The organism is Herbaspirillum frisingense (assembly GCF_047325095.1).
Lineage (GTDB): Bacteria > Pseudomonadota > Gammaproteobacteria > Burkholderiales > Burkholderiaceae_D > Herbaspirillum > Herbaspirillum frisingense.
Map to the genome: position 1 here is coordinate 850190 of NZ_CP168558.1, position 56101 is coordinate 906290.

Annotated in this window: 57 protein-coding genes and 1 tRNA gene (2 of these 58 cut by a window edge); 36 read left to right on the forward strand and 22 right to left on the reverse strand. The window is 60.7% G+C overall.

Features of this window, described 5'->3' with window-relative positions:
* The 21 genes from ACEOAC_RS03955 to tatC all read left to right on the forward strand — a co-directional run.
* On the forward strand, positions 1–19 hold the end of the coding sequence (locus ACEOAC_RS03955; protein WP_077236054.1) for a VacJ family lipoprotein. The gene continues 719 nt to the left of window position 1, outside the view; 19 of the gene's 738 nt are visible here — the last part of the coding sequence; its start codon lies off the left edge, out of view; the stop codon is at positions 17–19.
* A gap of 279 nt (positions 20–298) precedes the next feature.
* Positions 299–940: a phospholipid-binding protein MlaC gene (locus ACEOAC_RS03960; protein ID WP_241813561.1), complete on the forward strand. Its 642-nt coding sequence runs from the start codon at positions 299–301 to the stop codon at positions 938–940.
* 31 nt (positions 941–971) lie between these two features.
* Positions 972–1265, forward strand: a complete 294-nt coding sequence (locus ACEOAC_RS03965; protein WP_241813560.1) for a lipid asymmetry maintenance protein MlaB — start codon at positions 972–974, stop codon at positions 1263–1265.
* A 333-nt stretch (positions 1266–1598) separates the two neighbouring features.
* Positions 1599–2519, forward strand: a complete 921-nt coding sequence (locus ACEOAC_RS03970) for an ABC transporter ATP-binding protein (RefSeq protein ID WP_077236287.1) — start codon at positions 1599–1601, stop codon at positions 2517–2519.
* Positions 2516–3280 (forward strand): ABC transporter permease, encoded by a 765-nt coding sequence (locus ACEOAC_RS03975; protein WP_006461567.1) that lies wholly within the window; start codon positions 2516–2518, stop codon positions 3278–3280. Before ACEOAC_RS03970 ends, ACEOAC_RS03975 begins: the two co-directional genes overlap by 4 nt.
* A 40-nt stretch (positions 3281–3320) precedes the next feature.
* The gene (locus ACEOAC_RS03980) at positions 3321–3557 is read left to right on the forward strand and encodes a BolA family protein (protein WP_006461568.1); all 237 of its coding nucleotides are present in this window, start codon (positions 3321–3323) and stop codon (positions 3555–3557) included.
* Positions 3558–3566: 9 nt separating this feature from the next.
* Entirely contained in the window at positions 3567–4817 is a 1251-nt protein-coding gene (murA, locus tag ACEOAC_RS03985) for a UDP-N-acetylglucosamine 1-carboxyvinyltransferase (RefSeq protein WP_102663533.1), read from the forward strand.
* A 26-nt stretch (positions 4818–4843) separates the two neighbouring features.
* Positions 4844–5494 (forward strand): ATP phosphoribosyltransferase, encoded by a 651-nt coding sequence (gene hisG / locus ACEOAC_RS03990; protein WP_006461570.1) that lies wholly within the window; start codon positions 4844–4846, stop codon positions 5492–5494.
* Positions 5495–5541: 47 nt separating this feature from the next.
* Positions 5542–6858, forward strand: coding sequence for a histidinol dehydrogenase (hisD, locus tag ACEOAC_RS03995; RefSeq protein ID WP_241813557.1), 1317 nt, complete (start codon positions 5542–5544; stop codon positions 6856–6858).
* A gap of 4 nt (positions 6859–6862) precedes the next feature.
* Positions 6863–7687 carry a DNA-methyltransferase gene (locus ACEOAC_RS04000; RefSeq protein ID WP_006461572.1) on the forward strand — a complete coding sequence of 275 codons (825 nt, stop codon included), beginning with the start codon at positions 6863–6865 and terminating at the stop codon, positions 7685–7687.
* Positions 7668–8774 carry a histidinol-phosphate transaminase gene (gene hisC, locus ACEOAC_RS04005; RefSeq protein ID WP_413628902.1) on the forward strand — a complete coding sequence of 369 codons (1107 nt, stop codon included), beginning with the start codon at positions 7668–7670 and terminating at the stop codon, positions 8772–8774. Before ACEOAC_RS04000 ends, hisC begins: the two co-directional genes overlap by 20 nt.
* Positions 8775–8840: 66 nt before the next feature.
* Positions 8841–9437 carry an imidazoleglycerol-phosphate dehydratase HisB gene (hisB, locus tag ACEOAC_RS04010; protein ID WP_006461574.1) on the forward strand — a complete coding sequence of 199 codons (597 nt, stop codon included), beginning with the start codon at positions 8841–8843 and terminating at the stop codon, positions 9435–9437.
* A gap of 68 nt (positions 9438–9505) precedes the next feature.
* Positions 9506–10144, forward strand: a complete 639-nt coding sequence (hisH, locus tag ACEOAC_RS04015; RefSeq protein WP_077236049.1) for an imidazole glycerol phosphate synthase subunit HisH — start codon at positions 9506–9508, stop codon at positions 10142–10144.
* Between the two features lie 77 nt (positions 10145–10221).
* On the forward strand, positions 10222–11019 hold the full coding sequence (gene hisA, locus ACEOAC_RS04020) for a 1-(5-phosphoribosyl)-5-[(5-phosphoribosylamino)methylideneamino]imidazole-4-carboxamide isomerase (protein ID WP_413443460.1): 798 nt from the start codon (positions 10222–10224) through the stop codon (positions 11017–11019).
* A gap of 1 nt (position 11020) precedes the next feature.
* Positions 11021–11785 (forward strand): imidazole glycerol phosphate synthase subunit HisF, encoded by a 765-nt coding sequence (gene hisF, locus ACEOAC_RS04025; RefSeq protein ID WP_006461577.1) that lies wholly within the window; start codon positions 11021–11023, stop codon positions 11783–11785.
* Positions 11782–12285 carry a phosphoribosyl-AMP cyclohydrolase gene (gene hisI, locus ACEOAC_RS04030; protein WP_102663529.1) on the forward strand — a complete coding sequence of 168 codons (504 nt, stop codon included), beginning with the start codon at positions 11782–11784 and terminating at the stop codon, positions 12283–12285. Before hisF ends, hisI begins: the two co-directional genes overlap by 4 nt.
* On the forward strand, positions 12282–12620 hold the full coding sequence (locus tag ACEOAC_RS04035) for a phosphoribosyl-ATP diphosphatase (RefSeq protein WP_006461579.1): 339 nt from the start codon (positions 12282–12284) through the stop codon (positions 12618–12620). The genes hisI and ACEOAC_RS04035 overlap by 4 nt, the downstream gene beginning before the upstream one ends.
* Before the next feature lie 35 nt (positions 12621–12655).
* Positions 12656–13036 (forward strand): histidine triad nucleotide-binding protein, encoded by a 381-nt coding sequence (locus ACEOAC_RS04040; protein ID WP_077236047.1) that lies wholly within the window; start codon positions 12656–12658, stop codon positions 13034–13036.
* A 70-nt stretch (positions 13037–13106) separates the two neighbouring features.
* On the forward strand, positions 13107–13319 hold the full coding sequence (tatA, locus tag ACEOAC_RS04045) for a Sec-independent protein translocase subunit TatA (protein WP_006461581.1): 213 nt from the start codon (positions 13107–13109) through the stop codon (positions 13317–13319).
* A gap of 126 nt (positions 13320–13445) precedes the next feature.
* Positions 13446–13973: a Sec-independent protein translocase protein TatB gene (gene tatB / locus ACEOAC_RS04050; RefSeq protein ID WP_102663528.1), complete on the forward strand. Its 528-nt coding sequence runs from the start codon at positions 13446–13448 to the stop codon at positions 13971–13973.
* A gap of 42 nt (positions 13974–14015) precedes the next feature.
* Complete coding sequence (gene tatC / locus ACEOAC_RS04055) at positions 14016–14789, forward strand: twin-arginine translocase subunit TatC (RefSeq protein WP_241813554.1); 774 nt, start codon at positions 14016–14018, stop codon at positions 14787–14789.
* 88 nt (positions 14790–14877) lie between these two features.
* Here the strand turns inward: tatC and ACEOAC_RS04060 are convergent, their stop codons facing one another.
* Together ACEOAC_RS04060 and ACEOAC_RS04065 are read right to left on the reverse strand one after the other, a co-directional pair.
* Positions 14878–15567: a DUF2461 domain-containing protein gene (locus ACEOAC_RS04060; protein ID WP_413443459.1), complete on the reverse strand. Its 690-nt coding sequence runs from the start codon at positions 15565–15567 to the stop codon at positions 14878–14880.
* 17 nt (positions 15568–15584) lie between these two features.
* A complete protein-coding gene (locus tag ACEOAC_RS04065) occupies positions 15585–16766 on the reverse strand; it encodes a Do family serine endopeptidase (protein WP_006461585.1) in 1182 nt (393 codons plus the stop codon).
* 41 nt (positions 16767–16807) lie between these two features.
* Here ACEOAC_RS04065 and ACEOAC_RS04070 point away from each other — a divergent pair, with 41 nt between their 5' ends.
* Positions 16808–17572, forward strand: a complete 765-nt coding sequence (locus ACEOAC_RS04070) for a Nif3-like dinuclear metal center hexameric protein (RefSeq protein ID WP_413443458.1) — start codon at positions 16808–16810, stop codon at positions 17570–17572.
* A gap of 39 nt (positions 17573–17611) precedes the next feature.
* Here ACEOAC_RS04070 and mscL read toward each other — a convergent pair whose 3' ends face one another.
* Positions 17612–18049: a large conductance mechanosensitive channel protein MscL gene (gene mscL, locus ACEOAC_RS04075; RefSeq protein WP_077236045.1), complete on the reverse strand. Its 438-nt coding sequence runs from the start codon at positions 18047–18049 to the stop codon at positions 17612–17614.
* Between the two features lie 292 nt (positions 18050–18341).
* On the opposite strand from mscL, the gene petA reads away from it, so the two are divergent.
* The 6 genes from petA (at position 18342) to ACEOAC_RS04105 (ending at position 22586) form a co-directional block, all read left to right on the forward strand.
* Positions 18342–18950: a ubiquinol-cytochrome c reductase iron-sulfur subunit gene (petA, locus tag ACEOAC_RS04080; protein ID WP_006461588.1), complete on the forward strand. Its 609-nt coding sequence runs from the start codon at positions 18342–18344 to the stop codon at positions 18948–18950.
* Positions 18951–18952: 2 nt separating this feature from the next.
* The gene (locus tag ACEOAC_RS04085; protein WP_413443457.1) at positions 18953–20359 is read left to right on the forward strand and encodes a cytochrome b; all 1407 of its coding nucleotides are present in this window, start codon (positions 18953–18955) and stop codon (positions 20357–20359) included.
* Positions 20360–20382: 23 nt separating this feature from the next.
* Positions 20383–21147, forward strand: a complete 765-nt coding sequence (locus ACEOAC_RS04090; protein WP_006461590.1) for a cytochrome c1 — start codon at positions 20383–20385, stop codon at positions 21145–21147.
* Positions 21148–21244: 97 nt separating this feature from the next.
* Complete coding sequence (locus tag ACEOAC_RS04095; protein ID WP_006461591.1) at positions 21245–21856, forward strand: glutathione S-transferase N-terminal domain-containing protein; 612 nt, start codon at positions 21245–21247, stop codon at positions 21854–21856.
* A gap of 135 nt (positions 21857–21991) precedes the next feature.
* The gene (locus ACEOAC_RS04100) at positions 21992–22486 is read left to right on the forward strand and encodes a ClpXP protease specificity-enhancing factor (RefSeq protein WP_006461592.1); all 495 of its coding nucleotides are present in this window, start codon (positions 21992–21994) and stop codon (positions 22484–22486) included.
* A gap of 24 nt (positions 22487–22510) precedes the next feature.
* Positions 22511–22586, forward strand: a tRNA-Thr gene (locus tag ACEOAC_RS04105).
* A 270-nt stretch (positions 22587–22856) separates the two neighbouring features.
* Here ACEOAC_RS04105 and ACEOAC_RS04110 read toward each other — a convergent pair.
* Both ACEOAC_RS04110 and ACEOAC_RS04115 read right to left on the reverse strand, forming a co-directional pair.
* Positions 22857–23546, reverse strand: a complete 690-nt coding sequence (locus ACEOAC_RS04110) for a hypothetical protein (RefSeq protein WP_413443712.1) — start codon at positions 23544–23546, stop codon at positions 22857–22859.
* Between the two features lie 590 nt (positions 23547–24136).
* On the reverse strand, positions 24137–25660 hold the full coding sequence (locus ACEOAC_RS04115; protein WP_413443713.1) for a methyl-accepting chemotaxis protein: 1524 nt from the start codon (positions 25658–25660) through the stop codon (positions 24137–24139).
* A 289-nt stretch (positions 25661–25949) separates the two neighbouring features.
* Here ACEOAC_RS04115 and ACEOAC_RS04120 point away from each other — a divergent pair, with 289 nt between their 5' ends.
* The gene (locus ACEOAC_RS04120; protein WP_413443714.1) at positions 25950–26216 is read left to right on the forward strand and encodes a hypothetical protein; all 267 of its coding nucleotides are present in this window, start codon (positions 25950–25952) and stop codon (positions 26214–26216) included.
* 131 nt (positions 26217–26347) lie between these two features.
* Here the strand turns inward: ACEOAC_RS04120 and icmH are convergent, their stop codons facing one another.
* The 3 genes from icmH to tssJ all read right to left on the reverse strand — a co-directional run bounded on the left by icmH (position 26348) and on the right by tssJ (position 29162).
* The gene (icmH, locus tag ACEOAC_RS04125; protein ID WP_241813547.1) at positions 26348–27127 is read right to left on the reverse strand and encodes a type IVB secretion system protein IcmH/DotU; all 780 of its coding nucleotides are present in this window, start codon (positions 27125–27127) and stop codon (positions 26348–26350) included.
* On the reverse strand, positions 27124–28470 hold the full coding sequence (tssK, locus tag ACEOAC_RS04130; RefSeq protein ID WP_413443716.1) for a type VI secretion system baseplate subunit TssK: 1347 nt from the start codon (positions 28468–28470) through the stop codon (positions 27124–27126). The genes icmH and tssK overlap by 4 nt, the downstream gene beginning before the upstream one ends.
* A gap of 62 nt (positions 28471–28532) precedes the next feature.
* Complete coding sequence (gene tssJ / locus ACEOAC_RS04135) at positions 28533–29162, reverse strand: type VI secretion system lipoprotein TssJ (RefSeq protein WP_413628703.1); 630 nt, start codon at positions 29160–29162, stop codon at positions 28533–28535.
* A 371-nt stretch (positions 29163–29533) separates the two neighbouring features.
* Between tssJ and ACEOAC_RS04140 the strand changes: the two genes are divergently transcribed.
* The 6 genes from ACEOAC_RS04140 to tssA all read left to right on the forward strand — a co-directional run bounded on the left by ACEOAC_RS04140 (position 29534) and on the right by tssA (position 37599).
* The gene (locus ACEOAC_RS04140) at positions 29534–30142 is read left to right on the forward strand and encodes a hypothetical protein (protein WP_413443718.1); all 609 of its coding nucleotides are present in this window, start codon (positions 29534–29536) and stop codon (positions 30140–30142) included.
* An 89-nt stretch (positions 30143–30231) separates the two neighbouring features.
* Positions 30232–30732 (forward strand): type VI secretion system contractile sheath small subunit, encoded by a 501-nt coding sequence (gene tssB, locus ACEOAC_RS04145; protein ID WP_413443719.1) that lies wholly within the window; start codon positions 30232–30234, stop codon positions 30730–30732.
* A gap of 11 nt (positions 30733–30743) precedes the next feature.
* Positions 30744–32600, forward strand: a complete 1857-nt coding sequence (tssC, locus tag ACEOAC_RS04150; protein ID WP_413443720.1) for a type VI secretion system contractile sheath large subunit — start codon at positions 30744–30746, stop codon at positions 32598–32600.
* Positions 32564–33652 carry a type VI secretion system baseplate subunit TssG gene (gene tssG, locus ACEOAC_RS04155; protein WP_413443721.1) on the forward strand — a complete coding sequence of 363 codons (1089 nt, stop codon included), beginning with the start codon at positions 32564–32566 and terminating at the stop codon, positions 33650–33652. Before tssC ends, tssG begins: the two co-directional genes overlap by 37 nt.
* 63 nt (positions 33653–33715) lie before the next feature.
* Complete coding sequence (gene tssH / locus ACEOAC_RS04160) at positions 33716–36391, forward strand: type VI secretion system ATPase TssH (RefSeq protein WP_413443722.1); 2676 nt, start codon at positions 33716–33718, stop codon at positions 36389–36391.
* A gap of 80 nt (positions 36392–36471) precedes the next feature.
* On the forward strand, positions 36472–37599 hold the full coding sequence (tssA, locus tag ACEOAC_RS04165; protein ID WP_413443723.1) for a type VI secretion system protein TssA: 1128 nt from the start codon (positions 36472–36474) through the stop codon (positions 37597–37599).
* An 81-nt stretch (positions 37600–37680) separates the two neighbouring features.
* Here tssA and ACEOAC_RS04170 read toward each other — a convergent pair whose 3' ends face one another.
* The 3 genes from ACEOAC_RS04170 to tssM are packed head-to-tail and all read right to left on the reverse strand — an operon-like array spanning position 37681 to position 43355.
* Complete coding sequence (locus ACEOAC_RS04170; RefSeq protein WP_413443724.1) at positions 37681–38487, reverse strand: OmpA family protein; 807 nt, start codon at positions 38485–38487, stop codon at positions 37681–37683.
* Positions 38488–38490: 3 nt separating this feature from the next.
* Entirely contained in the window at positions 38491–39477 is a 987-nt protein-coding gene (gene tagF, locus ACEOAC_RS04175) for a type VI secretion system-associated protein TagF (RefSeq protein WP_006461632.1), read from the reverse strand.
* Positions 39477–43355: a type VI secretion system membrane subunit TssM gene (gene tssM, locus ACEOAC_RS04180; RefSeq protein ID WP_413443725.1), complete on the reverse strand. Its 3879-nt coding sequence runs from the start codon at positions 43353–43355 to the stop codon at positions 39477–39479. Before tssM ends, tagF begins: the two co-directional genes overlap by 1 nt.
* A gap of 120 nt (positions 43356–43475) precedes the next feature.
* Between tssM and ACEOAC_RS04185 the strand changes: the two genes are divergently transcribed.
* Positions 43476–43853 carry a hypothetical protein gene (locus tag ACEOAC_RS04185; RefSeq protein WP_413443726.1) on the forward strand — a complete coding sequence of 126 codons (378 nt, stop codon included), beginning with the start codon at positions 43476–43478 and terminating at the stop codon, positions 43851–43853.
* 166 nt (positions 43854–44019) lie between these two features.
* Here the strand turns inward: ACEOAC_RS04185 and ACEOAC_RS04190 are convergent, their stop codons facing one another.
* From ACEOAC_RS04190 to ACEOAC_RS04240, 11 genes are all read right to left on the reverse strand, one after another.
* Positions 44020–44505, reverse strand: a complete 486-nt coding sequence (locus ACEOAC_RS04190) for a MarR family winged helix-turn-helix transcriptional regulator (RefSeq protein WP_006461636.1) — start codon at positions 44503–44505, stop codon at positions 44020–44022.
* Positions 44483–46258, reverse strand: a complete 1776-nt coding sequence (locus ACEOAC_RS04195; protein WP_413443727.1) for an acyl-CoA dehydrogenase — start codon at positions 46256–46258, stop codon at positions 44483–44485. The genes ACEOAC_RS04190 and ACEOAC_RS04195 overlap by 23 nt, the downstream gene beginning before the upstream one ends.
* A 14-nt stretch (positions 46259–46272) precedes the next feature.
* Positions 46273–46824 carry a DUF3237 domain-containing protein gene (locus ACEOAC_RS04200; RefSeq protein ID WP_006461638.1) on the reverse strand — a complete coding sequence of 184 codons (552 nt, stop codon included), beginning with the start codon at positions 46822–46824 and terminating at the stop codon, positions 46273–46275.
* Between the two features lie 57 nt (positions 46825–46881).
* Positions 46882–47637: an ABC transporter ATP-binding protein gene (locus ACEOAC_RS04205; protein ID WP_413443728.1), complete on the reverse strand. Its 756-nt coding sequence runs from the start codon at positions 47635–47637 to the stop codon at positions 46882–46884.
* Positions 47634–49430 carry an ABC transporter permease subunit gene (locus tag ACEOAC_RS04210; protein ID WP_413443729.1) on the reverse strand — a complete coding sequence of 599 codons (1797 nt, stop codon included), beginning with the start codon at positions 49428–49430 and terminating at the stop codon, positions 47634–47636. Before ACEOAC_RS04210 ends, ACEOAC_RS04205 begins: the two co-directional genes overlap by 4 nt.
* Positions 49427–50467 carry a branched-chain amino acid ABC transporter permease gene (locus ACEOAC_RS04215; protein WP_006461641.1) on the reverse strand — a complete coding sequence of 347 codons (1041 nt, stop codon included), beginning with the start codon at positions 50465–50467 and terminating at the stop codon, positions 49427–49429. Before ACEOAC_RS04215 ends, ACEOAC_RS04210 begins: the two co-directional genes overlap by 4 nt.
* Before the next feature lie 87 nt (positions 50468–50554).
* Complete coding sequence (locus tag ACEOAC_RS04220; RefSeq protein WP_413445636.1) at positions 50555–51700, reverse strand: ABC transporter substrate-binding protein; 1146 nt, start codon at positions 51698–51700, stop codon at positions 50555–50557.
* Positions 51701–51795: 95 nt separating this feature from the next.
* Positions 51796–52215, reverse strand: coding sequence for an acyl-CoA thioesterase (locus ACEOAC_RS04225; protein WP_413445637.1), 420 nt, complete (start codon positions 52213–52215; stop codon positions 51796–51798).
* 10 nt (positions 52216–52225) lie between these two features.
* A complete protein-coding gene (locus ACEOAC_RS04230) occupies positions 52226–52990 on the reverse strand; it encodes an SDR family NAD(P)-dependent oxidoreductase (RefSeq protein ID WP_077236005.1) in 765 nt (254 codons plus the stop codon).
* Positions 52991–53009: 19 nt separating this feature from the next.
* Positions 53010–54263: a thiolase family protein gene (locus ACEOAC_RS04235; RefSeq protein WP_241813526.1), complete on the reverse strand. Its 1254-nt coding sequence runs from the start codon at positions 54261–54263 to the stop codon at positions 53010–53012.
* Positions 54264–54276: 13 nt separating this feature from the next.
* On the reverse strand, positions 54277–56101 hold the 3' portion of the coding sequence (locus ACEOAC_RS04240; RefSeq protein ID WP_413444808.1) for a feruloyl-CoA synthase. 38 nt of this gene lie beyond the right edge of the window; only the last 1825 of its 1863 coding nucleotides appear in the window; its start codon lies beyond the right edge, outside the window — the gene reads right to left on this strand; it ends in the stop codon at positions 54277–54279.

Sequence of the window (56101 nt, forward strand, 5' to 3'; positions counted from 1 at the left end):
AAACACCATCGAGCCGTAAAGCCCTGATCGGCCGGCCTGGCTGACTGGCCCGGCTGCGCCCCGCTGGCTGCGATGCCGATTGCATCGCCGCCAGTGCGGCGGCCCTTGAAAACCTGCTGAACTGCATTATCTGTAACACCCGTAGCCAACTGTGACGGCACGGGAACCCCGTCATTTGGCGGGTTTCGAAGGAGTTGCCGGCGCTGGTCGCCGACGCTGGTTGCCGGAAGCATGCCGATGCGCATGCCTGCCCGTGCAGAATCCGGCCCCTTCCGCTGACTCGAATGGAAAACCACTTATGAAGATGCTTGCCAAACTTTTCGCCATTGCCGCCATCGCCGTTCCCGCCCTGTCCTTCTCGGGCGCCGCTTCCGCCCAGGAGGCTCCGGATGCCCTGGTCAAGCGCATCAGTTCGGAGGTGCTGGACACCGCCAAGAACGACAAGGACATCCAGGCCGGCAACAACGGCCGCATCATGCAACTGGTCGAACAGAAGATCCTGCCGTACGTGGACTTCGAGCGCATGACCCAGCTGGCCGCCGGCCGATACTGGCGCCAGGCCACGCCGGAACAGCAGAAGGAGCTGATCACCCAGTTCCGCAGCCTGCTGGTGTTCACCTACTCCGGCGCCCTGTCGCAGGTCCGTGACCAGAAGATCGAATTCAAGCCCCTGCGCGCCGCCCCTGGCGATACCGAAGTGGAAGTGAACTCGCAGGTCATTTCCTCGCGTGGCGGTGAACCCATCCAGCTGAGCTATCGCCTGGAAAAGAAGGCCGACGGCTGGAAGCTGTATGACGTCAACGTGCTGGGCGCCTGGCTGGTCGAGGCCTATCGCGGCACTTTCTCCAGCGAGATCAGCAAGGGCGGCATCGACGGCCTGATCAAGGCGTTGAGCGACAAGAACCAGCAACTGGCTGCCCGCAGCAACGGCAAGAAGTAATTTTCTTCACCGATCCGAAAGAACCTGCACCATGTTCAAGCCCGGCACCTCGCTGACCTTCACCAATGCCAGTACTGTCCTGCGCGACGGCCTCTCGGCCATCGCCGCCGGGCAGGGCCGCATCGATGTGAGCGAGGTGACCGTGGTCGATTCCTCGGCCGTGGCTACACTGCTGGCCTGGCGGCGCGCGGCTGCCGAGCGTGGCGCAGCGCTGGAATTTGGCACCCTGCCGGCCAATCTGCAGAGCCTGGCCGACCTCTACGGTGTTTCCGCCCTGCTGCAAGGCACGGCGGCGCCTACCTCCGCGACCGATCGACATCACTGATCGGTCCAGTCCCTCCGGCCGGTGCGGATGACCCGCGGCGGCCCGGAAAATCGAATTCCCCTATAATCGAATGTTTTGCAGGCGCGCTTGCGGCCTCGTGCACCGGATTTTTCCTCCCTTGAACGTGGCTTCACCTGAGCCCGGCAAAACCTGAATACCAGCGATCTGCGGCCTGACCGCGATGGCATAACGACAACATGGCTGCGTCACCGCCGTACCTCCCCTACAGGACGGCAGGCGGCACGGGGCCAGGGCGAGGCGGGTGAGGGATTCCTGGTGGATTCCCGCTCCCTCATTTCTTTCTGGCAAATAACGTATCGAATGGGCGAGGCAATGGCCGCTCTCCAAATCACAGACATCAAGAAGCGTTACCAGTCGCTGCAGGCGCTGGGCGGCGTTTCGCTGGCAATCGAGGAAGGTGAGTTCTTCGGCTTGCTCGGGCCCAACGGCGCCGGCAAGACCACGCTGATCTCCATCATCGCCGGCCTGAACCGGGCTGATTCCGGTTCGGTCACCATCCACGGTCACGACGTCGTCAGCGACTATCGCGCGGCCCGCATGAAGCTGGGCGTGGTGCCGCAGGAACTGGTGTTCGATCCCTTCTTCACGGTGCGCGAGACGCTGCGCATGCAGTCCGGTTACTTCGGCCTGCGCAACAACGACAAGTGGATCGACGAGGTCATGGAAAACCTGGACCTCACCAACAAGGCCGATACCAATATGCGCGCCCTGTCGGGCGGCATGAAGCGCCGCGTGCTGGTGGCCCAGGCGCTGGTGCACAAGCCGCCGGTGATCGTGCTGGATGAACCCACGGCCGGCGTGGACGTCGAGTTGCGCCAGACCCTGTGGCATTTCATCGGTCGCCTCAACCGCGAAGGCCATACCATCGTGCTGACCACGCACTACCTGGAAGAGGCGCAGGCGCTGTGCAACCGCATCGCCATGCTCAAGTTCGGGCAGGTGGTGGCGCTGGATTCGACCGAGGGCCTGATCCGCCGCATCTCGGGCTCGCAGATGGTGCTCAAGCTCAAGCGCAGCGCGCTGCCGGACGGCCTCAAGGCGCTGGTGACGCATCCGGAAGAACTGCTCGCCGGCAACACCGCCAACAAGTACACGCTGCGCGTGAATGACTACAAGGAAGTCGAACCCATCCTGGCCACGCTGCGCGCCGCCGGCGCCGAGATCGACGATCTGCAGTTGCAGCAGGCCGACCTGGAAGACGTCTTCATCCAGATCATGGGAGATGAAAAATGATCGGTTTCCGTACCCTTTTCTACAAGGAAATCCTGCGTTTCTGGAAGGTCGCCACCCAGACCATCACGGCCCCGGTGGTGACGGCGCTGCTCTATCTGCTGATCTTCGGCCATGTGCTGCAGGACCGCGTGCAGGTCTATCCGGGCGTGAACTACACCGGTTTCCTGGTGCCGGGCCTGGTGATGATGAGCGTGTTGCAGAATGCCTTTGCCAACAGTTCGTCCTCGCTGATCCAGTCCAAGATCACCGGTAACCTGGTGTTCGTGCTGCTCACGCCACTGTCGCATTGGGAAATGTTCGGTGGCTATGTGCTGGCGGCCGTGGTGCGTGGCCTGATGGTGGGTGCCGGTGTGTTCGTGGTGACGGTCTGGTTCGGTCATCTGGACTTCGTGGCGCCGCTGTGGATCCTGGTGTTTGCGCTGCTGGGCGCAGGCATTCTGGGGACCATGGGCCTGATCGCGGGTATCTGGGCCGAGAAGTTCGACCAGCTGGCGGCGTTCCAGAATTTCCTGATCGTGCCGCTGACCTTCCTGGCTGGCGTGTTCTATTCGATACACTCGCTGCCCCCGTTCTGGCAGGCGGTATCGCATTTCAACCCGTTTTTTTATATGATCGATGGCTTTCGCTACGGCTTCTTCGGTCAGTCCGACATTCCCCCTATGACCAGCCTCGGTATCGTCGCCGTGTTCTTCGTGGCGCTGTCCACGCTGGCCGTGCGCATGCTCAAGAGCGGTTACAAGTTGCGCGCCGGTTCGCATTGAGCCCCCCGGCATTCCCCCTATTCCTGTGAAGAGCCTCACCATGCTACCCACCCCCGAACTCGTCAAAAGCTATATCGCCGCCGGCCTGGAGTGCCAGCACCTCGAAGTGGAGGGCGACGGCCAGCACTTCACCGCCGTCATCGTCGCCGATGCCTTTACCGGCAAGCGCCTGATCCAGCGTCACCAGCTGGTCTACGCCGCCCTGGGCGACCGCATGCGCGAAGAAATCCACGCGCTGTCGATGAAGACGCTGACCCCCGAAGAATTCCAGAAATAAGGCAATACGATGGACAAGCTCCTGATCCGTGGCGGCAAGCGCCTCTCCGGCGATGTCACCATTTCCGGCGCCAAGAATGCCGCCCTGCCCATCCTGTGCGCGGGTCTGCTGACGGCCGATGATCTGCACCTGACCAATGTGCCGCACCTGCAGGACGTGGTCACGATTACCCAGCTGATGAAGCAGATGGGCCTGCGCGTGCGCGAGAACGGCGAGGAGATGGTGCTCAACGGCAACGACATCACCCGTCCCGAAGCACCCTATGAGCTGGTCAAGACCATGCGCGCCTCGATCCTGGTGCTGGGTCCGCTGCTGGCCCGCTTCGGCCAGGCCAAGGTCTCGCTGCCGGGTGGCTGCGCGATCGGCTCGCGGCCGGTGGATCAGCACATCAAGGGCCTGCAGGCCATGGGTGCCGAGATCCATATCGAGGGCGGCTACATCCACGCCAAGGCCAAGCGCCTCAAGGGTGCGCGCATCGTCACCGACATGATTACCGTCACCGGCACCGAAAACCTGCTGATGGCCGCAGTCCTGGCCGATGGCGAGACGGTGCTGGAAAACGCCGCGCGCGAACCTGAAGTGGGCGATCTGGCCCAGCTGCTGGTGAAGATGGGCGCCAAAATCGAAGGCATCGGCACCGACCGCCTGGTGATCCAGGGCGTGGACAAGCTGCACGGCGCCTCGCACCAGGTGATCGCTGACCGCATCGAAACCGGTACCTTCCTGTGTGCCGTGGCTGCCACTGGCGGTGACGTGACCCTGCAGCGCACCCGCGCCGGGCTGCTGGATGCCGCGCTGGACAAGCTGCGCGACGCCGGTGCCATCCTCACCTCGGGCGAGGACTGGATTCGCATCCAGATGGCACGTCGGCCCAAGGCCGTGAGTTTCCGCACCACCGAATATCCTGGCTTCCCGACCGATATGCAGGCGCAGTTCATGGCGCTGAACTGCATCGCCGAAGGCACCAGCCACGTCACGGAGACCATCTTCGAGAACCGTTTCATGCACGTGCAGGAATTGAACCGCCTGGGCGCGGCCATCGATGTGGAGGGCAACACCGCCATCGTCACCGGCGTGGAAAAATTCATCGGTGCGCCGGTGATGGCCACCGACCTGCGTGCCTCGGCCTCGCTGGTTATCGCCGGCCTGGCTGCACAGGGCGAGACGGTGGTGGAGCGCATCTACCACCTCGACCGTGGTTACGACCGCATGGAAGCCAAGCTGTCGGCCATCGGGGCGGACATCCAGCGCATCAAATAAGTTTTCGGATTGAAAAGTACAACATCATGACCCAACAACTGACGCTGGCGCTCTCCAAGGGCCGCATCTTCGAAGAGACCCTGCCGCTGCTCAAGGCGGCCGGCATCACCGTGTCCGAGGACCCGGAGTCGTCGCGCAAGCTGATCCTGCCGACCAATGATCCTGACGTGCGGGTGATCATCGTGCGCGCTTCCGACGTGCCGACCTATGTGCAATACGGTGCGGCCGATTTCGGCGTGGCCGGCAAGGACGTGCTGCTGGAACACGGCGGCGAAGGCCTTTACCAGCCGATCGACCTGAACATCGCCAAGTGTCGCCTGTCGGTGGCGGTGCAGGAAGGCTTTGACTATGCCAGTGCGGTGCGCCAGGGTGCGCGCCTGCGGGTGGTGACCAAGTACGTCAAGACCGCACGCGAGCACTTCGCCGCCAAGGGCGTGCACGTGGACCTGATCAAGCTGTATGGCTCGATGGAACTGGGTCCGCTGGTCGGCCTGTCGGACGCCATCGTCGACCTGGTCAGCACCGGTGGCACGCTGCGTGCCAACAAGCTGGTGGAGGTCGAGCACATCATCGATATCTCCTCGCGCCTGGTGGTCAACCAGGCCGCGCTGAAGTTGAAGCGCGAGCGCTTGCAGCCCATCCTCGATGCCTTCGAGAAGGCGTCCAAGGCCAAGTAATACTGTCATTTCAACGACCCAGATTTCCTCGCAGAGCAGGTGAGACCATGAGCATTGCCATCCGAAAACTCGATTCCGCCGATGCCGGCTTCCGTGACAAGCTGTCGGCCGTGCTGGCCTTCGAAGCCAGCGAGGACGAGGCCATCGACCGCGCCGCCGCCGGCATCCTGGCCGATGTGAAGGCGCGTGGCGATGTCGCCGTGCTGGAATACACGCAGCGTTTCGACCGCGTGCAGGCCGCGTCCGTGGCCGCCCTGGAAATCGGCAAGGAAGCGCTGCAGGCAGCGCTGGCCGGCCTGCCCGAGGCACGTCGCCATGCGCTGCAGACCGCCGCCGATCGTGTGCGCGCCTATCACGAGCGCCAGAAGAAGGAATGCGGTTCAGACGGCTTCCTCTATCGCGAAGCCGATGGCACCGAGCTGGGCCAGAAGGTTACGCCGCTGGATCGCGTGGGCATCTACGTGCCGGGCGGCAAGGCGGCCTATCCTTCGTCGGTGTTGATGAATGCGATTCCCGCCAAGGTGGCGGGCGTGCAGGAAGTGATCATGGTCGTGCCCACGCCGGATGGCGTGAAGAATGAGCTGGTACTGGCCGCCGCGGCCATTGCGGGCGTGGATCGCGTCTTCACCATCGGTGGCGCGCAAGCGGTCGGTGCGCTGGCCTACGGCACCGCGACCATCCCGCAGGTGGACAAGATCGTCGGCCCCGGCAACGCCTATGTGGCCGCTGCCAAGCGCCGCGTGTTCGGCGTGGTGGGCATCGACATGATCGCCGGCCCCTCGGAAATCCTGGTCATCTGCGACGGTGCCACCGATCCGGACTGGATCGCCATGGACCTGTTCTCGCAGGCCGAACACGACGAACTGGCGCAGTCCATCCTGCTCTGCCCCGACGCGGACTACATCGCCAAGGTGGAAGCCTCGATCAACCGTCTGCTTGAGGACATGCCGCGCAAGGACGTGATCCGTACCTCGCTGACCGACCGTGGCGCCCTGGTCAAGGTGCGCGACATGCAAGAGGCCTGCGAGATCGCCAACATGATCGCCGCCGAGCACCTGGAGATTTCGGCACAGGAGCCGCAACAATGGGCTGACCTGATCCGTCATGCCGGTGCCATGTTCCTGGGACGTTTTTCGTCCGAGTCGCTGGGTGATTACTGCGCCGGCCCGAATCACGTGCTGCCGACCTCGCGGACCGCGCGCTTCTCCTCGCCGCTGGGGGTGTATGACTTCCAGAAGCGTTCCAGCGTGATCCGCGTGTCGGAAGAGGGCGCGCAGACGCTGGGCAGGATCGCCGCCGAACTGGCCTATGGCGAAGGCCTGCAGGCGCACGCTCGCTCGGCTGAATTACGGCTGAAGAAGTGATCCCATGACGGCGGCCATCGACTCCTGTGCAGGCGACGGCTGGCTGGACCGCGTGCATTGCGAGGATGCGCTGGACGCCGTCGGTGGACTGGCGCGCATCCCCGATGGCAGCATCGATCTGCTCATCGCCGATCCGCCCTATGGGCTGGGCAAGGACTACGGCAACGACTCCGACAAGCTCGATACGGCGGCTTACCTGGCCTGGACCGAGCAGTGGGTGGATGCCGCACTGCCCAAGCTGAAGGCCAACGGCAGTCTCTACATCTTCCTCACCTGGCGTAATTCGCCGGAGATTTTCGTCATGTTGAAGCAGCGCATGATGATGATCAACGAGATCATCTGGGACCGCCGCGTGCCTTCCATGGGCGGCAGTACCCGACGCTATTCGTCGGTGCATGACACCATCGGTTTCTTCGCCCGGGCCAAGGATTACTTCTTCGATCTCGATGCGATTCGCATCCCCTACGATGCGCAGACCAAGAAGGCGCGTTCACGCTCCATCTTCGTCGGCGCCAAGTGGCTGGAGATGGGCTACAACCCCAAGGATGTGTGGAGCGTGTCGCGCCTGCATCGCGAGCACCGGGAGCGTGCCGACCATCCCACGCAAAAGCCGCTGGAAGTGGTGGAGCGCATGGTCAAGGCGTCCTGTCCGCCGGGCGGTGTGGTGCTCGATCCCTTCATGGGCAGCGGTACCACGGCGGTGGCGGCGCGACGCTGCGGGCGCCATTTCACCGGTTTCGAACTCAATCCTGATTATTGCGAACTGATCCGCCAGCGCCTGGATGCGCTGGCCCCTGCGAGCCAAGATGATGAATCCCTCCAAGCCTGATAGCGCCGAAGCCGTGGTGGCCAATGTGATTCGCCCCGTGGTGCGGGGCTGGCAGTCCTATCACGTACCCTCGGCCGAGGGCATGGTCAAGCTCGATGCGATGGAAAACCCCTACGTGCTGCCGGCCGCATTGCGCGAGGAGCTGGCGCAGCGACTGGCCGCGCTGGAGCTGAACCGCTACCCGGTGCCGTCCTATACGCGCCTGAAGGCCGCCATCTGCGACCGCCTGGGCGTGCCGGCGGGTTACGATGTGCTGCTGGGCAATGGCTCGGATGAGCTGATCACCATGCTGTCGGTGGCCTGTGCCATTCCCGGTCGGACCATCGTGGCGCCGGAACCGGGTTTCGTCATGTATGGCGTCTCGGCCAGGATGGCAGGGCTGGATTACGTGGGCGTGCCGCTGCGCGCGGATCTGACGCTGGATCTGCCGGCCATGCTGGCCGCCATCGCGGAACACAAACCGGTGGTGACCTGGCTCGGCTATCCGAACAATCCGACCGGCACGCTCTACGAGATGGCTGATGTGTTGCGCATCGTCGAGGCCGCCGCCCCCTACGGACTGGTGGTGGTGGATGAGGCCTACCAGCCGTTTGCCGCCTCCACGCTGATGCCGGCATTGCCCCAGCACAACAACCTGATCGTCATGCGCACCGTTTCCAAGCTCGGCCTGGCGGGGGTACGCCTGGGCTACCTGGCGGCCGCGCCGGCGCTGTTGCGGGAATTGGACAAGGTCCGCCCGCCCTACAACGTCAACCTGCTCACCGAGGCGGCGGCGCTGTTCGTGCTGGATCACCTGCTGGTGGTGGAAGGGCTGGCGGGGCGCCTGCGCGAGGCGCGGGGTGCGCTGGCGGCCGAACTGGCGGCGCTGGACGGGGTGCAGGTCTTCCCGTCGGCGGCTAATTTCATCTTGATCCGCGTCCCGGATGCCGATAAAGTCTTCGCCGCTTTACTGGCGCGCAAGGTACTTGTGAAAAATGCCGGTAGAATGCATGTACTGCTGCAAAACTGTTTGCGCATTACCGTCAGTTCGGAAGAGGAAAACAGTCTCTTCCTGACGGCCCTGAAAGCGGCACTGCGCGACCTGTAGAGGACGGCGGCGCCAAGGCAATCCCCCAGGCATCACCCAACGATAGAACCCCGTCTAACCCTGACCATGTCTACACCGAGAACCGCGGAAGTCGTCCGCAACACCAACGAGACGCAGATCCGCGTTGCGATCAACCTGGATGGGACCGGCCAGCAGAAGCTGGATACCGGCGTTCCCTTCCTGGACCACATGCTGGACCAGATCGCCCGCCATGGCCTGATCGACCTGGATATCCACGCCAAGGGCGACCTGCACATCGACGCGCACCATACGGTGGAAGACGTGGGCATCACCCTGGGCATGGCCTTCGCCAAGGCCATCGGCGACAAGAAGGGCATCCGCCGCTACGGCCATGCCTATGTGCCGCTGGATGAAGCCCTGTCGCGGGTGGTCATCGATTTCTCCGGCCGTCCCGGCCTGGAATACCATATTCCCTTTACCCGTTCGATGATCGGCTCCTTCGATGTGGACCTGACCAGCGAGTTCTTCCACGGTTTCGTCAACCATGCGCAGGTGACCCTGCACGTGGACAACCTGCGCGGCATCAATGCCCACCACCAGGCCGAGACCGTGTTCAAGGCCTTCGGTCGCGCATTGCGCATGGCCGTCGAACTCGATCCGCGGGCTGCTGGTACGATTCCGTCGACCAAGGGCAGCCTGTAAGCTGTCGTCCGCTGGGTATCGCTAAATCATCTGGGTCTACCGGTGCGTGAGCATCGATCATTTTCGCCATGAATAAAATTGTTGTAGTCGATTACGGCATGGGCAACCTGCGCTCGGTGGCGCAGGCGCTGCGCCATGTCGCGCCTGAAGCCGATGTGCGCATCTCCGGCGAGGTCGCCGATATCCGTGCCGCCGATCGCGTGGTCCTGCCTGGCCAGGGCGCCATGCCCGATTGCATGCGCAGCCTGCGCGAATCCGGTGTCCAGGACGCCGTCATCGAGGCTTCCCGCACCAAGCCGCTGTTCGGCGTGTGCGTGGGAGAACAGATGTTGTTCGACTGGAGTGAAGAAGGCGACACCCCTGGCCTGGGGCTCTTGCCCGGCAAGGTGGTGCGTTTCGAGCTGGAAGGTGTGCGTCAGGATGATGGATCGCTGTTCAAGGTCCCGCAGATGGGCTGGAACCATGTCCACCAGACCAGCGCCCACCCGCTGTGGGAAGGCATTGCCGACAACGCCTTCTTCTATTTTGTCCACAGCTACTACGCCGTACCGGCCGAGACCGCCCATGTGGTCGGCCAGACGCCGTATGGCCGCGAGTTCGCCTGTGCCGTGGCCCGCGATAATATCTTTGCAACCCAGTTCCACCCGGAAAAAAGTGCCGCGGCGGGTTTGCAGCTGTATCGGAATTTCGTACACTGGAAACCTTGATTTTTGTCTTTCAGGCAAGAACCTCGTAGCTGATCGTCGACAACCCTTCTCTTTTACTGACTAGTCATCCCCTAGCCATGCTGCTCATACCCGCCATCGACCTGAAAGACGGTCATTGCGTACGCCTCAAACAAGGTGATATGGAACAAGCCACCGTTTTCTCCGAAGATCCGGCGGAAATGGCCCTGCACTGGCTCAGGCAGGGCGCGCGTCGCCTGCACCTGGTCGACCTGAATGGCGCCTTTGCCGGCAAGCCCAAGAACGAGGCGGCGGTCAAGGCCATCCTCAAGGCGGTCGCCAGCTTCGCCGAGGAAAACGACGTCGAGGAAATCCCGGTGCAACTGGGTGGCGGCATCCGCGACCTCGATACCATCGAGCGCTATCTGGACGATGGCCTGTCCTACATCATCATCGGCACCGCCGCGGTGAAGAATCCCGGCTTCCTGCATGACGCCTGCAGCGCCTTCCCGGGCCAGATCATCGTCGGCCTGGACGCCAAGGACGGCAAGGTGGCCACCGACGGCTGGAGCAAACTGTCCGGCCACGAAGTGGTGGACCTGGCGCAGAAGTTCGAAGGCTATGGCTGCGAAGCCATCGTCTACACCGACATCGGCCGCGACGGCATGATGGGCGGCGTCAACATCGAAGCCACTGTGCGCCTGGCGCAGGCGGTGACCATCCCCATCATCGCTTCGGGCGGCGTGCACCATGTGGGCGACGTCGAAGCCCTGTGCCGCGTCGAGGATGAGGGCATCGAAGCCGTCATCTGTGGTCGTTCCATCTACGAAGGTACGCTGGACCTGCGCAGCGGCCAGGATCGCGCCGATGAGCTGACGCGCGAACTGGAAGCCAACCGCCTGTCCGGCAACAAATAACATGGCCCTTGCTAAACGCATCATCCCTTGCCTGGACGTGACCGCTGGTCGCGTGGTCAAGGGCGTCAACTTCCTGGAGCTGCGCGATGCCGGCGATCCGGTCGAAATCGCCCGTCGTTATGACGACCAGGGTGCCGACGAGCTGACTTTCCTCGACATCACCGCTTCTTCCGATGGCCGCGACCTGATCCTGGACATCATCGAAGCCGTGGCCTCGCAGGTCTTCATCCCCCTGACGGTAGGGGGCGGCGTGCGCGCCGTTGAAGACGTGCGCCGCCTGCTCAATGCCGGCGCCGACAAGGTCGGCATCAACACCTCGGCCGTGACCAATCCGCAACTGGTGGCCGATGCCGCCAGCAAGTACGGTTCGCAGTGCATCGTGGTGGCCATCGACGCCAAGCGCGCCGGTGACGGCAAGTGGGAGGTCTACACCCACGGCGGTCGCAAGGCCACCGGCCTGGATGCGGTCGAATGGGCGCGCAAGATGGCGCAGCTGGGCGCGGGCGAAATCCTGCTGACCAGCATGGATCGCGACGGTACCAAGAGCGGCTTCGACCTGGACCTGACCCGCGCCGTCTCGGAAGCGGTCAGTATTCCCGTGATCGCCTCCGGCGGCGTGGGCGGCCTGCAGGACCTGGCCGATGGCATCACCAAGGGCAAGGCCGACGCGGTGCTGGCCGCCAGCATTTTCCACTATGGCCAGCACACCGTGCAGGAAGCCAAGCGCTTCATGGCCGATCAGAACATTTCCATGAGGCTGGCATGAGTATCAGCGCCAAATGGCTCAACAAGGTCAAATGGGACGAAGTCGGCCTGGTGCCGGTGATCGCCCAGGAAGTCGGCAGCAATGACGTACTGATGTTCGCCTGGATGAATCGCGAGGCGCTGGCGCGCACCGTCGAGATCGGCCAGGCGGTCTACTGGAGCCGCTCGCGCAAGAAGCTGTGGCACAAGGGCGAGGAGTCCGGTCACTTCCAGAAGGTGCACGAGATTCGCCTGGATTGCGACGAAGACGTGGTGCTGCTCAAGGTCGAGCAGGTCGCTGGCATCGCCTGTCACACCGGTCGTCATTCCTGCTTCTTCCAGAAGTTCGAAGGCAGTGCCGACAGCGGCGAATGGGTCACGGTCGAGCCCGTCCTCAAGGACTTGGCCCCCGGTGCCGGTGGCGGTCCTGCTGCCACGGCGGCAGAGCCGGCCCCGGCCAAGCCCAAGCGTGTGCGCAAGAGCATTCCCAAGCCAGTCGACAGCGACAAGACCCCATCATGAGTGAAACCCTGAAGCGACTGGCCGAAGTCATCGAGTCGCGCAAGCTGGCCAATGGCGGCAATCCAGAGAAATCCTACGTCGCCAAGCTATTTGCCAAGGGCGACGACGCCATCCTCAAGAAGATCGGCGAGGAGGCCACCGAAACCGTGATGGCGGCCAAGGATGCCCGTGTCTCCGGCGACAAGTCCAAGGTGCTCTACGAATGTGCGGACCTGTGGTTCCATTCCATGGTGTTGCTGGCCCAGTTCGACCTGCAGCCCCAGGATGTGCTCAATGAACTGGCGCGGCGCGAAGGCCTCTCCGGCCTGGAAGAAAAGGCAGCCCGCAAGGATTGATTCCCCCTCATACCGTGTTTCCCAGGAGTACGGCGTTGGATAATTGCATTTTCTGTAAGATCGCGGCAGGCCAGATTCCCTCGAAGAAGATCTACGAGGACGAGGACCTGATCGCCTTTCACGACATCAACCCGGCGGCGCCGGTGCATTTCCTGATCATCCCGCGCCTGCATGTGGCCACGCTGGCCGATTGCGGCGCGCAGCATGTCGAACTGCTGGGCAAGATGCTGGCCCTGGCACCGCGCCTGGCGGCCGAGCAGGGCTGTGGCTACGGGCTGGATGCCGAGGGTCAGCCCACCGGGGGATTCAAGACCCTGATCAACACCGGACCGGATGGTGGCCAGGAGGTGTACCATCTGCACATGCACGTCATCGGCGGCCCCCATCCGTGGCGGGTACGGTTCGTGCAACAATGAGGATTCGCCGGCCCGGGGGCCGGCAGGTTTGTTCGTACACAGGGCAGGGATGTCCGCTTAGGAGAAGAGAATGGGTTCGTTCAGTATTTGGCATTGGCTGATTGTTCTGGTGATCGTGATGCTGGTCTTCGGCACCAAGAAGCTCAGCAACATGGGTTCCGACCTGGGCAAGGCAGTCAAGGGCTTCAAGGATGGCGTCAAGGGCGGCGAAGGCGAAGAAGAAGCCAAGAAGGAAGCCGCCATCGACGTGCAGGCCAAGGAAAAAGACAAGTCCGGCAGCTGATCTGCTGGCGTCCGCCCGGCCTGGTTGGCGGGTGCTTCGGGGTGCCTGTGCTCCTGCGGTGCAGGCAACCCGGTCTTCGAGGCGCCACAGGCGCCATCGCTGTCCTCTTAATGTCCACACAGACTCATGATTGATATCGGCCTTACCAAGCTGGCCTTGATCGGCGTGGTCGCGCTGGTCGTGATCGGCCCCGAGCGTCTGCCCAAGGTGGCGCGCATGGCCGGCACCCTGTTCGGGCGCGCCCAGCGTTACATCAACGACGTCAAGTCCGAGGTCAGCCGCGAGATGGAACTCGACGAGCTGCGCAAGATGCAGAAGGACGTGCAGGATGCGGCCAGCGACGTCAGCAACAGCATTCACAAGAGCATGTCCGACACCGAATCCTCAATCAACGCGGCCTGGAATGGCGGCGATGAGAGTTCGGATGAATACGGTGACGGCAGCAGTGGCAGCAGCTGGAAGCGCAATCCCGACCCGTCGCTGCTGGCGATCAAGGCCAAGGCCTTCCGTCGCAAGAAGCTCTCGCGCACCACCGGGGTCCCGGCCTGGTACAAGCACCAGAGCGGCCACAGGACCCGCGTGATCTCTGCGTCCGCCCGCGTGGCCAAGTACCGCCGCCCGGTAGGCGTGGGCAAGTCGGCCGGTTTCTTCTAATTTGGCGCAGCGCGTCTCACTTCATCAGAATGCTCCGAATCCATGGCTGAAGAAAACACCCAGGCCGAAGATACCTTCATCTCGCACCTGATCGAACTGCGCAGTCGCATCGTCAAGGCGGCTGCGGTGGTGTTGGTGGTGTTCCTGTGCATGATGCCGTTTGCGGCCCATATCTTCGACGTGCTGGCTGCACCGATGATCCATGCGCTGCCCGCTGGCAGCAAGATGATCGCCACCGGCGTCATCACTCCTTTCCTGATCCCCATCAAGGTCACCATGCTGGTGGCGGTGCTGATTTCACTGCCATGGGTGCTTTACCAGTTGTGGGCCTTTGTCGCTCCCGGCCTGTATGCGCATGAAAAGCGCCTGATCGCACCGCTGGTGATTTCGTCCTCGCTGCTGTTCGTGGCCGGTGTTGCGTTCTGCTATTTCTTTGTGTTCGGCGTGGTCTTCCCGTTCATCAACAACTTCGCACCCAAGTCGGTCTCGGTAGCGCCCGATATCGACAGCTACGTCGACTTCGTGCTGACCATGTTCGTGGCCTTCGGTGTCACCTTCGAGGTGCCGGTGATCGTGATCGTGCTGGTGCGCATGGGGCTGGTGCCGCTGGCCAAGCTGAAGCAGATTCGCCCTTACGTCATCGTCGGCGCTTTCATCGTGGCCGCCGTGGTCACCCCACCCGATGTGATGAGTCAGTTGATGCTGGCCGTGCCGCTGGTGTTGCTCTACGAAGTCGGCCTGCTGGTTGCGCCCATCTTCGAGCGTGCCACGCGTGCGCCGGATGCCGAGCCCAGCAGTACCGCCTCCCCGGAGTAGGCCAGCGCGCAGACGCTGATGACAACCCAAAGACAAAGCCCGCTGATGAAGCGGGCTTTGTCTTTGGTACATGCGGTGAGGCGTTGGATTACTCCTCTGTGCTCACCAGCGGGATATCTCGCAGCCACTGCACGAGCGGATAGGCATTCTTGAAACCCTCCAGCACGTGCTTGCCCAGGTCGGCCGGGATCTTCTTGCGGATATCTTCTTCGGACCAGACGATGAAGCTCTTCAGCTTCACATATTCGATATTGGGACTGTCCGGATCGAAGCCCTTGGGTGGACGTTGCAGTTTCCCTTCCTCCTGCAGGTCACCATAGGCGGTCGTCAGCTTCTTGTTCTTGCGCATCTTCGTAAAGCCGGCCGCATCTTCCACGACGCGGTTGCGGATGGCGCGCAGGCGCGGTGTCGGCGGCATGTACTCGCCCCCGGCGATGAGCAACTGGCCGGCTTCGTTGATGTGGAAGTAGTACGCCGGGCCGCCGCCCTGGCTGGGCTTCTTCAGTCCGCTGGCCGTGATGGCCGCCGAAAAATGTGTCTTGTAGGGACGCTTGTCGTGCGAGAAGCGCATGTCACGATTGATACGGAACAGCGCTTTCTTCGGATTGCAACCGGCGATGGCCGGATCGAACCTGCTGATCTCGGCGATCAGCTTGATGGTCAGCGCCAGGAATTCCTCACGCAGGATGTCGTAACGCGGCTTGTTCATCACGAACCAGGCGCGGTTGTTGTTCTCGGACAGTTCACCCAGGAACTGGATCAGGTCACGCACATGCATGGATGGCTTCTCCTCGCTTATTCTTCGTCGCTGTCATCGCTCTTGGGCGGCGGCGGCCGCTTGCCCACGGTGATGTTCAGCTTGGTTTCCTGCGACTTGCGCAGGACCGTCATGGCAATCTCCTGGCCCGGCGTCAGCTGGGCGATGACGTTGAGCATCTCGGTGGTATCGGCCACGACCTTGCCGTCGATGCTCACCAGGATGTCACCCGGACGCATGCCGGCGCGATCAGCAGGACCGCCCTTGAGCACGCCGGCGATGATGGCGCCGGTCTTCTTGCCCAGGCCGAAGCTCTCGGCAAGTTCCGGTGTGATGTCCTGTGGTTCCACGCCGATCCAGCCGCGCACCACCTGGCCATGGCTGATGATGGCTTCCATCACCGTCTTGGCGGTCGACATCGGGATGGCGAAACCGATACCCAGATTGCCGCCGGTGCGCGAGTAGATCGCCGTGTTGATGCCCAGCAGGTTGCCATTGGTATCGACCAGCGCCCCGCCGGAGTTGCCGGGGTTGATGGCGGCATCGGTCTGGATGAAGTTCTCGAAGGTATTGATGCCCAGGTGGTTGCGGCCCAGCGCCGAGACGATGCCCATGGTGACCGTCTGCCCCACGCCGAAGGGATTGCCGATGGCCAGTACCACATCGCCCACCGAGCTGTTCTCCGGATGGCCCAGGGTGATGGCCGGCAGGTTGGGCAGATCGATCTTGATGACGGCCAGGTCGGTCTCGGGATCGATACCGACCACCTTGGCGCTGGCCTTGCGACCGTCGGCCAGGGCCACTTCGATCTTGTCCGCCGCTTCCACCACGTGGTTGTTGGTGAGGATGTAGCCCTGTGGGCTCACGATCACGCCAGAGCCGAGGCTGGACTGCTTGTCGTCCTGCTGCTGCTCATCGAACTGGTCACCGAAGAACTTGCGGAAGAACGGATCATTCTGGAACGGACTCTTCTGAGGGCGTGCCTCGGTGGTGGTGAAGATGTTCACCACCGATGGCATGGCCTGGCGCGCGGCGTTGCGATAGGAGTCGAGGGCCGGTGCATTGGGCGTGGCTTCCTGCATCTGGACCGTGGACTGGGCGGGCCTTGCACGCGAACTGAAGGAACCGGACAGCCAGTCCGGCTTCAAGGTCGCTACAATGAACCACACGGCCAGACCTACTGTCACGGTCTGTGCAAACAACAGCCATAAACGTCGCATAAAGAATTCTTGGTATTGATTTGAAATCGGATGAGGAAGAGATGACCCGCCACATTAACAGAGATGAGTTCTCGGCATATCTGGGACAGACGCTTAACGCGGCGCAATACCGCGATTATTGCCCAAACGGCTTACAGGTGGAAGGGCGCACCACGATTGCGCGCGTGGTCAGTGGCGTCACCGCCAGCCTGGCCTTGATCGAAGCAGCCAGGGACTGGCAGGCTGATGCCATCCTGGTCCATCATGGCTATTTCTGGCGCGGTGAAGATATGCGCGTGATCGGTCAGAAACAGCGTCGCCTCAAGCTCTTGCTGGCGCATGACATCAATCTCTTCGGCTATCACCTGCCCCTGGATTCACATCCGGAGCTGGGCAACAACGCGCAACTGGCCAAGCGACTCGACTTTGAAGCCACCGGCCGCTTCGGCGAGAACGATATCGGCTGGATCGGACGTTGCCATGCGTCGTCGGTGAAGACGGCTGCCGATCTGGTGATGTTGATCGAAAAGCGCCTGGGCCGCATGCCACTGCTGATCGGTGATCCGCAGCAGCAGGTGGGCAAGGTGGCGTGGTGCACCGGCGCAGCGCAGGGCATGCTGGGCGAGGCGATCGACGCCGGTGCTTCGGTCTACATCAGCGGGGAAATATCCGAACCGACCGTGCATCTGGCACGCGAGACCGGCACCCTCTATCTCGCCGCCGGCCACCATGCCACCGAGCGTTACGGCATCCAGGCTCTGGGTGAACATGTGGCGGCACACTTTGGCATCGAGCACCGTTTCATCGACATCGACAATCCGGTGTAGGCTGCCTGCCCTGCGCGGCGGCTTGTCCCGGCGCGGCGCTTAGCCCTGCTTCTTCAGCGAATCGCGAATTTCGCGCAGCAGCAGCACATCTTCGGGTGTCGGTGCGGGGGCCGCCGGTGCGGCTTCCTCATGCTTGCTGGCCAGGTCGCGGGCCTTGTTGATGGCGCGGACCATCTGGAAGATGATGAACGCCAGGATCAGGAAGTTGATCAGGATGGTCAGGAAGTTGCCATAGGCAAAGACGGCGCCGGCCTTCTTGGCTTCGGCCAGCGGCATGCCGTAGGCCTGGCCGTTGAGGGGCAGGTAGTAGTTCGCGAAATCCAGGCCGCCGAAGATCTTGCCGACAAGGGGCATGATGATATCCTCCACCAGCGAACTGACGATCTTGCCGAAGGCCCCGCCGATGATGACACCGACGGCCAGGTCGACCACGTTTCCCTTGATCGCGAAGGCGCGAAAATCCTTGAGCATGCTCATCCCTGGTTTCTCCTTTGAAAGTTGCTGTTTAAACATGAGGCGGGCTTACAACGGGTTATATCCTGCCCGCCGTCAAAAGTAAATCGGACAAGCGCTGACGCCGCACTGCAAGAAAACCGATAAAAAGAGCAGATTGACAATGGGTTGCGCTGCGTCAAATGTCGATTTTTGCCAGCCTGTACCATACCGGCCGTTAGCTACAAAACCCTATTCAGCTTATATATAATCGAAAAGTTGCATGAGGGTCACTTAGAAGGTCCACGCTAACTTACATTTGGAGATTGGGGTCTTTATGACTGACGAGAATCAGGTCGACGCAAGTCGACGAGGTTTGCTTGTTGCGACTTGTGCGGCCGGCGGTGTAGCGGGTTTGGCCACCGCTGGAGCGTTTGTCTCCACCCTGCAACCTTCTGAACGTGCCAAGGCTGCGGGTGCACCGGTGGAAGTGGATATTTCTTCACTTGTTCCCGGTGAGATGCGCACCGTCGAGTGGCGCGGCAAGCCAGTCTGGATTCTCAAGCGTACACCCGAAATGATCGAGTCCCTCAAGAAGACCGATGGCGAGGTGGCCGATCCCAATTCCAAGCGCACCGATTTCTCCGAAACTCCCGACTACGCCCTCAACGAGTGGCGTTCCCTGCGCAAGGACATCCTGGTCGTGGTGGGTATCTGCCCGCACCTGGGTTGCTCGCCCAGTTCGCGCTTCCAGAGCGGCCCCCAGCCCTCGCTTCCGGACGACTGGCACGGCGGTTTCCTGTGCCCGTGCCACGGCTCGACCTTCGACCTGGCTGGACGCGTGTACAAGAACAAGCCGGCGCCGGACAACCTGCAGGTCCCGCGCTACATGTTTGAAGGCGAAAACAAGCTCGTCATCGGCAAGGACGAGAAAGGGGAGGCCTGATCATGGGAGCATTTCACGAAAAGAAGCTGCCGGATGACGCGCCGGTCGCAGCCAAGGCCCTGAACTGGGTCGATTCCCGCTTTCCACTGACCGCTACCTGGAAAGCCCATCTGTCCGAATACTACGCACCGAAGAATTTCAACTTCTGGTACATCTTCGGTTCGCTCGCCCTGCTGGTGCTGGTGATCCAGATCGTCACCGGCATTTTCCTGGTGATGCACTACAAGCCGGATGCCACCCTGGCATTCGCCTCGGTCGAGTACATCATGCGCGATGTACCCTGGGGCTGGCTGGTGCGCTACATGCACTCCACCGGCGCCTCCGCCTTCTTCATCGTGGTCTACCTGCACATGGTGCGGGGCCTGTTGTACGGCTCCTACCGCAAGCCGCGTGAACTGGTGTGGCTGTTCGGCGTGGGGATCTTCCTGTGCCTGATGGGTGAAGCATTCTTCGGTTACTTGCTGCCCTGGGGGCAGATGTCCTACTGGGGCGCGCAGGTGATCGTGAACCTGTTTGGTGCCATTCCCTTCATCGGCCCTGACCTGTCGCTGCTGATTCGCGGCGACTACGTCGTTTCCGACGCCACCCTGAACCGCTTCTTCTCCTTCCACGTGATCGCCATTCCGCTGGTGCTGATCGGGTTGGTGGTCGCCCACATCATCGCGCTGCACGAAGTGGGATCGAACAACCCGGACGGCGTGGAAATCAAGGAAAAGACCGATGCCAATGGCGTGCCGCTGGACGGCGTGCCGTTCCATCCCTACTACACGGTGCATGACATCTTCGGCGTGTCGATCTTCCTGATGGTGTTCTCGGCGGTGGTGTTCTTCGCGCCTGAAATGGGCGGCTACTTCCTGGAATACAACAACTTCATCCCGGCAGACTCGCTCAAGACCCCGCCGCACATTGCCCCGGTGTGGTACTTCACGCCGTTCTACTCGATCCTGCGCGCGACCACGGCGGACTTCATGGGCTGGCTCATCGCTGGCGTGGCAGCCTACGTGGCACTGCTGGCCATCAAGTCGCGCCTGAGCGCAAAACTGAAGATCGCTGCCATCGTCATCGGTCTGGTAATCATTGCCGGCATGCTGGTGTTCGACGCCAAGTTCTGGGGCGTGGTCCTGATGGGCCTGTCGGTCGTGATCCTGGGTGGCCTGCCATGGCTGGACAAGTCGCAAGTCAAGTCCATCCGTTACCGCCCGAGCTGGCACAAGTACGTGTACCTGGTCTTTGGCATCGCCTTCGTCATCCTTGGCTACCTCGGCGTGCAACCGCCGACGGCCATCGGTACCACCGTCTCGCAGGTGTGCAGCTTCATCTACCTCGGCTTCTTCCTGCTGATGCCTTGGTGGAGTGCTGCCGGTACCTTCAAGACGGTTCCCGAGCGCGTCGTCTACCACCCGCACTAAGCCAGCCGCCAAAGGACAAGAACATGACATTGCTCAAGAAAGTGATTGCCGCGCTGGCCTTGCTGCCAGCGCTGGCCTGCGCCAACGAAGGGGGCTTTCCGCTGGATCACGCCCCGGACCGGACCAAGGACGTCTCGTCGTTGCAAAACGGTGCCAAGTTGTTCGTGAATTATTGTCTGAATTGCCATTCGGCCTCCGCGATGCGCTACAACCGCCTGCGCGATATCGGCCTGAGTGAGGACCAGATCAAGAACAACCTGATGTTTACCGGGGAAAAAGTCGGCGACCTGATGAAGATTTCGATGTCGCCGCAGGATGCCAAGGCCTGGTTTGGCGCCGCACCACCGGACCTGTCGGTGATTGCGCGTGCCAAGGCATCGGAGGCAGGCAGCGGTCCGGACTGGATTTATACCTACCTGCGCAGTTATTATACGGACGACAGTCGTCCCACCGGCTGGAACAACATGCTCTTCCCCAACGTCGGGATGCCTCATGTGTTGTGGGAATTGCAAGGAATCCGCAAGGCCAAGTTCGTCGAGGAGAAGGACCCCCACGACGCCAACAAGACCACCCACAAGTTTGCCGGCTTCGAGCAGGTCAAGCCCGGCAAGATGAGCACGGCGGAGTATGACAACAACGTCGCCGATCTCGTTGCCTATTTGCAATGGATGGGTGAGCCGGCGCAGAATACGCGCAAGCGACTCGGGGTCTGGGTTCTGTTGTTCCTGGGCATCTTCTCGGTATTGGCGTGGCGTTTGAACGCGTCCTATTGGAAGAACATCAAGTAAAAACGTACAATCACGTATCCGCGCGGTTTTGCGGAATTGCGTACCGGGGTGAGCGTTATGCGTCTCGCCCCCCTTTTGTTTTTAGGGCTCTGAAAAAATGATGGTTCTCTACTCGGGCACGACCTGCCCATTTTCGCAACGTTGCCGTCTCGTCCTGTTCGAAAAGGGCATGGATTTCGAGATCCGCGACGTGGACCTGTTCAACAAGCCGGAAGACATTTCGGTCATGAACCCCTACGGCCAAGTGCCGATCCTGGTCGAACGTGACCTGGTGCTGTACGAATCGAACATCATCAACGAATACATCGATGAACGTTTCCCGCATCCGCAACTGATGCCGGCCGACCCGCTGATGCGTGCCCGTGCCCGCCTGATGCTGTTCAATTTCGAAAAGGAACTGTTCGTCCACGTGCACACGCTGGAAAACGAAAAGTCCAAGGCTGCCGAAAAGAACCAGGAAAAGGCGCGCAACGAAATTCGCGACCGCCTGACCCAACTGGCACCGCTGTTCCTGAAGAACAAGTACATGCTGGGTGACGAGTTCTCCATGCTGGACGTGGCACTGGCACCGCTGTTGTGGCGCCTGGATCATTACGGTATCGAGCTGTCCAAGACTGCTGCCCCGCTGATGAAGTATGCCGAGCGCATCTTCTCGCGTCCGGCGTACATCGAGGCGCTGACCCCGTCCGAGAAGGTGATGCGTCGTTAAGCCGCATCCCGGAGTATCCGCTGCGCGTCTGCCATTAATGGGCGCGCAGCGTGTTCCACCTGCAGTCCGATTTGCAGTTTCACCCCGGCTCAGCCGGCAGATGCGGGCATGCCTCGCATCGCACACCACATAGTCATGCAAGAAGTCTCCACCAAGCCCTACCTGCTGCGCGCCATCTACGAGTGGTGCACCGACAACGGTTATACGCCGCACATTGCCGTGGTCGTCGACAGCCGCACGCGCGTGCCGATGCAGTTCGTCAAGAATGGCGAGATCGTACTGAATATCAGCTTCGAGGCCACCAGCGGCTTGAAGATGGAGAATGACAGCATCCATTTCAGCGCCCGCTTTGGCGGTGTCTCGCGCGACATCATGATCCCGGTAGAAAACGTCATCGCCATCTATGCCCGTGAAAACGGCCAGGGCATGGCCTTTGAAGCGCCGGTTGCCGTTGGTGAGGATAACGCCCAGGACTCACCTGTGTCTGAAAGCGTCGCGCCGGCCCCGGCACTGTCCTCGGTTCCCGTTTCCGAACCCGAGAAGAAGCCTGCAGATACTGGCTCAAAGGACGATGACGATCCGGAACCACCGAAAAAAGGTGGCCGACCTGTACTGACCCGGATCAAGTAGGCTATAATCGCGGGCTCAAGTTTTGCTGGCTTAGCTCATCTGGTAGAGCACCTGACTTGTAATCAGGGGGTGGCGGGTTCAAGTCCTGCAGCCAGCACCAGTATTTAAAAGGCTCTCCGACCGGAGAGCCTTTTTATTTTGCTTCGCCATTCCGGCTCTTTCCCTGCCGACATCCTGTCAAGTCGACTGCGCATAGCTTAATAGGCATATCCAAAGCCGAATCTACGGCACGCCGTAACCGCGCAATTCTCCTCCACATGAAGCGGGAAGAAAATCCATCAATACGTAGCAGTGAGTGGGGTGATGAAAAATCTACCCCGCACTTTTCACGAGGCGGCCGGATGTGGTCGTTGCGGGCGTTATGCCGGTATCAGAAGGTGTAGCGCATACCTACGCGTAGAACAGGGTACATGCGATAGCCGCGCAGCTTGTCATTGAGCTTGATGTTTTCGGTAGCGATGTCCGATGTCAGTTGTGCGCAACCGGCTGAACCCAGCGTGCAATTCGTGCTGTCGATCGAGGTACTTGCGCGCCCCTGGAACATCACCCCCGCATCCGCTGTGAACCCCCAGCCTTTGTCAGGTGCGGTCGCATTGCCATAGCCGAGGCCTAGATAGGGCGCATATTTCTTGAACGCGACATTGCCGTGGATCTTGCCAACCAGGTTTGCGGAATAGTCAGTACCGTTTAGCTGGTAGTTATTGTTTTCATCAGGCTTGCCTTCGATGTCAACGGTGTTGCGGTTATAAATCGCACCAGCAGTCAAGCGAAAGCCGTTCTCGAACGGGAACCAATCCATCAACGCATCAAAGGTGCGGAGCTTGGCACTGGCTTCACAACCAATACGATAAATGCGCGAGTAGAAAGAATAGTTAAAGTAGTTCGCACCAACCCGGGCATTGAGGGTGGGCGTGATCGGCACACTGACGTGTATTCCCGCGCCAGTGGTACCGACCTCGGTGCTGAGACCAAGGTTGATTGCATATGCCTCTCCAGTCGAAATCGCAGCCAGCACGACAAGCAGAAGAGCAGGTCGGATTAGTTTATTGTTGTTTGCCACGGTAATCCCCCTTGTCGTTTTCTTTAGAACAGCCTTGGGGCAGTCTATTCAGAAAATTTTGTCTGAACGATCGGGGTTTTCCTGATGAGGCAACGTCAGCGATTGCATTTCAAATCGGCAGATTGCCGGGAGCTGGGAAATTTTCTGCAGTGTAGTTCTGTAATGACCCACTAAAAATCCAGCTCGGTGGATAACTCCGAGAGAAAGTCAGAACGAGCTAGGCCATGAAAGAAGAATTCGCGGGTTTGGCAGCCAAGCGCAGCGGGACTGGCGACAGACGTGATCCAGGGTAAGACAACGGTAGCGGAGGTCGACCGGTCGTTTTATATCCCCCATGCGAGATCGAAGAATGGGGTAACGAGGGACTCAAAAAGATGGTAAATGCCCTTCGTGCCATACCACTTGGTGTGACTTTCAGCTCATGGTGAAAGCCTTGCCTTCAAGTTGTGGGGCAGTTAGAGGCGACAAGAGACGGATTTCCTTAATCCGCTTGCACAGAGAATCGATCAGTTACCGCGCAACGGTAGCTGATCGATTCAACGAACCGCTGCGGTCAGCTTCTTTACACCGGGTGCGTCCCTGTTCCTCTGTCACGCAAGCTTACCCCCGCCCAGCCGAAATACGCTTACCGACTGTGCCAGTCGTCGCGCCTGTTCCTTCAATGCTTCGGTGGCGGCAGCGGCTTCTTCCACCAGGGCGGCGTTCTGTTGCGTCACAGTGTCCATTTGCGCAATGGCTTGGTTGACCTGTTCGATCCCGGCTTCCTGCTCGCCGCTGGCAGCCGAGATTTCACTCATGATCTGGGTGACATTGCGTACGCTTGTTACCAGTTCCTCGATGGTCGACCCAGCGCTTCTGACCAGCCTGCTGCCGTCTTCCACCTTCTCGACCGAGTTGCCGATCAGCGCCTTGATTTCCTTCGCCGCTGTGGCCGAGCGTTGGGCCAAGGTGCGTACCTCCGAGGCCACCACCGCAAAGCCACGTCCCTGCTCACCGGCACGGGCTGCTTCCACCGCCGCATTGAGCGCGAGGATATTGGTCTGGAACGCGATGCCGTCGATGACAGAAATGATTTCCTCGATTTCGCGGGCAGAGGCCTGGATTTCGTCCATGGTGCTGACTACGTCGGAAACCACCAGTCCGCTGCGCGACGCCACCTCGGAGACCGAGCCTGCCATCGCATTTGCCTGGCGCGCATGATCAGCGTTGCGTCTCACGGTTGAAGTGATCTGTTCCATCGCCGCCGCCGTCTCTTCCAGCGAACTGGCCTGTTGCTCGGTGCGTGCGGAGAGATCGAGATTGCCACCAGCGATCTGCGTCGAGGCCGTGACGATGGTATCGCTGCCAGTGCGCACGCCACCGACCACGCGTTGCAAGCTGCTGTTCATATCCTTGAGTGCTTGCAGCAGTTCACCGGTCTCATCCTTGCGAGTGACTTCGATCCGACTCCCAAGGTCACCTGCTGCGACGGTCTTGGCGATTCTTACTGCCTCGTGCATCGGTCGTGTGATCGAACGCGTTGCCAGCACGGCCAATAAGGCGGCTAGTGCCATCACCAGCGCACCGACGGCCAGGTCGATGGACTTGCCGGTACTGATGGCTTTGGAGATATCCCGGCCCGTACCGTTGGCATTCGCGCGCGCGATTGCCAGCAGACCGGAAAAACCGGCCGCCAATACCTTGTCAGCGCCACTGATGGAAGCATCGATTTCCGTCACGGAGGCAGCCGCTGACTTCATGCCTTGCGCCTTCGTCAATGCCTCGCGGTAATTTTTTTCGCCTGTAGCGATCTTCTGCAGCAGTTCATCTTCCTTGGGATTATCTACGCCAAGCTTGCGGTACTCGATCATCAGCCGGTTGATGGCATCCATATCGGCCAGGAAGTGCTTGTCATAGTCCTTGCCGCGGACGACGTAGTTCTTGAAGTTCTGCACACCATCGCCCAGTTTGATGTAACCCTGGGTGGCATAGTCCTGCTTGTTCAGCACGGTGCCCGAAAAGTCTTCCCAGTGTCGTCCGATCTGGTTCAGGATCAGAATTGATGCGACGATCAGGCTGCAGGCAAGCAGCGTGACCAGCATGAATGAACCACCGAGCCGCGTGCCGATTCTCATACCTGTTCCTTGAATAGTATTTATAGGATTACCAGATTCTGATCGCGATTAGAGACATGGAAAGGTAAGTGGAAGCGGTAAAAACCGGTTCAGCTCGCAATTTGATGCTCTAACTGCTGCAAGACAGACAAGATTCGCGTGCACATTCTTTCAAGTGCCGCAATACAGCATTACCCGATCACCGGTTTTTCTCTCATCGCCGGACCGATAAAATTCTCGCATGAGAATGCAGCATTGATAAAGGATAAGCATAGGGCTGGGTCCGCTTGCATTCATCGAGGAGCAGATCATGAGCAACATCACCATTCGTCATTGCGCGGTCGCCATTAGCTTGGCCTTGACCGCCTTCGCTGCCCATGCAGCCTACGCAGCCGACACCCCACCGACCACATCTTCCGAGCAGTCGGCAGCCAAGCCGGTTGCCAGCGTTACCGGCTCGCAAATGGCTGACAAGGGGCATACAGGGCTCACCCGAGAACAGGTCAGGGAAGACCTCAAGCGTTACCAGCGTGAGCACGCCAATCCAAGCTATGCAGAGTTGGTTTTCCTGCGCTGATCCAGGCTGGCCGGGGCTGACCTAGGCTTGTGTCAGAGATCCTGAGCGTGCTGCCGATGATCCGTTGGTGATCGAAAATCGGCAGCCGTGGAGGCCTCTGGCATTCCCCACAGAAATCTGGCTCTTCAAGCTCAGGGCAAGGTGATAGTCAGGTTGGCTGCCCGCGGGGCAAGTTTGACGATATCGGCATAGCCGGCCAGCTGATTTTCGGTGCCCTTGGTCAGGGTCCAGTTCAGTCCTATGTAGGCAAACATAGCGGTCAATGCAAATAGGGAAGCGACTACCCACAACGGCACATCGTTGCGCAACTTGTTGACGATGGCATCAGGTCGCTCGCCATTCGGTGCGAACCCGGCAGTCTTGCCCTTCAGGTGAGCAATCTCATCGCCCAGTCGAGCAGTCAGGTAATTGAGTTTTTCCGGCCCTTCCAGCGCATATTTTCCCTGGAATCCCAGCAGCAGGCACATATGAAAGACTTCCAATGGCTGGAGTCGGGCGGTACCGCGAACGCGCAGATCTTCTAGCCGATTGAAGAAATTTTCACCTGCCAATTGATCACCAAACATCGCCAACTGAAGGGGGCGGCGTTGCCACGTATCGCGGATGCTGAAATTAGAGCGCAGGACAATCTCATCCACGGAAGCACAGAAGGCATATTTGGCTGCGTGGACATCCTCGGGCGACACTTCCAGTTTCTTGGCGCCGCGTTCGACATCTCCCAGAAACTTTCGTATTTTTGCCATGAATGACACCTCGTCCACCGGCGTGCCACCGTTCTTGAGCATGAACAACGCATAAAAGCCGTCGTACATCAGGTCCAAGAGCGAACTGGCGTTAATCGGCGCGCCGGCTTCATAAGTGGGCAAAGAATCCGCAGGATCCAGCAGGGAAGGGATGGTTGTCGTGTTCATTGGGTCACCGCCAGAAGTTCAATATTGAGGTCACGAATGCCCGATGGCACATAGATGCAGATCGACTGTGCCTGAAGCATGCGCTCGTACATCGCACCCTTGCTCTCGAGCGTGAAGTAATAGGTGTCGGGCCGAACCGGTAGTGCAGCTGGCACCTGGGGCGAGTGCACAAGCTTGACGCCGGGCAGCGCCGCCAGCACGAATTTTTCAACATCGTCAGGTGCGCCGATCTTGAAGCGCAACGGCACGATATCGACCAGTTCGATTGCCGGCAGGTCTGCATGGACCGCGAGGTAGAAGTTGGTCTTCTCGTCGATCTTGCCTGAGTCCAGCATGCCCATATGGTAGGACGGCTTGCTCTCGTTCAAGGCAATCGCAAAATAGCGAGAAGAGATCACGGTATCGAGTAACTCGCGAATGATCGCGTCCAGCTTTGCGAAAGCCGGCCCCGGATCGCGGTGATCGTAAGGGGGGAGGTCGGACAGGGCCAGGCTGCGCGAGAAGGTCATGAGCGATCCGGCCAGTGACAATAACTGTTCAAAAAGGCGCTCCGGGTGATGCATCGGATGATTCAGGTAGTGCGACAGATTGGCATAAGCGGTACTGGCGGTATGCAACAACCAGAACGATGTGATGTCGCCAGAACGGAATTCGACCACACTCTTGCTAGGCTCGCGATGATGCCCGTACAGGGCGCTGACCTTGGCTTGCAGCGCGTCCATGAGGCGACGCAGGCGCTGGAACAGCAAGGTAGACGCATGCACTGACAGGCTGGGCGGAACGAAGTCGGGGTCCAACTCGAAGCCAGGCCCGCTCGCGCGACGCAGGCGCGCCACAGGAATGCAGACCAATGAATCTCGGGGCTCGTTTTCTGACACCAGGCGTACTGCCTTTTTCAGGTAGCTTACTTCTGCTTTGGCAGCTTGCGTGAACAGGTCCGGCGTCTGGACGCCATCCTGAATAAAGCGGGTGGATTGCTGATTTCCGGTGCCAACGGAGAAATTGCTACCGAAGCTTTTCAGCATCGGTAACCCCGCATAAAAGGTGATGGAGTTTTGGGACAGCGGAATTTCTGTCAGTTCGATGGGGGCCGGGAGGTCATCCCCGTCTGGCGCCCTGAAGATTTCTCCGTCGTGGAAGATTGCCGACAGCTCCAGCAGACGAAGGGTACTGTTGTTAAGTGCATCTCCATCGATCTTCAGGGATAAAACACCCCAGCAATAGGGATTGAGAGCGAGCGCAGTCTGATGCAGACGCGTTTCATGGTAATGATCCTGACGCTGAAAGTGCTGAGGTCGAAGGAAAAGGCCCTCGCCCCAGAGTACCTTGTTGGGATGGTTCAATTGGTTAGCTCCGTAATTGATGATTGTCGCATCGTGATCTGCAGTTAAGAGATTGTTGATTTCTAATGACACTCGACTGGCGCGAGCATCAGGTTCCTGTCCATTGGCTTACCCAGGGTATCCACGGCAATAGCCCCCGTACCTACGGTGACCGAACAGGATTGCAAGCCTGCCGTAATGCCGTTCTTTTCGGATTCGTCGGCCCTGAAGGTGGCCCGCCAACGTTGCTGATCTGGATTGATGAACAGCGCCACCAGACCGATATATCCCGCCTCGTAGCTCACCTTTTCATCGACTTCGTAGCGTTGTCCTGGCACTAGCGTTACTTCCTTTACCTCCAGCAGATCGGCTCCCAGAACTTCCTTCTCCTTTTGTGGATTCAGAAAGGCGTCATATGACGCCTGCTGGAAACTAACGTTCTGTTTTAGCTTATAAATTCTGACTACCAACGCCAGTGGACGCTGCTGCGAATCCATGTTGAGCGCCTTGGATGCATGCAGCTTGATGAGTACCTTGCGTGGCTGCTTCATCGCGTCCGGAATTTCAGGTGCGTCAGGCTTCTTCAGACCCAGCGCCTCCAGTGTCGACTTGGCAACCTGGCCCACCTTGGATGCCGCTCCCACTGCGGCGCAGCCGGTGATGCAAGAGATGAACAATCCCAGCGCCACGGCATTTCTCTGTCGTTTATTCAACTTTATCCCGCATGTTTTATCTGGTTTCTGATTGGCTCGAATTTCCCGCGTGCCGAAAAAATTTTAGGAAGCGTTCACATATGGAGTAGCTCCATTTTGTAAAAGGGGTCTATGGGATACATTCGAATGATCCTCAGTTGCCTTACTTAAAAACTAAGTCTTAGCAGCAAGCCGATGGCGGAAATTGAAACGTGGCGTGACTGAAGAGCAGGAATGAATGAAGCGCCAATTTTCACCAGAAATTCATCGCCGCGTTTCATTCGAAGTTTAAAAGTCGTGACAAGCCGAATATCTTCCGGTCCTCTCCATCCGAATGCATGTGAGAGGCCGGGTAGGTTCTCCAGAATTGAAAATCTAAGGATTGGATCCCCATGCATGCAAGAAAGAGACGAATAGATCTGTTGATTCCAGCTCTGCTGACGCTGGCATTGATGATGGCGGGGTGCGCCAACAGCGACTCCAAGCAGGGGACGGAGGCAGAAGCCAAGAGCAGCCTGGAAAGCAGCGTGGAAAAGGTTGAGGCGGCACTGGTCGAGGGTCGGACCGATGATGCCGTGAAGATGCTAAGAACCCTGGCGTCGCGTTTCCCTGCAGACAAGACGCCCTGGTTGCGCATTGCGCAGATTCGTTTCGATGCAGGTGACTACAGCGACGCCATCATCAACGCTCAGGAGGCAATAAAGCGTGACCCTTCCGAAAAGGGGGCCAACAGCATCCTGACCCTTTCCAGCCTACGCCTAGCTACCAAGTCGCTCGCGGACTTGCGCTCGCAGAATGCACTCAATGGATCCATCAAGAGCGACGCCCAGGATCTGACCAGGACGCTGCGCGAGATCACGGGGGAGGCGCCGGTATCGGTGCCGGGGAAGCCGGCCGCAGCGGCGCCTGCGCGCGGCAAGATGGTTCGCAAGACGGCGCCGGCACCTGCCAGCGACGTCGGCAGCGGAAGCGGACCCAATCCGTTCATCAACCTGAAGTGAGAGGTCAGGCGGGAACAGGTTGAGCGTCCCCCATCGATCAGTAGCCTCAGAAAATGAGGCGCGTGGACCAAATCAGAAACGGAGAAGAAATGTCGAAAAAGGAAAGTATTCAGAAGAAGCTGCAAAGGGTGCGACCTCCGCGTGTGCAGATGACATATGACGTCGAAATTGGCGACGCCATCGAGAAGAAAGAGCTTGCCTTCGTCACTGGGGTGGTCGGCGACTTCAGTGGCAATTCGGAAGTGCCCCAGCCTCGACTGAAAGACCGCAAGTTCGTCAACATCGATTCGGATAATTTCGATGAGGTGATGAAGGGTCTGGAGCCGCGCGCTGTCTATCGTGTCGCTAACGAACTCTCCGACGCCAGTGGGGAATTTGCCGTGGAACTGAAGTTCCGTTCGATGGAGGACTTTCGGCCTGAATCGGTGGTACAGCAGGTTGAACCCCTGCGCAAGCTGCTTGAGGCTCGTACCAAACTGGCGGATCTACGTAACAAGATCGCTGGTAACGACAAGCTGGAAGACATCCTCAACGATGTGCTCAGCAGTACCGAAAAGCTCGCAGAGTTCAGCAAGCAAACCACCAAATAATCGAGATCTGCATGTCTGCTCAAATCAATAACGAAGTCGCTCAAGGCGCTTTGCCCACCGTCGCCGGCGGTACCCTGCTGGATGATATCGTCGAACAAAGCAAGGTGGCGAAATCCGCTTCCGAGCACGATCGTGCCAAAGACCTAATCGCTGAACTGGTCAGTCAGGTGATGGAAGGTACCGTGGTCGTATCGCCGAATCTCTCCGTCACCCTGGATGCGCGTATCGCGGAAGTGGATCGACTGATCTCCAATCAGGTAAGTGCCATCATGCATGCGCCGGAATTCCAGAAACTGGAAGGAAGCTGGACCGGCCTGAATTACCTGGTGCGTAACACGACTGTGGGAGAGGGGCAGAAGATCAAGCTCCTTAACGCAACCAAGAAGGAACTGGTCAAGGATTTCAATTCGGCGCTGGAGTTCGATCAGAGCGCGATGTTCAAGAAGGTCTACGAGGAAGAATTTGGTACCTTTGGCGGAGCGCCTTTTGGCTCCCTGATCGGTGATTTCGAGATCACCCGTCAGCCGGAAGACATGTACTTCATCGAGCAGATGTCGCGTATCGCAGCAGCATCTCATGCACCTTTCATTACGGCAGCCTCGCCCGAGTTATTCGGTCTTGAAAGCTATGCCGACATGGGTAAGCCCCGTGATCTGTCCAAGGTGTTCGACACCATCGAGTATGCGAAGTGGAAGTCCTTCCGCGAATCCGAGGACTCACGCTATGTTGGACTGACGCTACCGCGCTTCCTTGGACGCCTGCCGTTCAATCCAAAGGACGGAACGACGGTAGAGGGCTTCAATTTCGTCGAGGATGTCGATGGCACCGACCATTCCAAATATCTGTGGTGCAACGCTGCCTACGCGTTCGGAACCAAGCTCACCAAGGCGTTCGAGGACTTCGGCTGGTGCGCCGCCATTCGCGGTGTGGAGGGTGGTGGCCTGGTCGAGGACCTGCCGACGCACACCTTCAAGACCGATGAAGGAGAGGTGGCATTGAAGTGTCCGACCGAGATCGCGATCACTGACCGCCGCGAGAAAGAGCTTTCCGATCTTGGGTTCATTTCGTTGGTCCACTGCAAGAACTCTGATTATGCGGCTTTTTTTGGCGCCCAGTCCGCGCAGAAACCCAAGAAGTACAACACGGACGCAGCGAACGCCAATGCCGTTCTATCCTCGCAACTGCAATATATCTTCGCAGTTTCCCGCATCGCTCACTACATGAAATCGATGATGCGCGACAAGATCGGTAGCTTCGCTGCCGCCTCAAATGTCGAAGACTTTCTCAACCGCTGGATCGCGCAATACGTGCTGTTGGATGACAACGCCACGCAAGAGGCCAAAGCGCAATTCCCGCTGCGCGAAGCTTCGGTACAGGTGTCGGAAGTGCCGGGACGACCGGGTGTTTATCGCGCCGTGTCGTTCTTGCGTCCGCATTTTCAGTTACGCTTCAAACGTGGCAGAGGCGCCCAGTGGCGGCTCATTTCCCATCTCTCGCTCAATCATCTCTCCTTGATGCAGGGCGGGCTGGAAGCTTTTCAGGAAATGTTGATGCTCTATGACCAATCCAATTCACCTATTTCACAACGCCAGATCAGCGCCATTTCAGCGATTGAACACAAGGCTGCCGCGGCGTGGCTGCCAGGTAATCCGTTTGCAAGCCTGGTGCGCGGTATCGAGATCAGGTTGACGGTGGATGAGGATGGCTTCGTCGGTAGCGGCTTACATGCATTTGCAGGCCTCATCGATCGCTTCATGGGGCTATATGTCCAGGCCAACAGCTTTTCCCAATTGACCGTGCTGTCAAAAAGAACAGGGGAGGAATTGCTGAGATGCAGCCCACGCAGCGGAGATTTGAACCTAGCGTGATCGAGAGGATATTCTCCACTCCTCATCGCTTTCAGTTTTTTCAGGCAGTGCGCATGATCGAACTCTGGTTCAAGCGCAATGGCGTGCCACATGAACGAGCAGTATGCGACTTCCTGCGGTTCGCCAATCGTACCTTGCTCGCGTTTCCTGCCAGTGAGATAGAGCATATCGAGACCTATCCGCCACGAAATGGCGTACCGTGCTCGGCGGATGAATTGAGGAAGTCCTTTCTCAATGGCGAGCTGAAGTATGTCCAGATCACGCCGACATTCATGGGTTTCCTGGGCGGTAATGGGTCTCTGCCAGCACATTACACGGAACGCGTCGCACGACATCTGCTGGAGCAGCGCGACGAAGGACCGCGCGCCTTTCTCGATACGTTTTCCTCGCGATCACTAGCCTTGTTCTATCAGGCGTGGTGCAAGTACCGGATGGCCTTCCAGTACGAGGCCGGGCGCCGCGATACCTTCCTGCCATTATTGCTGTCGGTGGCCGGGCTGGGCTTCCGCTCACTGCACCATCGGCTGTATGGCAGCGATGGTAAAGGGGTGCGAGACGAATCGTTGGCGCACTTCGCTGGGGCCCTGCGGCATCGTCCGGCGTCGGCGTTCTATATGCAGCGGGTACTGGCCGACTATTTCTCGGTTCCTTTGGAAGTCATGCAATTTGCGGGAGACTGGTACCACGTTCCGCGAGAGCACCAGACCATCCTCGGATCGACCAACTCCTTGCTCGGCAAGGCAATGGCAGGCGAGCGGGTCTGGCAACGCGACTTGCGCATGAGGCTGTCTATCGGACCGTTACAGATAGAGAAATTTGAACAGTTCCTACCCGGAGGCGGGGGCGCGCTGGCGCTGTCACGGCTGCTTGGTCTGTTTACCGGCGCTGCGCTGGAATACGAGATCCAACTGATCCTGCTTGCGCGGGATGTACGTGGCGTCACCCTAGGTAGCACTGGTAATGGCGGTCGTCTAGGCTGGGATGCATTCATTTCCACAGAACCGGAAACACAGGATCGCGCCGATATCCAGTACGAGGTCACCTTGCATTGACCGTGTGGGTGAGAAGAAAAAATTCAGGCCGCACCGCGGTCAACATGACAAGGAAAAAGCAGAATGGGCATCAATCTGAAATCGCTGATCGGCAAACTGAACGAAACCAGCCGCATGGCTACTGAGCGTGCTGCCACGCTGAGCATGTCACGCGGGCAGTACGAAGTCGACCTAGAGCACTTGTTCCTCGCCTTGCTGGAACAGCCGCAATCCGACTTCAGTCTGATTGCTCGCAACAGCGGGGTCAGTAGCGATAGCCTGCAGACTGATCTTGAGCATGAGATCACCAGCTTCAAGAACGGCAATACGCGCACGCCAGTCCTTTCCCCTCACTTGCAGACCCTGTTCGAGCATGGGTGGCTGATCGCCTCGCTGGAAGGCAGTAATCCGCAGATCCGCAGCGGACATCTCTTGCTTGCCCTGCTGACCCATAGCGAGCTATCACAGCTAGCCTATCGAGGCTCCCGGCTGTTCGGCCATTTCAAGGTTGAACAGATCAAGCATGACCTGCGCAAGCTGACGGTGGGGTCGGTTGAGTCTACTGTAGGTATTGAGTACAGCGCAGCGCCTGAAGATAGTGGACTCTCACAGGGTGATCCTGTCGGTGAAATGCAGGTGGGCTCCAGTGGAAAGACGGCAGTACTCGATCAATACACCATCAATCTGACGCAGCTTGCGCGTCTTGGGAATATTGATCCGGTGGTGGGGCGAGATGCCGAGATCCGGCAGGTTGTCGACATCCTGCTACGTCGCAGACAGAACAATCCGATTCTCACAGGGGAAGCCGGTGTCGGCAAGACCGCGGTGGTCGAGGGGTTGGCCCTGAGCATTGTCCATGGCGACGTACCGCAGGCTCTTCAAGGTGTTGAGATCCACACTCTGGACATGGGCTTGCTGCAGGCCGGCGCCAGCGTCAAAGGCGAATTCGAAAGCCGTCTCAAGAACGTGATCGATGCAGTAAAGAGAAGCCCGCATCCCATTATTCTCTTTATCGACGAGGCCCATACCATGATCGGTGCTGGTGGGCAGGCTGGCCAGAACGATGCCGCCAATCTCCTCAAGCCGGCCCTGGCACGTGGCGAGTTGCGTACCATCGCCGCGACGACCTGGAGTGAGTACAAGAAGTATTTCGAGAAGGACGCCGCCCTGGCGCGACGCTTCCAGGTGATCAAGGTCGAAGAGCCCAATGAGGAAACAGCCTGTGCCATGCTGCGGGCGATGGTGCCCTTGATGGAGAAGCATTTCGGCGTACGCATTTATGACGAGGCAGTCAAGGAGGCCGTGCGACTTTCTCACCGGTACATCACCGGTCGGCAACTCCCGGACAAGGCGGTGAGCGTGCTTGATACGGCCTGTGCAAGGGTTGCGCTGGGACAGAACGCCACGCCGCCATTGCTGGGGGGGATGAGGCGACGACTGGAAGAGATCGACGCCGAAGTGCTCGCCCTGGAACGCGAGGCGGCCATTAATATGGCCCATGAGGCGAGATTGACCCAGTTGAATCGACAGCGGGTGGAAACGCTGGCCCATCTGGAGGTGTTGAAGGCCCGTTGGCAGCGGGAACGTGAGCTCAATGAACGCATACAGAGTCTTCGCGCCACGGTGGAGACGCAGACGCAGGCAGATAGTCCGGACCAGGATCCTACCCAGGCGCGCACCGAGCTGCGACGGTTAATGGATGAACTCAGGCTGTATCAGGGTGAGACTCCGCTGCTGCCCGTGCAGGTCGACGGCCAGGTCGTGGCGGAGATCGTCGCCGGCTGGACTGGCATCCCGCTGGGCAAGATGGTCAAGGACGAGATCAAGACGGTACTCGGTCTGGATACCTTGCTTCAGGAGCGTGTGCTCGGTCAGCGACACGCGACGGATGCCGTTGCTCAGCGGGTGCGCACCTCTCGGGCCAATCTGGATGATCCTGGCAAGCCGAAGGGCGTCTTTCTCTTTGTTGGTCCTTCCGGGGTAGGCAAGACCGAGACCGCTCTCACGCTGGCCGACGTGCTGTATGGCGGTGAGCGCAAGCTCATCACCATCAACATGAGCGAGTATCAGGAGGCGCATACGGTCTCGGGACTCAAGGGCTCGCCTCCCGGCTATGTGGGTTACGGCGAGGGTGGCGTGCTGACCGAAGCGGTACGTCGCAACCCTTACAGCGTGGTCTTGCTTGATGAAGTGGAGAAGGCCCATCCGGACGTGCTGGAACTTTTCTTCCAGGTCTTCGATAAGGGTGTACTGGACGACGGTGAGGGGCGTCAGATCGACTTCAGGAACTGCATCATCATTCTGACCAGCAATGTCGCCTCTGCGCAGATGATGCAGGCTTGCCTGAACAAGGTCAGCGACGAGCTGCCCACTCCTGATGAACTTGACGCCCTGATCCGGCCGCAGTTGGTCAGGGCCTTCAAGCCAGCCTTCCTCGGGCGGCTGAAGGTGATTCCGTATTACCCGATCGCTGATGACATATTGGTGAAGATCATCGAGCTCAAGCTCTCGCGCATCGCCAAGCGCATTGAAGCGAATCACAAGGCCGAATTCATCTACGACAAGACCCTGGTGGATGCCGTGCTGGCCCGTTGTACGGAGGTCGATTCCGGCGCGCGCAATGTGGACAATATCCTTAACGGCTGCCTGCTGCCCGAGATCGCTGGAAGCGTGCTGGCACGCATGGCCGAAGCGCAGGGTATCAGTCGTATCAAGGTATCGGCCAGCAAGAAAGGCGTTTTCAAGTACGTCATCCAGTAAGCGCTACGGGACACGCACCAGCGCGGTTCAGGCGTCCCCGATCAGAAACCAAGCAGATACCGACCATCAACCTGGCCCTCATGAAAATGCCGATTCTCAACTCCTTAGGGGGAGACACCCCTGCCACTGTCGCCATCGTCCATTTGCTCAAGCCCATTAATGACAAGCAACCAGGTGGGGAGGACCTTTCCTTCAGTGCCGATCTGGACGTCATCGTTGAGGCGCGGCGCTTCGATGATCCCACCCTTGACCAAGGTGAATGGGTTACCGATATCAAGGAAGCCGACTGGGTGTTTGTCGAACAGCGATGCGCGCAGTTGGTCGAAACGCGCAGCAAGGATATGCGTCTGGTAGTTTGGTACTGCGAGGCGGCTTGCAAGACGCGGGCAATGCGTGGACTGGGTGATGGTTTCCTTCTGCTGGCCGGTCTGTTCGACCAGTACTGGGATCATCTCTATCCTCCCTCGGAGGATGGAGATCATGACCTGCGCATCGGTAACCTGACGTGGCTCATCTCGCGTACGGTCCAGATGGCACGCGAGATCCCGCTGACGGAGGGTCGGGGAACAGCTTTTTCCCTGCTGGACTTCGAAGCAGCACGCTCTCGCGCCGCCAACGCGGAACGGGTTGCAACAGAGGGCGGAAGGCCGGAAGAGGGCGTCAAGCTGGCTACGATGGATGCCGCTCGTAAGCGCAGTTCGCATGCATTCTACGAAGCCATGATGGCCGATGGCCTGTATTGTCTGCAATCTCTTGCTCAGCTGGAGAAGTCTGTGGATGAGCGCCTGGGCCTGGATGGTCCCGGCTTTTCAGCGGCGCGCGAGGCATTGAATCTTGTACATGAGACCCTGGTCCGCTTTGCTGCCGACACCGGTCTGCGCTCCGCGGTATCCAGTGAGACGCGACTGAAGGACGAAGCCGGCACGCCGATGCTTGCGTCACGACAGGAAACTAACGTCCATGCCAATGCGCAGCCGGGCCACAGTGGTCCCCTACGCAACCGGGCAGAGGCGATTGCGCAGTTGCGTGCCGTAGCGGAATTTTTTCGGCGCACGGAACCTCACAGTCCCGTCACGCATCTAGCCGACAAGGCGGCACAGTGGGGAGAGATGCCCCTGCATGCGTGGCTCAAGACCGTCATCAAGGACAATGCGGCGCTGTCACATGTGGAAGAACTGCTGGGACTGCAGGCGCCCCCGGCCGAATGATTTGTGCGTCACGGGTAGCGGCGAAATGAATAGCGGAACTGGTTCACCAGTTCCGCTTTTTTACGGTCACCGAGAGCTGCGCTACTTTGCAATACGGAATTCGATGCGGCGATTCCTGGCGCGACCTTCGGCGGTGAGATTGGACGCGACCGGGCGATCCGGACCTTGTCCCGATGTGCTCAGCAGCCGTTCGTCCACGCCCTTGCCGCTGAGGTAACTCTTGACAGTCTCTGCGCGCGCCATCGAGAGCGATATGTTGCTGGCGCGCAGGCCTTCGTTGTCGGTATTTCCGACAATTTCTACTCGGCGTCCCTTGAGCGTGAGCAGCGTGGCAGCGATCTCATCCAGAATGCGCTTGCCTTCTGGCGTCAAGGCAGCCTGCCCGCTTTCGAAGGACACCACGCGATTGCCCAGGGATGTATCCAATACCCCCTGTTCGGAGACCGGCACGCGTAGCGCGTTATTGATCGTATAGGTCGAGTTGAGGCTGGTGGTCATGGCGCTGGCGATATTCTGGCGCTGGGCTTCGTTGACGACTTCGCCGGAAATGCTCACCGTAGTGCCGTCGATCTTCAGTTGCCCCCGACTGACCGACGTGAGATTGAAGGAAATCAGTCGTTGTACGTGAGTGTTCCAGTTGGCCGGCAATACGACCTGTCCGATGGCGATCTGGTCTACCACGCGTTCCGCACCGTAGATTTCCCGCAGCCGTGCCAGGGCTGCGGACTTGCTGGCCTCATCCGGGACCGTGCCGGTGACCAGAACCTGCCCGGGAGCGGGTGTGGCAACCGGTGGCGCGATGTTCTGTGCGTGACCCCAACCGGTGATCAGGAGTGCTGCCCCCAGCAGCGCGATGCGTGGGGCGAATTGCGGAAGAGAAGTTTTCATGATTCAGGCACCAATGAAGGCTTGATGGAAAGAGCCCATGACCGACTTCAACGACAGGTCGGGATGAGTCAGGTAGCTGGACAGTTTCTGGATGCCGGGGCCGCTGTACACATGCTCTTCGACCCAGTCTGCCTTGTCGAAGGCAATGTTGTGCTCCGCGCCTGACCCGCTGTCGATGACCGCGTGCAGTGTGCGCGGGGAGGCTCCGGAAAATCCCAGAAACATGCATGGTTTCCCACGCAGACTGGTCTGAAATAGCAGCAATTCGAAATCGGCGCGCGACAGAAAGGGTGTCAGCAGATGCATCCAGAAACTGGTCACCAGACCACGATAGAGCGGGTCGTGCGGTAGTGGCAGGATGAGGCTCTTGTCCAGGCGGCTTGAAGTACTCGTCATCACAGGATGTAACAGCAGACCCAGAGCCAGGAGCAGGTGGCGCAGGTCGCCCTGGAATCCTGCGTGCTGCAACAGTTGCCCCAGCGACGCCAAGGTCTGTAGTTCCAGGAAATCCGTAAAGATGGCGCTATACCCGGTGCGGTCGATATCCAGCTCAAGTTCGGCCGCAGTAAGCGCCTGCAGCGGTGGGCCCGGGTCGGACGCATCCAGTACGTCGTCGGTCAGCATTTCCAGGCGTGACCAGAGCCGTGACAGGATCATCGCACTGTGATTGACGAAGGCAATCGGGTCGTCCACATCGAAGGTACTCATCGAGATAAACGGGAAGCGACGTTGCGACTGGTCCCCGCTGGCGCGCAGGTGGCCGGCGACGGCCCTGCGACTGCGTGGCCCCATGACGACGAAATGCAGTGGCTTGAGCGCGTCATAGATATCCTTCCAGCGTGGATCGTTGGAAAGCAGCTCCATGGCTTGCGCCAGCCAGTTGTCGAGGAGCGTGATCAGTGCGGCATTGTCGGTGGCCTTGATGAAGTCTCCGCGCGCAGGAATCTTGCCGAAATAGCCGACCCGGATCGGTGTGCTGGTGCGGCTCATTATTTCATCCCCATGTCGATCTGCGAACGCTGCAGGAGTGTCGCCGGATCGCCCGTCATTGCGCCGGCCTGCTTGACCGGTGAGGAGGCAGAGGTCGCGCCGGAGTGAACGTCGGAACTGGATGGCGCGCTACCGACGATGATTTCCGGTGGTTTCAAACCACGCAGCGCTGCTGTTCCACGGGCAGCTCCATTGCCGCTGCCGGTGACCGCCGCGCTGCTGATGATCTTCAGATTGACCGCGACCGTCACTCCTTCACTGGTCCACGACAATTCAAAGATCCCGTTGTCCCTGCGCTTGCGCTGTGCGCTGTTGATCAGCCGTTCCAGCCCGAAGCGGCCAGGCTGATTCGCCAGTTCCACCGTACGGCCGTCATAGGTGACGGCCGTCACGCGTGCGCCGGGCGCGCCTTGCGGATTGGGCCAGATGAAGTTGGTCCATTGCGACTGGGTATTGCGGTAGCGCAGTTGCTGACCGTCGATCTCGATGGAGTATTCCAGCGCACCCGGCGCCGGTTGCGCCTGGATCTGGAACACCGTCTGGCCGTCGCCGGCACCGCCAGCAGCGCCCCCGCCGCCGGCGCTACCTGAGGTATTGATCCAGTCGGCGAAGCTGCCTGTGATGGCCGGCGAGAGGTTGATGCCCATGTCAGCCCACCTGCGTGGGGACAAGGCGTCGCCGCGTCGTACCACCAAGGGGCCCATTGCCGTGTTCACGAACTTTGCGATCGCGCCGTTCTCACCGAAGACCGTACCGATCTCGCCGCTATTGGCCTCGATCTTGGATGCGGGGGAGAACGGATACTTGGCGGCCAGATTGTTCTGGAACGGTTCGTAGACCTGGGCACGCCAGATCTTGTTGACTTCTCCTTCGGTCGGAAGGATCAGCGCGTTGAAGCCCTGGATCAACGGGCGGACCAACAGGGGGCGCAGCACGACCTTCTGCTGGTCGTTCAGGCCGGGCAGCATTTCTTCATCAACAAACTTGAGCGAATCGGACAGCTCGGAACCTGTACCTTCCAGCGTCTGCTGCATCAGTTGCTTGGCCCCCGGGCCAGTATCACCCTGGTTCTTGATGGTATTGAGGCGGGTGCGCAGCTTGGAAAGGTTCTCCATGTAGCCGCTCATGTATGAGCCTCCCTTGTCCTTGCTGGCCACCAGGCGCGCCACCCCGGCAAATTCCTGGCCGACTGCCCCCATTGCGCCTGTGCCGTCACCATTGAGCTGGTTCGGCGTCGGCACGGCGATCGGCGTCGGTGAGCGACGCAGGATGTTTTCCTTGATCCACCCCGTCAAACCATTGCTGACGGTGGCCACGCCTGCCGACACCATGGAAGGGTTATCCCAGGAGGTTTCCTCGTAGACGGTTTTGATCACCTTGTTGATCGGTGAGGTGACGGGGTCACCAAGGCGGTTCATGGCGTTGGTGGCGTCGTCCATGTTGCGCAGTTCTAGAATGCTCACGCCTTGCAGGAATTTCTGCCATTCACGCGCATACTCGGCCTTGTACTGCGTTACCAGGGCTTTCTGGATCTGTTCGGGACTGCCTTCCAATGTCAGGTCGTCCTTGGAGGATGTCTTCAATACCCAGTCGGCACTTTGCAATTCCCGGTTGGCGGCATCCTTGAACGCATCGCCGACGAATTTGCTCCAGGCGTCGCGGGTAAAGGTGCCGGGGACTGCGTAGCTGCCCATGACCAGCTCTCTGTCCTTGTCGCCCACGATACGCGCCACCGTCACAGAGGCGAAGCGGGTGGCGGCTCGGGCCTTCACGTCCGCGTAGACACGCTCGCGCGCCGGCATGCCGCGCACCACGCGACGCAGGTTTTCTCTCGTCTGGTCGACCAGGGTGAGCTTGTTTTCGACCGTCGGCCAAGAAGGATCGTTGATCTGCTCCAGCGAGAAACTGATCAGCCGTTCGGCATTGCGTATCATCTGCTCGCGCGGCATTGTCCCGCGATTGGCCTCCAGCCAGCCACGCCAGAAACGGGTGATCTGGTCGCTCAGGTGGCCGGATTCCGCACGTGGCTTGTCGGCCAGCATCAGATAAGTCTTCAGGGCGTTGTAGGCATCCTCCACGTTGGTGGCCGAGCTATCCTTGTAGGTGCGCAACGCCGGGGCGGACTGTGCGCTGGCGTCCGCGACTGCAGTCACGGCGCTTGCCTGCGCCGGACGCGACATGGGCTCCAGCTTTCCGGCATTGGCATTCACCTCCATCAGGTAGGTTTCGACGTTGGAAGCGACCGGCTTGAGCATGATCTCCCTGATGCCGGCGAAATACTCTTCGCGTAGCTTGCGCTCCAGCAGATCGCCCTGGTATAGCCCCAATCCGACCGAAATCGGACGGCTACTGCGGTAATGTTCAAGCTGTTCGATGCGATCCTGCAGCAGTTCCAGTGCCTCGAAGCGTGACTGCAGGTCAAGCCGGTTGTCCTGGAGCTTGATGGCCTTGTCCATATCGGCCTGGACATTGATGAGCAGTTGTCGATTGCCCATATACGACCAGCTCCAGCCACCCAGCAGGGCACCCAGCAGGGTGACGGCACCGAAGAAGGTCACATAGCGCAGCCGGATCTTGTTGCGGCTGGTGTACTGCGACACCAGCTGCTTGTCAGCAAAGATCACCTGCTTGAACAGGTTATGAAGGAAGAAGCCATGCTTGGAGATGATCGCGCGCTCCGGCTTCTTCTCCAGCGTCAGTCCGAAACGTTCCGCGATGCGTTCGGATGAGGAGCTTACCGTCTCCCCTTCCTGCAGGGCACTGGTGAAGTAGAAGCCACGGAAGACCGGTTTGAACTGGAAAGGATTGTCTTCGAACAGTGTCGAGACGAAGGACCGCAGCGTACCCTTGATGGCAGAGAATTCCAGCGGGAACGTCAATACGCCAGGCGCCAGATTTTCACCGCGCCTGACGGACATGTTGGCCAGGCTCATTTCCTTGAGTTCGGCATACAGTTCATCAAAGCGCTCCGAGAAGAAGCTGGTGACATCCTGGCCGCCGCGCTGACGGTCATAGGTGAGGGTGGCGCCCCACACCCGATCACGCTCGCTGCGTTCGGTATCGAGGAAGAATTCATTGAATCCAGTGATCAGGTCGGCCTTGGTGAAGACCACGTAGACCGGGGCAAAGACTTCCAGCTTCTCGGTCAGTTCCTGCACGCGCTGGCGTAGGTTCTTGGCCAGCGTGACCGAGAACTGCGGGTCATTGCCGGTCAGATCGGCGATGCTGACGGCGATGATGATCCCATTGATCGGGGCCTGCTTGCGATGCTGCTTGAGCAAACCAAGGAAACTGAACCACTCCTTGCGGTCATCGTCGTAGACCGCGTAGCGGCCGGCCGTGTCCAGCAGGATGCCATCGGTAGTAAAGAACCAGTCGCAATTACGCGTCCCGCCTACGCCCTGAACAATTTTCCCGGCCGTGTCGGCAAACGGGAACTGGAGACCGGAGTTGGCGATGGCCGTACTCTTGCCGGCCGCCGGATTGCCGATCACCATGTACCAGGGCAGTTCGTATAGCGCCGCCGTACCCGATTTCTGGCCCAGCTTGGAAGTCTTGATGGTATTGATGGCCTCCAGCATGCGCTGGCGCAGGGCCGCGACATCGTCGCGCTGAACCTCGTCGCTGCTGGCGGGAGGTGACTGGGTCGCCTGCTTCTCCAGCGCGTCCTCCAGCTTGTTTGCCGCACGACGCGCCTTTGCCCGTTTGAGCAGCCAGAAGGCCAGCCATACCAGCAGGCACACGCCGAGGATGAGAAGAACCCAGGCCAGATCAATCTCCAACTGCTCGGCGGCTAGGAGGAGAAAGACGGCGAAGGCGACGAACCCGAGTATGAAGAGGGTGCGTTTATCGGTGAGGAAATGCCAGATTCGTTTCATGATGTTGGGAATTTCTGCTAGAGGTTTTTTGTCATGTGATCGCAGCGTTGAGCATCATCGGCTCGGCCCTCGTGGGAAGGCGTAAGACGGAGCGTACGTAGACGGCGGAGGCTGGCCCAGTTGCTCGATTCGATTTCCAAAGGGCAAATGGAGACCGGCGATCTGGTCGGTGGCAGCAAGCCAAAGCGCCGTCGCACGATAGTTGTGCTGGCCTTGTTGACGTTAGTGGCTATCTTCGCTGTAGCAGGCATGGCGCTGCCATTCAACTGGTTTGATAGCAGCCCGTTGAAAGCCATGGCAACAGCCGAGTTGGAACGGGCCCGGACGGGATCTGAAGCCACCCATGCAGCGAGCGTGAAAAAGCCGGCGGATGACGTAGATCATCCTCTGCCCGAAGGGGAGGGGACGCGTGATTCAGGGCCTTTGGCCAAGGCTCTGGAGGAGGGACTCGCTCCACCGCCAACTGTATCGAAGAAGGCGCCTGACGCGAAGCGTTGACGCCGGGCCAAGGTGAGCCGGACATACGCAGGTAATAACACGGCCGCAGCTCATGGAAAAAACGCAACGGTGGCGGGGAGAGAGTCAGGAGCATTGACCGTGCTCCTGACAGAGAATGCAGATTGGCGCATTAGCTGTCGAAGCCGAGCACCTTCATCCGTCGTCCTTACTGCGGCAAGAACATCTTCTGCAGCAAGCCAATCAATTGCGCCCGCTCGTCATCGGACAGCATCTCGGTCGCCTTCATTTCCAGCTCGACGGCGGTCTGTTCGGCCTTGGTACACATGCGCATGCCGGCCGTGGTCAGGGCCAGGACCTGTGAGCGGCGATCCTGCGGGTTGCGCTGGCGCAGCACCAGGCCGCGCTGCTCCAGTTTGTCCAGCAAGGTGGCGAGATTGGGGGGGGAGACGTTGATCGCCTTGGACAGGCGCTTCTGGTTGATGTCGGGATTGGCCTTCAACAGGCTCAGTACCGTGAAATCCACCGGCCGCAATGCGAACTTGGCCATGCGCTTTTCAAACAGCGGCATGATCGTGATATAGGCGCGGCGGCAGTTGTAGCCGACCAGGCTCAATAGCAGTTGCTGGTCCAGCGCCGCATTCTCGGCAGCGCCGTCGTCGGAATCGAAATCAGCCGGCTTCTTGGGCAGCATGGTGGTCCAGGTCGGTTGGAAGGGGCGGCAGGCCGGTTGTCAGGCAGCCTTCGATCACGCTGGACAACTGCTGGACTTCCGCAAATACAAAGGCGAAATGATAGCACGCGGCATCCCGCTTGCTGCCGTACCAGACCGGGTCCCAGTCCAGCGCCGACAACGCCCTGCGCCCAGCCCGCAGCCACATCCAGCCCAGCGCCACATGTCCGGTCAGGCGCAGTATCTCGTCTGCCACGTAATAGGGAAAGGCGGGCTTCTCCCGGGCCGCGTCCGTAATCCCGATGGCGAACCTGCTTAAATTATCCACAGCGTCTTTCAGCAATCGGCCTTGCTCGACAAGTCCTGCCGCACCATCTATATCAGCCTCCACCAGCGCCAGGAAATCGTGCAGGCGCCGCCCGTCGTCGGCCAGCACCTTGCGCATCAGGAAGTCGATGGCCTGGATTTCATTGGTCCCCTCATAGATCATCGTGATGCGGGCATCGCGCATGAACTGTTCTATCCCGGTCTCGACCACGTAGCCATGTCCGCCGAATACCTGCAAGGCACGGCTTGCGCACTGGAAGCCCTGATCGGTCAGGAAGGCCTTGATCACCGGTGTGATGAATTCCAGCCGTTCGTGATGGCGACGGCGCAGCGTGGCATCGCTATCGTGCTCTGCCAGGTCCAGCAGCAGGCCCGCCCAGCAGGTCAACAGGCGTGCACCCTCGATGCGGCAACGCTGTTCCATCAACAGTTTCTGGATTGCCGGATGGCGGAGGATGATATCGGTGCCGGCAGCGCCCGGCGCACGCGATTGCCGGCGCTCCTGCGCATAGGCGGTGGCACGCTGCCAGGCCGCTTCGGCCAGGCCCACGCCCTGCGCACCCACATGCAGGCGCGCCGCATTCATCATCACGAACATCGCCGCCAGTCCACGTCCGGGCTCGCCCACCATCCACGCCTGCGCGTTCTCGAAATGCAGGCTGCAGGTGGCGCTGCCGTGAATGCCCATCTTGTGTTCGATGCCGGTGCACTGCACGCCGTTACGGCTGCCATCGGGCAGCACGCGGGGCGCCAGCAACAGCGACAGTCCCTTGCTGCCCGGCAGTGCATCGGGCAGGCGTGCCAGGACCAGATGGACGATGTTGTCGGTCAGGTCGTGCTCGCCACCGGAAATGAAAAGCTTGTCCCCGGTCAGGCGATAACTGCCATCGGCCTGTGGCAGCGCACGCGTGCGCAACTGGCCCAGGTCGCTGCCGGCCTGGGCTTCGGTCAGGCACATGGTCGCCAGCCACTGGCCACTGGCAATCTTCTCCAGATAGCGCGCCTGCAGTTCGGGCGAGCCATGAGCAGCCAGGCAGGCATAGGCACCATGCAACAGGCCGGGATACATGGTCCAGCCATGATTGGCGGCGCTGAGCATTTCATAGAGCGCGCAGTCCAGCACGTGCGGCAGACCCTGGCCGCCGTGTTCGGGCGCGCAGGCCAGCGCCGGCCAGCCGGCTTCGCAGAATTGCGCATAGGCCTGCGCAAATCCGGGCGGTGTGCTCACCATTCCGCGCTCGAAGCGGCAGCCCTCGCGGTCACCGATGGCGTTGAGCGGTGCGACGACATGGGCGGCGAAGCGGCCCGCTTCTTCCAGTACCTGCCGCATCAGCTCGCCATCGATCTCCGCATGCGCAGGCAAGGCGCGCAAGACCTGTGGCGCCTGCAATACTTCATCGAGCACGAAGGCGAAGTCGCGCAGGGGCGGCGTATAGTGCATCGTCATTCTTTCCGCTTCGTTCAGTTCAGCAGGTAGGCGTCATACACCACCGCATTGCCCAGCCGCATGGCGTAGCCCACACCCATGGCGCGATTGAGCCAGTCGTATTTCCTGGAAGCGGTTTCAAAGTTCATGAACAGGCGGAAGGTATAGCGAGAGGGATCGACCGGCTTGCCCTTGGCCACCTCGGCCATCACTTCCGGCGGGCCGTAACGCACCCCCCGCGTCTGCAGATAGACCAGTTCGCCATCGTCCAGCTTCAACAGATAGCGGGTGTCGATGATGGCCAGCCCATCGGCGGTGACGGTCTGCCAGTCGGCACCGTTGTTGAGGATTTCACCGTTGATCAGCGGTCCCTTGAAGCTGCCGCCGGTGATCGGAATGATGCGACGCTTGCCCAGATCCGAGGTCTTCCCCAGTTCCCAGATCGGCGCCACCAGGTCCACCGAAAAGCGCGCCAGGAAGGCCAGCTTGGGTTGCGGTGGGGTGAGCGCGGTATTGTCGGCATCGCTCGCCGCATGGGCCTGGAAGGATAGCGTCAGTGCGGCCAGCAGCAGGAACAGCTTCTTCATCGTGGTCTCCTTTTTCTATGTTGTTTTGTCATGCGGTGGTGCAGAAAGCGTCAACGCTCAGGAAGCGGCCACCACCTCGGCCTCTGCCTTCTTGCCAAAGCCCAGGTAGGCCTGGATCACCTGCGGATCGCCGGCCAGCCGTGCCGATTCTCCCTGCATGCTGACCTTGCCCAGTTCCAGCACGTAACCGTAGTCGGCGGTCTGCAGCGCGGCGCGCGCGTTCTGCTCCACCAGCAGCACCGAGATACCGGCCGTGCGCAGTTCGGAGACGATCTGCAGGATTTCCTTGACGATGCGCGGCGCCAGTCCCAGGCTGGGTTCGTCCAGCATCAGTAGTTCCGGCTTGGCCATCATGGCGCGTCCGATGGCCAGCATCTGGCGCTCGCCACCCGAGAGCGTTCCGGCCAGCTGGCTGCGCCGTTCCTTCAGGCGCGGGAACAATTCGAAGACCGTGGCGAGCTGATCCATCGGCTGTGCCTGTCGCAAGCGCAGGCGGCGAAAGCCGCCCAGCAGAAGATTGTCTTCCACGCTCATGCTGGAAAAAAGTTCACGTCGCTCCGGCACCAGCGCGATACCGGCCATGACACGCTGCTCCAGCGTCCAGCGCTCCACCGCCCGACCGTGATAGTGCACCGATCCCTGCGCCGGCAGCACTCCCATGATGGCGTTGAGCAAGGTCGACTTGCCCGCACCATTGGGGCCGATCACGGTGGCGATGCTGCCGCGTTCGAGTCTGAGATCAATGTCGTGCAGCGCCTGCACCTTGCCATAGCTTGCGCGCAATTGCGCGACTTCGAGGACCAGTTCACTCATTCGATTCCACCCAGGTAGGCTTCGATCACCGCCGGATGCCGCTGGATTTCCTGCGGCGTGCCTTCGGCGATCTTGGCGCCGAATTCCATCACCACGATGTGGTCGGTCAGTTCCATGACGAATTCCATGTCGTGTTCCACCAGCAGGATGCTCATGCCGTCGCTGCGCAGCTCCTGCAATACCCGGGACAGCGCCTGCTTTTCCAGGTGACGCAGGCCTGCCGCCGGCTCGTCCAGCAACAGCAGCAACGGGTCGCAGCAGAGAGCGCGGGCAATTTCCAGGATGCGTTGCTGACCAAGCGCCAGATTGCCAGCCTGCTCGTGCATCAGGTGTTGCAGGCCCACGCGATGCAGGGCGCGTGCGGCCTCATCCAGCAAGGCCTTCTCCTCAACCCGCTCCAGATGCAGCATGGCATTGACCGTATTGCGCAGGAAGCCCTGCTGGCTACGCATGTGTGCGCCCAGCGCCACGTTCTCCAGCACCGACATGCCCGGTAGCAGGCGTACATGCTGGAAGGTGCGTGCAATCCCCAGGCGGGCGATGGCACGGGCCGGCAGGCCGGCGATGTCGCGTCCGTTGAAGCTTACGCGTCCACCGCTGGCATGCAGCAGTCCGGTCACCAGATTGAAGGTGGTCGACTTGCCCGCACCATTGGGGCCGATCAGCCCGACGATCTCACCGGCCTTGACGTTGAAGGACACATCGTTGACCGCCACCAGCCCGCCGAAGCGCTTGTTGATCTGGTCCACCTGCAACAGCGGCGCGCCACGTGTCGGGCCCGACCGCCTGTCCATGGGAGCAGCGCTGGCCACGCGCAGCGGCTGTGGCGCCGGCGGGAAGGCGCGCAGCCACAGGGCGCGCACCCAGGGCCACAAGCCACCACGGGCGTACTTCAACAGCACGATCAGGATCAGCCCGAAGACAATGGTTTCATAACTGCCGGCGGCGCCCAGCAACGCGGGCAGCAACACCTGCAACTGGTCCGACAGCAGCTTGAGTACACCCGCACCCAGCAACGCACCCCAGATATGGGCGATGCCACCGACCACCACGATGAACAGGTATTCGATGCCCATCGCCAGGCTGAACGGCGAGGGATTGACCGTGCGCTGCATGTGCGCGAACAGCCAGCCCGAGACCGACGCCAGCAGCGCCGCGAAGACGAAGACCAGGATCTTGTAGCGTCCGGTATCCACGCCCATGGCCTCGGCCATCGAGCGGCCACCCTTGAGGGCACGGATGGCGCGGCCAGCGCGTGAATCCAGCAGGTTCAGCGAGACCCAGGCTGCCGCCAGCACGATGATCCAGATCAGGTAGTAGAGGTGGCGTTCGCCAGCCAGATCCACACCCGCCAGTTGCAGAGGTGGAATGCCGGAGATGCCGTCGTACTTGCCCAGCCAATCCACCTTGCCGAACAGGAAGTACAGGCTGATCCCCCAGGCAATGGTCGCCAGTGGCAGGTAGTGGCCGGACATGCGCAAGGTGATGCGCCCCAGCACATAGGCCGATACGCCGGTGATCAGCAGGCCCAGCGGCAGCGTCAGCCAGGGCGAAACACCATGGGCCGTGGTGAGATAGGAGGTGGTGTAGGCCCCCATGCCGACGAAAGCCGCCTGGCCGAACGACGTCATGCCGCCGATACCGGTCAGCAGCACCAGACCGATGGCCACCAGGGCGTACAGCCCGATGTAGTTGGCCTGGATCACCCAGAACTGCGGCGTGGGCAGCAGCGGGAACAGTGCCAGCACGATCAGCAGCACGTAGAGCGGGAGTCGTTTGTTGATCATGCTCATTCCTCGTCCTCGTCATGCGCCGGTGTCACCAGCGAGCGCCACAGCAGGATGGGCAGCAGCGCCATGAAGACGATCACTTCCTTGAAATCGCTGGCCCAGAAGGAACTGAAGGATTCCAGCAACCCCACCAGCAGCGCGCCTCCTGCGGCCGCCGGGAAACTGGCCAGCGCACCGATGGTGGCGGCGACGAATCCCTTCAGCCCGATCAGGAAGCCCGAGTCATAAAAGATGGTGCTCATCGGGCCGATCAACACACCCGACAGAGCACCGATAAACGCTGCCACGGCAAAGGACAGTTTGCCGGCCAGCGTCGTGGAGATTCCCATGAGCCGCGCACCCAGACGGTTCACCGCCGTGGCGCGCAGCGCCTTGCCATACAGCGTGCGCCCCGAGAACAGCCACAATGCCAGCAGCAGTGCCACGGCGGCAATCACCACCACCACCGTCTGTGCGCTCAGCGTAAGCTGCGCCAGGTTCCAGCGCGCATCCCAGAAGGCCGGAGTGCGGAAGCCCTCGGCCCCGAAGAACACCAGCCCCAGCCCGGTCATCGCCAGGTGGATGCCGACCGAGACGATCAGCAGTTGCAGCACACTGGCATCGGCCAGTGACTCGAACACCACCTGGTACATCAGTGGCCCCAGCGCGGTAATGAGCAGCAGCGTCAGCAGCACCTGCACCGGTAGCGGAAACTGCTGCGGTGCAGCCCACCAGACCAGCGCGGCCACCGCCAGCGGCAAGCCCAGCGTGCCCAGCAACGCACGCGGCAGCAGTGCCGCCTGCCCCGAGCGCAGCAGCGCAAGGGCCTGCATGACCGCCGCGCAGACCGCCAGCACCAGCAGCAGCCACAGTGGCCCGGGGCGCTGGCCTTGCTGCAGCATGGCCAGGGTCAAGGCGCCATAGGCGACGAATTCACCCTGGGGAATGAAGAGAATGCGGGTGACCGTAAACACCAGCACCAGCGCAATGGCGATGAGGCCATAGACGATGCCGTTGGTCAGGCCATCCAGGGTGAGGATGGCGGCAATCGAAGAATCCATGAGTAGTCAGCGAAACAGGCAAATTCCACGGAACAACGGCGACACGGTCTGCAATCAAGCCGTGCCGCCGCAACGGTTGGCGTAGCGTCAGGGGTTGACTGCCTTCCAGTTGCCATTCTGGATGGTCAGCATGATGCGGGCATCGTCACCCAGACCGAAGTGATCCTTCGGCGAGTAGTTCAGCGTGCCTTGCGAAATCTGGATCGGGCCGGCGTTTTCCAGCGCCTCCTTCAGCGCGGTGCGGAAGGCCGGGGTGCCGGGTTTGGCCTTCTTCAGGGCCTCCGGGACCACCTTCTGCAACACCAGCTGGGCATCGTAGGTATGGGCCGCGAACAGGTTGCGGGTGCCGGCGCCGAATTGCTTTTCGTAGCGCGTGACGAAGTCCATGGCCAGCTTCTTGGAAGGATTGCTGTCCGGCAGGGCCTCCGGCACCACGGCCGGGCCGGAGATGACGTAGGAACCTTCCACATCCTTGCCACCCAGGCGGATCAGGTCGCGCGAGGCGGCGCTATGGGTCTGGAAGATCCTGCCCTTGTAGCCGCGCTCGATGAGCGCCTTGTGTGGCATGGCCGCGCCGCTGCCGGAGGCCACCACCAGCACCGCATCCGGGTTGGAGCTGACCACTCGCAAGGCCTGCGCCGTCACGCTGGTGTCAGCCCGGGAGAAGCGCTCCACCGTGCCCATCTTGATGCCCGCGGCGCTTGTGAGGCGCTGCACTTCCTTCAACCAGTTCTCGCCATAGGAGTCCGAGTAGCCGAGGAAGCCCACGGTCTTCACGCCCAGCTTCTTCATCTGCTCCACCACGCCACCGGCCATCACGGCGGTCGATTGCGGCAGGCGGAAGGTCCAGGCATCCTTGCCCTCGGCTGTTTCGATGGGAGAGATGGCCAGTTGCACGGTCTGGGTTTCCAGCGCGACGTCGGCGATGGCCAGCGTGGGCGGCACGGCGGCCGAGCCGATGATCAGGTCGACCTTGTCTTCGGCCACCAGGCGGCGCGCATTCTTGCTGGCCTGGGTGGGATCGGTGGCGTCATCGAGGATGATGAGCTTGACCTTTTCCCCGCCGATGGTCTCCGGCCACAGGGCGAAACCGTTCTTGGCCGGAATGCCCAGTCCCGATCCCGGGCCGGTCAGCGACATCACCACGCCGATGGTCAGTTCGGCATGTGCCATTGCGGAACAGGCCAGCATGTAAGCCAGTACCCCTGCCTTGATTGCCAGTTTCATCTTCATCTCCGTCTCCTTGTATTTGTCATCGAGTGATCGATTTATGACGGGCAGGGCATGGACGCTCCGCCTCGTTTGTTGCCTGGTCTGCTGATTCCTGTCTAGCTGCACATTTCCCTGATGTCCTGCGGAATGGCGATGGCCTTGATGCGGTTTGGATCGTCCGGATGGCGGATCGCAAACACCCGTGTGTCGCGTCCTTCGCACAGCAGTTCGCCATCACGTTTCAATTCGTGGCGCATCACGAAGGTCTTGTCGTTCCATTCGATGATGGTGGAATGCACCTCCACATGGTCGCCGTAGGTGGCCGGGCGCACGAAGCGCGAACTGATGTCCACCACGGGCGTGCCGATGATGCCGCGGGTCTTTTCGGTCTCGCGCCAGGGCGGCACCCCGCACTGGTGGAAGAAGTTGCGCGAGGCTGCGTCATACCAGCGGAAGAAATTGGGAAAGAACACGATGCCGGCCGGATCGCAATCGCCGAATTCCACGCGCACCGGATAGATGATGGTCTTGCTCATGTCGCTCTCCTCAACGCGGCGCCAGCCGCAGTGCGCCATCCAGGCGGATGACCTCGCCGTTGAGCGACAGGTTGGTGGCGATATGCAGCGCCAGTTGCGCATATTCTTCGGCCTTGCCCAGACGTTTCGGGAAGGGGATGCTGGAGGCCAGCGACTGCTGTACTTCGTCCGGCAGCTTGTAGAGTAGGGGCGTCAGGAACAGACCCGGTGCAATGGTGACCACGCGGATGCCGTATTGCGCCAGGTCGCGTGCCAGTGGCAGCGTCATGGCGGTGATGCCGCCCTTGGAGGCCGCATAGCCGGCCTGTCCGACCTGGCCGTCGAAAGCCGCCACCGAGGCGGTGGCCACGATCACGCCGCGTTCGCCGTCTTCCAGCGCGTCGGTTGCGGCCATGCGGGCGGCCGCCAGGCGGATCACGTTGAAGGTGCCAATCAAGTTGACGTTGACGATGCGGCTGAAGTCCTCCAGCGGCATGGCGCTGCCGTCCTTCCCGACCATGCGTTTGGCACCGCCGATGCCGGCACAGTTGATGAGAATGCGTGGTACGCCATTGGCTTGCTGCGCGGCGTCCAGCGCAGCCTCGACCGAGGCGCTGTCAGTGATGTCGCAGCGTGCGGCGTGGCAATTCAATTCGGCCGCCAGCGCCTGTGCCGCTTCGACGTTCACGTCGAGGATGGAAACGCGGGCGCCGGCGTGCACCAGCTGGCGCACGGTCTCGGCCCCGAGGCCGGAGGCGCCGCCGGTGACCAGTGCGGCTTGTCCTTGCAGTTGCATGGTAAGAGTCCTTCTCGATTCAGTGGGAAGCCGCCGGGTTTTCCAGCAGCAGGGCGATGCCCTGGCCACCGCCGATGCAGGCCGAGGCGATGCTGTAGCGGGCTTCCCGACGATTCATTTCGCGTGCCGCCGTGATCGACAGGCGTACGCCGGTGGCGGCCAGCGGGTGACCCAGGGCGATGGCGCCGCCATTGACGTTGAGGCGTTCGCGATCGATGCCCAGTTCGCGCTCCACCGCCACGATCTGCGCACCCTGCGCTTCGTTGATCTCGAAGCAGCCGATGTCGGCCACCGTCAGGCCATTGCGTTCCAGCAGCGTGCGGATGGCCGGCACCGGGCCGATGCCCATGATCTCCGGCGGCACGCCGGCCACGGCGGCGGCGACCACGCGGGCCAGCGGTGCCTTGTCATGGCGCCGCAGATAGTCACCGGAGGCGACGATGGTGGCTGCTGCCGCATCGACCAGCGCCGAGCTGTTGCCACCGGTCTGCACGCCATCCGGGTAGAGGGTGCGCAGCTTGCCCAGCACGTCCACCGGCGACGGGCGCGGATGGGTATCGCTGGCCGCTTCGGTGAGCTTGCCTTGCAGCTTGATGTGACGGTCGTTGTAGCCCTCCAGGTGGAAGGTCTCGTTGACCACCGGCACGATCTCGCCCGCATGGAAACCGGCGGCCTGCGCCTTCAATGCGCGCTCGAAGGAATAGGCGGCGTAGGTATCGACCTCGGCGCGGGTGATGCCGTATTTCCTGGCCAGGTTTTCGGCGGTCTGCGGCATGGTGATGCCGGGTGCCGGATCAACCAGCGCTTCCCACATGTAGTCCTGGAATTCCACCGGCGCGCCCAGCCTGAAGCCGCTGCGATGCGAGAAGGCGACGATGGGATTGCGGGTCATCGACTCGCTGCCCACGATCAGGGCGGTTTCGGTGTAGCCGCGTTCGATCTGGTCGCCGGCCTGGCGGATCAGTTCGAAGCCGGTACCGCAGATGCGCTGGACCATGATGGCCGGGGTGGTGATCGGCACGCCCGCGTACAGGCCGATATGACGCGGCAGCATGTACTGGTAGGCGTCGCCCGGGGCCATGTTGCCGGCGATGACCGAGCCGATGTCTGCGGCCGCCACGCCGGTGCGTGCCAGTACCTCGCGAGCCACCTTGATCCCCATGTCGGTGGGTGAAAGCTGGCTGAAGCTGGTGCAGTAGTCGACCATGGGCGTGCGTACGCCGCCGATGAGCCAGATATCCTTGAAGCTTGAATAGAACGCTGCCTGTGCCATGTGCAATGCTTCCTCAGTGAGTGGTTGTGAGCGCGGCCTGTGCCGTCAGCAGGTCCGGGTCGATGCCGGCGTACAGCGCCTCGACCAGCGCGGCGCGGTGCGTCAGTACCGAACGCTGGTTGATGGATCCCTTGTCGGTAATCTCGCCACGGTCGAATGAGGGTGGGTCAATCAGCACCAGCGCCCGCATCACGCGATTGGAACTGCCCGTGGCATGTGTCTGCAGACGATCCAGCACACCCTGGAAGAAGCCGCGTACGGCGGGTGCCGACAGGACCTCGGCCCGCGACGCTTCTGCCGGCAGGCGCGCCAGTTGGCGGCAGCGCTCGATGTTGGGGACGATCAGCATGCCGACCTCGTTGCGGTCCTGGCCGGTGATGACAGCATCCTGGAGGTAGGGCGCGCCCTCATGGGCGATCAGTGCACGCAGCGGGCCGACGCTGACCCAGGTGCCGGTGTAGAGTTTGAAGTCCTCCGCCACCCGACCATCGAACATGAAGCCGCGATCCGGATGGGCCGCGTCGAGCCAGCGCACCGCGTCGCCGGAGCGGAAGTAGCCCTCCTCGTCGAAGGCCTCGGCGGTCTGTTCCGGCGCCCGCCAGTAGCCGGGCGTGACATTGGGGCCGCGATAGCGGATCTCGATCTTGTCGCCATTGGGGACCAGCTTGATCTCCATGCCCGGCGTGGGGATACCGATCTGCCCCGCCTTGACCTGGTGATCCACCACGAACAGGGCCGAGGGCGAGGTCTCCGTCATGCCCAGCCCGCAGGACATCACGATGCGCTCGCCGCAGGTGGCTTCGGCGGTGGCATGCAGCTTGTCCCATACCGGCTGCGCCAGGGCCGCGCCGGCGTAGAACTGCATGCGCAGGCGGCTGTAGAAGGTACGGCGCAGGGCCTCGTCCTTTTCCAGCGCATGGGCAATGCCTTCCCAACCCACCGGTACGTTGAAGTAGACCGTGGGCGCGATCTCGCGCAGGTTGGCCAGGGTGGTGGCCAGCCCTTGCGGGGTCGGCTTGCCTTCGTCGATGTACATGGTGCCGCCGTTGTAGAGCACGATGCCCACGTTATGGTTGGCGCCGAAGGTATGGTTCCAGGGTAGCCAGTCGATCAGGATCGGCGGCTCCTCGGCCAGGAAAGGGAAGGTCTGCACGATCATCTGCAGGTTGCTGCACATCATGCGTTGGGTGTTGATGACCGCCTTGGGCATCTTGGTCGAGCCCGAGGTGAAGAGGAACTTGACGATGGTGTCCGGCCCGGTGGCGGCATAGGCGCGTTCGACCTCGTCGCCGGCACGGGTAGCATCAAGTTCTGCGAAGAGCGTGCATGCGCGCCCTGGTGGCGGTGCTTCGGTGACCACGAATTCGATCTCCGGCGCCACCGCCGCGACGGCAGCCGCGAACTTCTCGCCATGGGCGGCGAAAATCAGGCCGGGGGTCAGCAATTGCACCGCGTGGCGCAGCTTGGCGTAATCCCTGGAGAGCAGCGAATACGCCGACGACACCGGTGCATAAGGTACGCCCGCGTAATGGCAACCCAGCACCAGCATGGCATGTTCCAGGTCATTCTCGGACAGGATCAGCAGCGGACGTTCGGCCGACAATCCCCGCTGCAGCAGCGCCTGGCCGATGCGGCGCGCACTCTGCAGGGCCTGGCCATAGCTGATGCGGCGCCATTGACCGTCCTGGTCGCGGCGGGCCATGTAGGTGCGCTCGGGATCGACCGTGGCCCAGTGGATCAGCTTGTCGGTCAGGCGCGCCGGATAGTCCTGCAGTGGCTGGCGCGTCCTGACGATGGAGGTGCCGTCAGCGCCGGCGACGACGTCAACGCCGCCGATG

Coding starts and splice junctions, on each gene's coding strand:
- ACEOAC_RS03960 (WP_241813561.1), top strand. CDS start 299: ATGAAGATGCTTGCCAAACTTTTCGCCATTGCCGCCATCGCCGTTCCC.
- ACEOAC_RS03965 (WP_241813560.1), top strand. CDS start 972: ATGTTCAAGCCCGGCACCTCGCTGACCTTCACCAATGCCAGTACTGTC.
- ACEOAC_RS03970 (WP_077236287.1), top strand. CDS start 1,599: ATGGCCGCTCTCCAAATCACAGACATCAAGAAGCGTTACCAGTCGCTG.
- ACEOAC_RS03975 (WP_006461567.1), top strand. CDS start 2,516: ATGATCGGTTTCCGTACCCTTTTCTACAAGGAAATCCTGCGTTTCTGG.
- ACEOAC_RS03980 (WP_006461568.1), top strand. CDS start 3,321: ATGCTACCCACCCCCGAACTCGTCAAAAGCTATATCGCCGCCGGCCTG.
- murA (WP_102663533.1), top strand. CDS start 3,567: ATGGACAAGCTCCTGATCCGTGGCGGCAAGCGCCTCTCCGGCGATGTC.
- hisG (WP_006461570.1), top strand. CDS start 4,844: ATGACCCAACAACTGACGCTGGCGCTCTCCAAGGGCCGCATCTTCGAA.
- hisD (WP_241813557.1), top strand. CDS start 5,542: ATGAGCATTGCCATCCGAAAACTCGATTCCGCCGATGCCGGCTTCCGT.
- ACEOAC_RS04000 (WP_006461572.1), top strand. CDS start 6,863: ATGACGGCGGCCATCGACTCCTGTGCAGGCGACGGCTGGCTGGACCGC.
- hisC (WP_413628902.1), top strand. CDS start 7,668: ATGAATCCCTCCAAGCCTGATAGCGCCGAAGCCGTGGTGGCCAATGTG.
- hisB (WP_006461574.1), top strand. CDS start 8,841: ATGTCTACACCGAGAACCGCGGAAGTCGTCCGCAACACCAACGAGACG.
- hisH (WP_077236049.1), top strand. CDS start 9,506: ATGAATAAAATTGTTGTAGTCGATTACGGCATGGGCAACCTGCGCTCG.
- hisA (WP_413443460.1), top strand. CDS start 10,222: ATGCTGCTCATACCCGCCATCGACCTGAAAGACGGTCATTGCGTACGC.
- hisF (WP_006461577.1), top strand. CDS start 11,021: ATGGCCCTTGCTAAACGCATCATCCCTTGCCTGGACGTGACCGCTGGT.
- hisI (WP_102663529.1), top strand. CDS start 11,782: ATGAGTATCAGCGCCAAATGGCTCAACAAGGTCAAATGGGACGAAGTC.
- ACEOAC_RS04035 (WP_006461579.1), top strand. CDS start 12,282: ATGAGTGAAACCCTGAAGCGACTGGCCGAAGTCATCGAGTCGCGCAAG.
- tatA (WP_006461581.1), top strand. CDS start 13,107: ATGGGTTCGTTCAGTATTTGGCATTGGCTGATTGTTCTGGTGATCGTG.
- tatB (WP_102663528.1), top strand. CDS start 13,446: ATGATTGATATCGGCCTTACCAAGCTGGCCTTGATCGGCGTGGTCGCG.
- tatC (WP_241813554.1), top strand. CDS start 14,016: ATGGCTGAAGAAAACACCCAGGCCGAAGATACCTTCATCTCGCACCTG.
- ACEOAC_RS04060 (WP_413443459.1), bottom strand. CDS start 15,567: ATGCATGTGCGTGACCTGATCCAGTTCCTGGGTGAACTGTCCGAGAAC.
- ACEOAC_RS04065 (WP_006461585.1), bottom strand. CDS start 16,766: ATGCGACGTTTATGGCTGTTGTTTGCACAGACCGTGACAGTAGGTCTG.
- ACEOAC_RS04070 (WP_413443458.1), top strand. CDS start 16,808: ATGACCCGCCACATTAACAGAGATGAGTTCTCGGCATATCTGGGACAG.
- mscL (WP_077236045.1), bottom strand. CDS start 18,049: ATGAGCATGCTCAAGGATTTTCGCGCCTTCGCGATCAAGGGAAACGTG.
- petA (WP_006461588.1), top strand. CDS start 18,342: ATGACTGACGAGAATCAGGTCGACGCAAGTCGACGAGGTTTGCTTGTT.
- ACEOAC_RS04085 (WP_413443457.1), top strand. CDS start 18,953: ATGGGAGCATTTCACGAAAAGAAGCTGCCGGATGACGCGCCGGTCGCA.
- ACEOAC_RS04090 (WP_006461590.1), top strand. CDS start 20,383: ATGACATTGCTCAAGAAAGTGATTGCCGCGCTGGCCTTGCTGCCAGCG.
- ACEOAC_RS04095 (WP_006461591.1), top strand. CDS start 21,245: ATGATGGTTCTCTACTCGGGCACGACCTGCCCATTTTCGCAACGTTGC.
- ACEOAC_RS04100 (WP_006461592.1), top strand. CDS start 21,992: ATGCAAGAAGTCTCCACCAAGCCCTACCTGCTGCGCGCCATCTACGAG.
- ACEOAC_RS04115 (WP_413443713.1), bottom strand. CDS start 25,660: ATGAGAATCGGCACGCGGCTCGGTGGTTCATTCATGCTGGTCACGCTG.
- ACEOAC_RS04120 (WP_413443714.1), top strand. CDS start 25,950: ATGAGCAACATCACCATTCGTCATTGCGCGGTCGCCATTAGCTTGGCC.
- icmH (WP_241813547.1), bottom strand. CDS start 27,127: ATGAACACGACAACCATCCCTTCCCTGCTGGATCCTGCGGATTCTTTG.
- ACEOAC_RS04140 (WP_413443718.1), top strand. CDS start 29,534: ATGCATGCAAGAAAGAGACGAATAGATCTGTTGATTCCAGCTCTGCTG.
- tssB (WP_413443719.1), top strand. CDS start 30,232: ATGTCGAAAAAGGAAAGTATTCAGAAGAAGCTGCAAAGGGTGCGACCT.
- tssC (WP_413443720.1), top strand. CDS start 30,744: ATGTCTGCTCAAATCAATAACGAAGTCGCTCAAGGCGCTTTGCCCACC.
- tssG (WP_413443721.1), top strand. CDS start 32,564: ATGCAGCCCACGCAGCGGAGATTTGAACCTAGCGTGATCGAGAGGATA.
- tssH (WP_413443722.1), top strand. CDS start 33,716: ATGGGCATCAATCTGAAATCGCTGATCGGCAAACTGAACGAAACCAGC.
- tssA (WP_413443723.1), top strand. CDS start 36,472: ATGAAAATGCCGATTCTCAACTCCTTAGGGGGAGACACCCCTGCCACT.
- ACEOAC_RS04170 (WP_413443724.1), bottom strand. CDS start 38,487: ATGAAAACTTCTCTTCCGCAATTCGCCCCACGCATCGCGCTGCTGGGG.
- tagF (WP_006461632.1), bottom strand. CDS start 39,477: ATGAGCCGCACCAGCACACCGATCCGGGTCGGCTATTTCGGCAAGATT.
- tssM (WP_413443725.1), bottom strand. CDS start 43,355: ATGAAACGAATCTGGCATTTCCTCACCGATAAACGCACCCTCTTCATA.
- ACEOAC_RS04190 (WP_006461636.1), bottom strand. CDS start 44,505: ATGCTGCCCAAGAAGCCGGCTGATTTCGATTCCGACGACGGCGCTGCC.
- ACEOAC_RS04195 (WP_413443727.1), bottom strand. CDS start 46,258: ATGACGATGCACTATACGCCGCCCCTGCGCGACTTCGCCTTCGTGCTC.
- ACEOAC_RS04200 (WP_006461638.1), bottom strand. CDS start 46,824: ATGAAGAAGCTGTTCCTGCTGCTGGCCGCACTGACGCTATCCTTCCAG.
- ACEOAC_RS04205 (WP_413443728.1), bottom strand. CDS start 47,637: ATGAGTGAACTGGTCCTCGAAGTCGCGCAATTGCGCGCAAGCTATGGC.
- ACEOAC_RS04210 (WP_413443729.1), bottom strand. CDS start 49,430: ATGAGCATGATCAACAAACGACTCCCGCTCTACGTGCTGCTGATCGTG.
- ACEOAC_RS04215 (WP_006461641.1), bottom strand. CDS start 50,467: ATGGATTCTTCGATTGCCGCCATCCTCACCCTGGATGGCCTGACCAAC.
- ACEOAC_RS04220 (WP_413445636.1), bottom strand. CDS start 51,700: ATGAAGATGAAACTGGCAATCAAGGCAGGGGTACTGGCTTACATGCTG.
- ACEOAC_RS04225 (WP_413445637.1), bottom strand. CDS start 52,215: ATGAGCAAGACCATCATCTATCCGGTGCGCGTGGAATTCGGCGATTGC.
- ACEOAC_RS04230 (WP_077236005.1), bottom strand. CDS start 52,990: ATGCAACTGCAAGGACAAGCCGCACTGGTCACCGGCGGCGCCTCCGGC.
- ACEOAC_RS04235 (WP_241813526.1), bottom strand. CDS start 54,263: ATGGCACAGGCAGCGTTCTATTCAAGCTTCAAGGATATCTGGCTCATC.